Source organism: Zoogloea ramigera, from assembly GCF_006539865.1.
Classification (GTDB): domain Bacteria; phylum Pseudomonadota; class Gammaproteobacteria; order Burkholderiales; family Rhodocyclaceae; genus Zoogloea; species Zoogloea ramigera.
Genome location: NZ_BJNV01000044.1, coordinates 1 through 43,873, shown reverse-complemented (window position 1 = coordinate 43,873; position 43,873 = coordinate 1). Strand labels below are relative to the sequence as shown.

The 43,873-nt window shown below is 65.5% G+C and carries 35 protein-coding genes and 1 tRNA gene; 27 read left to right on the top strand and 9 right to left on the bottom strand.

Features of this window, described 5'->3' with window-relative positions:
* Positions 1-31 precede the first annotated feature (31 nt).
* The 8 genes from murG to ZRA01_RS12790 all read left to right on the top strand — a co-directional run bounded on the left by murG (position 32) and on the right by ZRA01_RS12790 (position 8,100).
* Complete coding sequence (gene murG / locus ZRA01_RS12825; protein ID WP_141352788.1) at positions 32-1,090, top strand: undecaprenyldiphospho-muramoylpentapeptide beta-N-acetylglucosaminyltransferase; 1,059 nt, start codon at positions 32-34, stop codon at positions 1,088-1,090.
* A gap of 20 nt (positions 1,091-1,110) precedes the next feature.
* Positions 1,111-2,505, top strand: a complete 1,395-nt coding sequence (gene murC / locus ZRA01_RS12820) for a UDP-N-acetylmuramate--L-alanine ligase (RefSeq protein ID WP_141352786.1) — start codon at positions 1,111-1,113, stop codon at positions 2,503-2,505.
* Between the two features lie 22 nt (positions 2,506-2,527).
* Positions 2,528-3,442 (top strand): D-alanine--D-alanine ligase, encoded by a 915-nt coding sequence (locus ZRA01_RS12815; protein ID WP_141352797.1) that lies wholly within the window; start codon positions 2,528-2,530, stop codon positions 3,440-3,442.
* Entirely contained in the window at positions 3,435-4,310 is an 876-nt protein-coding gene (locus ZRA01_RS12810; RefSeq protein ID WP_246093664.1) for a cell division protein FtsQ/DivIB, read from the top strand. The genes ZRA01_RS12815 and ZRA01_RS12810 overlap by 8 nt, the downstream gene beginning before the upstream one ends.
* Positions 4,307-5,536: a cell division protein FtsA gene (gene ftsA / locus ZRA01_RS12805; protein ID WP_141352784.1), complete on the top strand. Its 1,230-nt coding sequence runs from the start codon at positions 4,307-4,309 to the stop codon at positions 5,534-5,536. Before ZRA01_RS12810 ends, ftsA begins: the two co-directional genes overlap by 4 nt.
* Before the next feature lie 152 nt (positions 5,537-5,688).
* Positions 5,689-6,825 carry a cell division protein FtsZ gene (gene ftsZ / locus ZRA01_RS12800; RefSeq protein WP_141352782.1) on the top strand — a complete coding sequence of 379 codons (1,137 nt, stop codon included), beginning with the start codon at positions 5,689-5,691 and terminating at the stop codon, positions 6,823-6,825.
* 161 nt (positions 6,826-6,986) lie between these two features.
* Positions 6,987-7,904 carry a UDP-3-O-acyl-N-acetylglucosamine deacetylase gene (gene lpxC / locus ZRA01_RS12795; protein WP_141352780.1) on the top strand — a complete coding sequence of 306 codons (918 nt, stop codon included), beginning with the start codon at positions 6,987-6,989 and terminating at the stop codon, positions 7,902-7,904.
* A 7-nt stretch (positions 7,905-7,911) separates the two neighbouring features.
* Positions 7,912-8,100, top strand: coding sequence for a hypothetical protein (locus tag ZRA01_RS12790; protein WP_141352778.1), 189 nt, complete (start codon positions 7,912-7,914; stop codon positions 8,098-8,100).
* A 12-nt stretch (positions 8,101-8,112) separates the two neighbouring features.
* On the opposite strand, the gene ZRA01_RS12785 is transcribed toward ZRA01_RS12790, so the two are convergent.
* Positions 8,113-8,547, bottom strand: a complete 435-nt coding sequence (locus ZRA01_RS12785; RefSeq protein ID WP_141352776.1) for a DciA family protein — start codon at positions 8,545-8,547, stop codon at positions 8,113-8,115.
* Between the two features lie 146 nt (positions 8,548-8,693).
* Between ZRA01_RS12785 and secA the strand changes: the two genes are divergently transcribed.
* The 5 genes from secA to ZRA01_RS12760 all read left to right on the top strand — a co-directional run bounded on the left by secA (position 8,694) and on the right by ZRA01_RS12760 (position 16,513).
* A complete protein-coding gene (secA, locus tag ZRA01_RS12780) occupies positions 8,694-11,420 on the top strand; it encodes a preprotein translocase subunit SecA (protein ID WP_141352774.1) in 2,727 nt (908 codons plus the stop codon).
* A 221-nt stretch (positions 11,421-11,641) separates the two neighbouring features.
* On the top strand, positions 11,642-13,102 hold the full coding sequence (locus ZRA01_RS12775) for an HDOD domain-containing protein (protein ID WP_170182975.1): 1,461 nt from the start codon (positions 11,642-11,644) through the stop codon (positions 13,100-13,102).
* Between the two features lie 163 nt (positions 13,103-13,265).
* Positions 13,266-14,504: a bifunctional glutamate N-acetyltransferase/amino-acid acetyltransferase ArgJ gene (gene argJ / locus ZRA01_RS12770; protein ID WP_141352770.1), complete on the top strand. Its 1,239-nt coding sequence runs from the start codon at positions 13,266-13,268 to the stop codon at positions 14,502-14,504.
* A 56-nt stretch (positions 14,505-14,560) separates the two neighbouring features.
* Complete coding sequence (locus ZRA01_RS12765) at positions 14,561-15,214, top strand: acyltransferase (RefSeq protein WP_141352768.1); 654 nt, start codon at positions 14,561-14,563, stop codon at positions 15,212-15,214.
* A 57-nt stretch (positions 15,215-15,271) separates the two neighbouring features.
* Entirely contained in the window at positions 15,272-16,513 is a 1,242-nt protein-coding gene (locus ZRA01_RS12760; protein ID WP_141352766.1) for an ABC transporter permease, read from the top strand.
* Positions 16,514-17,028: 515 nt separating this feature from the next.
* Here ZRA01_RS12760 and ZRA01_RS21070 read toward each other — a convergent pair.
* From ZRA01_RS21070 to mshL, 8 genes are all read right to left on the bottom strand, one after another.
* Positions 17,029-17,985, bottom strand: coding sequence for a PEP-CTERM sorting domain-containing protein (locus ZRA01_RS21070; RefSeq protein ID WP_246093663.1), 957 nt, complete (start codon positions 17,983-17,985; stop codon positions 17,029-17,031).
* Positions 17,986-18,205: 220 nt separating this feature from the next.
* Positions 18,206-19,408, bottom strand: coding sequence for a glycosyltransferase (locus ZRA01_RS12750; RefSeq protein WP_170182974.1), 1,203 nt, complete (start codon positions 19,406-19,408; stop codon positions 18,206-18,208).
* A 69-nt stretch (positions 19,409-19,477) separates the two neighbouring features.
* On the bottom strand, positions 19,478-20,089 hold the full coding sequence (locus ZRA01_RS12745) for a hypothetical protein (protein ID WP_141352762.1): 612 nt from the start codon (positions 20,087-20,089) through the stop codon (positions 19,478-19,480).
* Entirely contained in the window at positions 20,086-21,570 is a 1,485-nt protein-coding gene (locus tag ZRA01_RS12740; RefSeq protein WP_141352760.1) for a hypothetical protein, read from the bottom strand. Before ZRA01_RS12740 ends, ZRA01_RS12745 begins: the two co-directional genes overlap by 4 nt.
* 2 nt (positions 21,571-21,572) lie before the next feature.
* Entirely contained in the window at positions 21,573-22,775 is a 1,203-nt protein-coding gene (locus ZRA01_RS12735) for a type II secretion system F family protein (RefSeq protein WP_141352758.1), read from the bottom strand.
* Positions 22,772-24,475 (bottom strand): GspE/PulE family protein, encoded by a 1,704-nt coding sequence (locus ZRA01_RS12730; protein ID WP_141352756.1) that lies wholly within the window; start codon positions 24,473-24,475, stop codon positions 22,772-22,774. Before ZRA01_RS12730 ends, ZRA01_RS12735 begins: the two co-directional genes overlap by 4 nt.
* Positions 24,472-25,371: a tetratricopeptide repeat protein gene (locus ZRA01_RS12725; protein ID WP_141352754.1), complete on the bottom strand. Its 900-nt coding sequence runs from the start codon at positions 25,369-25,371 to the stop codon at positions 24,472-24,474. Before ZRA01_RS12725 ends, ZRA01_RS12730 begins: the two co-directional genes overlap by 4 nt.
* 224 nt (positions 25,372-25,595) lie before the next feature.
* Positions 25,596-27,452, bottom strand: coding sequence for a pilus (MSHA type) biogenesis protein MshL (mshL, locus tag ZRA01_RS12720; protein ID WP_246093662.1), 1,857 nt, complete (start codon positions 27,450-27,452; stop codon positions 25,596-25,598).
* 289 nt (positions 27,453-27,741) lie between these two features.
* Here mshL and acs point away from each other — a divergent pair, with 289 nt between their 5' ends.
* The 14 genes from acs to dnaB all read left to right on the top strand — a co-directional run bounded on the left by acs (position 27,742) and on the right by dnaB (position 43,832).
* Positions 27,742-29,700 carry an acetate--CoA ligase gene (gene acs, locus ZRA01_RS12715; protein ID WP_141352752.1) on the top strand — a complete coding sequence of 653 codons (1,959 nt, stop codon included), beginning with the start codon at positions 27,742-27,744 and terminating at the stop codon, positions 29,698-29,700.
* Between the two features lie 331 nt (positions 29,701-30,031).
* Positions 30,032-30,223, top strand: coding sequence for a hypothetical protein (locus tag ZRA01_RS12710; RefSeq protein ID WP_141352750.1), 192 nt, complete (start codon positions 30,032-30,034; stop codon positions 30,221-30,223).
* A gap of 13 nt (positions 30,224-30,236) precedes the next feature.
* Positions 30,237-32,987 (top strand): ATP-binding protein, encoded by a 2,751-nt coding sequence (locus ZRA01_RS12705; RefSeq protein ID WP_141352748.1) that lies wholly within the window; start codon positions 30,237-30,239, stop codon positions 32,985-32,987.
* Positions 32,988-33,062: 75 nt separating this feature from the next.
* Positions 33,063-33,437 (top strand): response regulator transcription factor, encoded by a 375-nt coding sequence (locus tag ZRA01_RS12700; protein WP_141352746.1) that lies wholly within the window; start codon positions 33,063-33,065, stop codon positions 33,435-33,437.
* A complete protein-coding gene (locus tag ZRA01_RS12695; RefSeq protein WP_141352744.1) occupies positions 33,434-35,599 on the top strand; it encodes a 3'-5' exonuclease in 2,166 nt (721 codons plus the stop codon). Before ZRA01_RS12700 ends, ZRA01_RS12695 begins: the two co-directional genes overlap by 4 nt.
* Positions 35,600-35,606: 7 nt before the next feature.
* Positions 35,607-37,016: a DUF294 nucleotidyltransferase-like domain-containing protein gene (locus ZRA01_RS12690; RefSeq protein ID WP_141352742.1), complete on the top strand. Its 1,410-nt coding sequence runs from the start codon at positions 35,607-35,609 to the stop codon at positions 37,014-37,016.
* 65 nt (positions 37,017-37,081) lie between these two features.
* Positions 37,082-37,345 (top strand): DUF4212 domain-containing protein, encoded by a 264-nt coding sequence (locus ZRA01_RS12685; protein WP_141352740.1) that lies wholly within the window; start codon positions 37,082-37,084, stop codon positions 37,343-37,345.
* Between the two features lie 9 nt (positions 37,346-37,354).
* Positions 37,355-39,385 carry a sodium:solute symporter family protein gene (locus tag ZRA01_RS12680; RefSeq protein WP_141352738.1) on the top strand — a complete coding sequence of 677 codons (2,031 nt, stop codon included), beginning with the start codon at positions 37,355-37,357 and terminating at the stop codon, positions 39,383-39,385.
* Positions 39,386-39,449: 64 nt separating this feature from the next.
* A tRNA-Ser gene (locus ZRA01_RS12675) sits at positions 39,450-39,540 on the top strand.
* A 251-nt stretch (positions 39,541-39,791) separates the two neighbouring features.
* Positions 39,792-40,172 (top strand): 30S ribosomal protein S6, encoded by a 381-nt coding sequence (gene rpsF, locus ZRA01_RS12670; protein ID WP_141352736.1) that lies wholly within the window; start codon positions 39,792-39,794, stop codon positions 40,170-40,172.
* A 1-nt stretch (position 40,173) separates the two neighbouring features.
* Positions 40,174-40,518 (top strand): primosomal replication protein N, encoded by a 345-nt coding sequence (gene priB / locus ZRA01_RS12665; protein ID WP_141352734.1) that lies wholly within the window; start codon positions 40,174-40,176, stop codon positions 40,516-40,518.
* The gene (gene rpsR, locus ZRA01_RS12660) at positions 40,490-40,759 is read left to right on the top strand and encodes a 30S ribosomal protein S18 (protein WP_141352732.1); all 270 of its coding nucleotides are present in this window, start codon (positions 40,490-40,492) and stop codon (positions 40,757-40,759) included. Before priB ends, rpsR begins: the two co-directional genes overlap by 29 nt.
* Positions 40,760-40,774: 15 nt before the next feature.
* Complete coding sequence (gene rplI, locus ZRA01_RS12655; RefSeq protein ID WP_141352730.1) at positions 40,775-41,224, top strand: 50S ribosomal protein L9; 450 nt, start codon at positions 40,775-40,777, stop codon at positions 41,222-41,224.
* Positions 41,225-42,464: 1,240 nt separating this feature from the next.
* Positions 42,465-43,832 carry a replicative DNA helicase gene (dnaB, locus tag ZRA01_RS12650; protein WP_307724352.1) on the top strand — a complete coding sequence of 456 codons (1,368 nt, stop codon included), beginning with the start codon at positions 42,465-42,467 and terminating at the stop codon, positions 43,830-43,832.
* Positions 43,833-43,873: the final 41 nt, after the last annotated feature.

Below are 43,873 nucleotides of genomic sequence, written 5' to 3'. Positions count from 1 at the left end.
AAAAACTGTCCTTGCGTGGGGGCAACGCCTGATGCCCACCCTGATGGTCATGGCCGGCGGTACCGGCGGCCACATCTACCCTGGCCTCGCGGTGGCCGATGCGCTGCGCGAGCGGGGCTGGAAGGTCGTCTGGATGGGCAACCCGGATGGCATGGAGGCGCGCATCGTCCCGGCCAGCGGCTACGAGGTCGCCTGGGTGCGCTTCACCGCGCTGCGGGGCAAGGGGCTGCTGCGCAAGCTGCTGCTGCCCTTCAACCTGCTGAAGGGCTTTGCCCAGGCGCTGGCGCAGATCCGTCGCGTGCGGCCCGATGTGGTGCTCGGCATGGGCGGCTACGTCACCTTTCCGGGCGGCATGATGGCGGCCCTGCTGGGGCGGCCGGTGGTCGTCCACGAACAAAACTCTGTCGCCGGCCTCGCCAACCGGGTGCTGGCGGGCGTGGCCGACAAGGTCGTCACGGGCTTTCCCGGTGTGCTCAAGAAGGGCGAATGGCTGGGCAACCCGGTGCGTGCCGACATCACCGCGGTGGCGCCGCCGGCCGTGCGCTTCGCCGGCCGCTCCGGGCCGCTGAAGGTGCTGGTGGTCGGCGGCAGCCTGGGCGCCGCGGCGCTCAACGAGGCGATGCCGAAGGCGCTGGCGCTGCTCGCGCCGGAAGATCGTCCGCTGGTCACCCACCAGGCGGGCACCAGGCAGATCGAGGCGCTGCGGGCCGGCTACCAGGCCGCCGGCGTCGGCGGCGAGCTGCTGCCCTTCATCGACGACATGGCCGCGCGTTATGCCGGCGCCGACCTGGTGATCTGCCGCGCCGGCGCCCTCACGGTGGCCGAGCTTGCCGCAGTGGGCGTCGCCAGCGTGCTGGTGCCTTTCCCCCATGCGGTGGATGACCACCAGACCGGCAACGCCCGCTTTCTGGCCGATGCCGGCGCAGCCCTCCTGCTGCCCCAGACCGAACTGACGCCGCAGCGCCTGGCCGCGCTGCTGCAGGACATGACCCGCGAGCGCCTGCTGACGATGGCTGAGAAGGCCCGCAGCTGCGCCAAGCCGGACGCCACGGCCCGCGTTGCCGACGTGTGCGCCGGCCTCGCCCGCTGATTGAAGAAACGGAAATCGACGTGAAACACAAAGTCAAAAGCATTCATTTCGTCGGTATCGGCGGCGCTGGCATGAGCGGCATCGCCGAGGTGCTGCTCAACCTCGGTTACGAGGTCAGCGGCTCCGACCTGGGCGACAACGCCGCCACCCGTCGCCTGAAAGCCCTCGGGGCCCGGGTGATCCAGGGCCACGCCGCCGACAACGTGCTCGATGCCGATGCGGTGGTCACCTCCACCGCCGTCAAGGGTGACAACCCGGAAGTCATCGCCGCCCGCGCCCGCAACATTCCGGTGGTGCCCCGCGCGCAGATGCTCGCCGAGCTGATGCGCCTCAAGCAGGGCATCGCCATCGCCGGCACCCACGGCAAGACCACCACCACCTCGCTGGTGGCGAGCATCCTCGCCGAGGGCGGGCTCGACCCGACCTTCGTGATCGGCGGCAAGCTCAACGCCGCGGGTGCCAACGCGCGCCTGGGCAAGGGCGATTTCCTGGTGGCCGAGGCCGACGAGTCCGACGCGTCCTTCCTGTTGTTGACGCCGGTGCTGTCGGTGGTCACCAACATCGACGCCGACCACATGGAAACCTACGGCCACGACTTCGCCCGGCTCAAGCAGTCCTTCGTGGATTTCCTGCAGCACCTGCCCTTCTATGGCGTCGCGGTGCTGTGCGACGACGACAAGCACGTGCGCTCGATCATGCCGCTGGTGTCCAAGCAGATCGTCCGCTATGGCTTCTCCGAATCCGCCAATGTGCGCGCCGAGAACATCCACGCCGAGGAAGGCCGCATGGTCTTCGACGTGGTGCGCGTCAATGGCACCACCAGCCGCCTGTCCGTAACCCTCAACCTGCCGGGCCGCCATAACGTGCTCAATGCGCTGGCGGCCATCGCGGTGGCCACCGAAGTGGGCGTCTCCGACGAGGCCATCGTCAAGGCCCTGGCCGAGTTCAAGGGTGTCGGCCGGCGCTTCCAGCGCTATGGCGAGGTGGCCCTGCCGAACGGCGGCACAGCAACCGTGATCGACGACTACGGCCATCACCCGGTCGAGATGGCGGCCACCATCGCCGCCGCCCGCGGGGCCTTCCCGGACAAGCGCCTGATGCTGGCCTTCCAGCCCCATCGCTACACGCGCACCCGGGATTGTTTCGAAGATTTCGTGAAGGTCCTGTCCACCGTCGATGCGCTGCTCCTCGGCGAGGTGTATGCCGCCGGTGAGCCGCCCATCGTGGCCGCCGATGGCCGCTCGCTGGCGCGGGCGCTGCGGGTGGCGGGCAAGATCGAGCCGGTGTTCGTGGAGAACATCGAAGAGATGCCGGGGGCGATTTTGTCCGCGGCGCAGGATGGCGACGTGGTGATCACCATGGGTGCCGGCAGCATCGGCGGCGTGCCGGGCAAATTGGTGAATGGCGAGGTTTGAAGTGACTGAAGCGACGACGGCGGTGGCCGGCAAATTTGGCAAGGTGGCGGTGCTGCTGGGTGGCAACTCGGCAGAGCGCGAGATCTCCCTGATGTCTGGCGGCGCCGTGCTGGCGGCCCTGCAGGCGGCGGGTGTCGACGCCCACGCCTTCGACCCCGCCGAGCGGGATCTGCACATCCTCAAGGAAGAGGGGTTCGATCGCGCCTTCATCGCGCTGCACGGCCGCGGCGGCGAGGACGGCACCGTGCAGGGCGCCCTCGAGCTGATGGGGATCCCCTATACCGGCAGCGGCGTGATGGCCTCGGCCATCGCCATGGACAAGTGGCGCACCAAGCTGGTGTGGCTGGCCGCCGGCCTGCCCACGCCGCGCTTCGCGATCCTCGACGCCAGCACCGACTGGGACGCCGTGGTGGCCGACCTGGGCCTGCCGATCTTCGTCAAGCCGGTGCATGAAGGCTCCAGCATGGGCGCCACCAAGGTCACCGAGGCTGGCCAGCTGAAGGGCGCCTGGGAGCTGGCTGCCAGGTTCGATTCGCTGGTGCTGGCCGAGGAGTTCGTCACCGGTCAGGAACTCACCGCGCCCTTCCTGGGTGAGCGGGCGCTGCCGCTGGTGCGCATCGTCGCGCCGGGGGGCAACTACGACTACCAGAACAAGTACTTCACCGACGACACCCAGTATTTCTGCCCGAGCGGCCTGCCTGAAGCGCAGGAGCGTGAGATCCAGGCTGCCATCGTACGCTGCGCCAAGGTGCTCGGCTGCCGCGGCTGGGGCCGGGCCGACCTGATCCTGCGGGACGACGGCAGCTTCACGCTCCTCGAGATCAACACCGCGCCGGGCATGACCAACCACTCGCTGGTGCCGATGTCGGCGCGGGTGGCGGGCTTGTCCTTCGAAGCCCTGTGCCTCGAGATTCTGTCCGGAGCGCGCCTTGGCTGACGAGCGCAACACCTCCAACGTTCCGCCCGAGCCCGGCGCCAAGCCCGGCTCGGGGAGGCGCGCGCGTGCCGCGCGTCCGGCGCGGGCGGTGGAGGGCAACGGCCTGTGGGACAGGCCGCAGCTGCTCAATCTCATCTCCGACGTGCTGATGGTCGTCGGGGCCGCGGGCCTCGGCTATGCCGCGGTGGCGGCCCTGTCGCGCCTGCCAGCGTTCCCGCTGCGCGAGGTGGTGGTGATGACGCCGCTGGCTCAGGTGACCAACGCCCAGCTCGAATACGTGGCGCGCTCGTCGCTGCGCGGCAATTTCTTCACCGTGGACCTCGATGATGTCCGCGCCTCCTTCGAGAAGCTGCCCTGGGTGCGCCGCGCCGACGTGCGCCGGCGTTGGCCGGGGGGCGTCGAGGTGCGCCTCGAGGAGCACGTGGCCTCGGCCTACTGGCGCGTCGGCGAAACCGGCGACATGCGCCTGGTTAACCGCTACGGCGAAGTCTTCAGCGCCGCCAGCAACGCCAAGATGCCGGTCTTCAGCGGGCCGGAAGGCTCGTCCAGCGTGCTGCTGGCCAAGTTCGACGAGTTCACCGGCAAGCTCGGCCCGCTGGGCAAGCAGCTGGTGGGCGTCTCACTGTCGGCCCGGGAAGCCTGGCAGCTCAAGCTGGACGACGGCCTGACCATCGAGCTGGGCCACGATCAGGTGAAGGCGCCCATCGATGAACGGCTGGCGCGCTTCGTGCGCCATTACCCGAAGGCCCGCACCGAGCTGAACATGAATGTGGCGGTGGTGGATCTCCGCTACCCCAGTGGATTTGCCCTCAGGCCCATCGTCCCCGAGGGGCTGGCGGGCAAGCAAGAAAAAAAAGGTAAGCGATGAGTAAAGAATACAAAGAACTGATCGTCGGCCTCGATATCGGCACTTCCAAGATCACCTGCGTGGTCGCCGAGCTCAAGCCGGACGGGCGCATGGAGGTGGTCGGCCTGGGCTCGCAGCCCTCGTCGGGCCTCAAGAAGGGGGTCGTCGTCAACATCGAGGCCACCGTGGATGCGATCAGCCGGGTCATCCAGGAAGTCGAGCTGATGGCCGAGTGCAAGATCCGCGATGTGTACACCGGCATCGCCGGCAGCCACATCCGCAGCTTCAACTCGAACGGCATGGTGGCGATCAAGGATAAAGAGGTCTCGCCCCTCGACGTGGAGCGGGTCATCGAGACCGCCCGGGCGATGCCGCTGCCGGCCGACCAGCAGATCCTGCACATCCTGACCCAGGAGTTCGTCATCGACGGTCAGGACGGCGTGCGTGAGCCGATCGGCATGAGCGGTGTGCGCCTCGAGGTGAAGGTGCACATCGTCACCGGCGCCGTGTCGGCGGCCCAGAACATCGTCAAGTGCGTGCGCCGCTGCGGCCTCGAGGTGCTCGATCTGGTACTCCAGCCGCTCGCCTCGAGCTACGCGACCCTCTCCGAGGACGAGAAGGAGCTGGGCGTGTGTCTGGTGGACGTGGGCGGCGGCACCACCGACCTCGCGGTGTTCACCCAGGGCGCGATCCGCCACACCGCGGTGATCCCCATCGCCGGCGACCAGGTCACCAACGACATCGCCGTCGCGCTGCGCACGCCTACCGCCGACGCCGAGGAGATCAAGATCCGTCACGGCGTGGCGATGCACACGCTGGCCGACGCCTCAGAGATGATCGAGGTGCCCGGCGTGGGCGACCGCCCGCCGCGCAAGCTGTCCCGGCAGGCCCTGGCTGACGTCATCGAGCCGCGGGTGTGCGAGCTCTACGAGCTGGTCCAGGCCGAGCTGCGCCGCAGCGGCTACGAAGAGCTGCTGTCGTCGGGCATCGTGCTGTCCGGTGGCGCGGCGGTGATGCAGGGCATGGTCGAGCTTGGCGAAGAGGTCTTCCACATGCCGGTGCGCATCGGCTATCCGCGCTACGACGGCCCCCTCTCAGAGGTGGTTTGCGAGCCGCGCTACGCCAACGCGATGGGCCTGGTGATGGAGGGCGCAGCCCAAAAACGCCGCGGCCTGCAGGCCCGCCAGACGCGCAATGTGGGGCAGGTGTTTTCGAGAATGCGCTCCTGGTTCGAGCGTAATTTCTGAGCTTGGATCCAGCCCACCATTTTGGGCTGGATGTAAAAGAATCACGCTCTGTGCAGGGTTTATTTAGTTGTAAAATGTTGGCCCCGATACTAAATAACCCACCCCTGTGCGGATCGGCAATGTAATTGCAGTTAATTTTGGAGGCGCGTTAAATGTTTGAAATTGTTGAGAAGGCATCGGGTGGCACGAGCATCAAGGTGATCGGTGTCGGCGGCGCCGGCGGCAATGCCGTCGACCACATGATCCGCGAAGGTGTGCAGGGCGTTGATTTCATCACCGCCAACACCGACGCCCAGGCCCTGTCCCGCTGCCTGGCCCCGACCAAGGTCCAGCTCGGCAAGACCGGCCTGGGCGCCGGCTCGAAGCCGGAAGCTGGCCGTGCGGCCGCCCAGGAATCCCGCGACGCCATCGCCGCGGCCCTCGAAGGCGCCCACATGTGCTTCATCACCGCCGGCATGGGCGGTGGCACCGGCACCGGCGCCGCTCCCGTGGTGGCCGAGATCGCCAAGGAGATGGGCATCCTCACCGTCGCGGTGGTGACCAAGCCCTTCGACTTCGAGAACCGCATCCGCGTTGCCGAGAGCGGTGTCGAGGAGCTCTCCAAGCAGGTCGACTCGCTGATCGTCGTGCTCAACGACAAGCTGCTCGAAGTGTATGGCGACGACGCCGGCTTCGAGGATTGCTTCCGCTCCGCCGACAACGTGCTGACCAGCGCCGTGGGCGGCATCGCCGAGATCATCAATGTGCCGGGCCTCGTCAACGTCGACTTCCAGGACGTGCGCACCGCGATGGCCGAGATGGGCCGCGCGATGATGGGCTCTGCCCAGGCCTCCGGCCTCGATCGTGCCCGCATCGCCGCCGAACAGGCCGCCGTGTCGCCGCTCCTTGAGGGCACCGAGTTGTCCGGCGCCCGTTGCGTGCTGATCAACATCACCGCCAGCCGCAACCTCAAGATGTCCGAAGTGCGTGACGCCGTGAAGACCGTGCAGGCCTTCGCTGCCTCCGAAGCCTTCGTGAAGTACGGCACCGTCTTCGACGAGAACATGGAAGACCGCATCCGCGTCACCGTGGTCGCCACCGGCCTCGGCGCCGTGCGCGCTGCGGCCATGCCGCGCAAGATGGAAGTGATCCGTACCGGTACCGACAACGTGAGCATGGAGATCGACTACGGCAACCTCGAGCTGCCGGCCGTGATCCGCCGCACCTCGCGCACCACCGTCGAGGCGATGAGCGCCAACGGCATGTCCACGCTGGACATCCCGGCCTTCCTGCGCAAGCAGGCGGACTGACCCGTCCGGGGCCGCTCCCGCGGCCATCGTGAAACGCGCAGCGTGACGTCGCCTCCGTCCGCTGCGCGTTTTGCTTTTGCGGCTGGGGTGCAAAAGTTGCTTGTTGCGGCGCAGCAAAGGCGCTGTGTTAAAATCAGGTTACCAGATCGTGGGTTTCCATCATGCTCAAGCAACGCACCCTGAAGACCATCGTCAGCGCCACCGGTGTGGGGCTCCACAGCGGTAACAAGGTCACCCTCACCTTGCGCCCGGCGGCGCCGGATACCGGCGTGGTGTTCCATCGGGTCGATCTCGATCCGGTCGTCGACCTGCCCGCCGACCCTTACGCGGTGTGCGACACGCGCATGTGCTCGGGGCTTCTCAAGGGTGACGCCAAGGTCAACACCGTCGAGCACCTGATGTCGGCCCTCGCCGGGCTGGGCGTCGACAATGTGCACATCGACGTGGACGCCGCCGAGATCCCCATCCTCGATGGCAGCGCCGGGCCCTTCGTGTTCCTGATCCAGTCGGCTGGCATCGAGGAGCAGAAGGCGCCGAAGCGCTTCCTGCGCGTGCTCAAACCCGTCGAGTATGTCGAGGGCGACAAGTGGGTGCGCCTCGAGCCCTACGACGGCTTCAAGCTGAGCTTCTCCATCCTGTTCAACCACCCGGCCATCGACAGCACCGGCACCTCGGTGACCATCGATTTTGCCGAAAACTCCTATTCGCGCGAGGTGTCGCGGGCGCGCACCTTCGGCTTCATGCAGGACGTCGAGTTCATGCGCGCCAACGGCCTCGGGCTTGGCGGCAGCCTCGACAACGCCATCGTGATGGACGAATACCGCGTGCTCAACGCCGACGGCCTGCGCTACGCCGACGAGTTCGTGAAGCACAAGGTGCTCGACGCGATCGGCGATCTCTACCTCGCCAACCACCCGCTGCTGGCCGCCTACAGCGCCTACAAGTCGGGGCACGCCCTCAACAACCAGATTCTCCGCGTGCTGCTGGAAGACAAGACCGCCTGGGACATCGTGACCTTCGAGGAAGACGCGGCCACGCCGCCGGCGGTCGCCCGGCTCTTCGAGCTGGCCCCTGCCTGAGCCGGTCATGCTGCTGCTGCGTCTCCTGGCGGTGCTGGTCGGGATCGGGATCTGCGGCTCGGTCTTCGCCTACTTCTTCACTCGCGACGCGCGCTACCTGGCGCTGGCCTGGCGGCTGTTCCGCTGGGCGATCATCGTGGCGCTGGTGTTCTTCGCGCTCTTGATCGTCGAGCGGGTCTTCGTGACGGTGGCCTGAACGCCGGCTCGCTCAGCCAGCATTCTTCACAAAACGCTTGAGCGCCTTGGCCAGCGGCGAATCCGCCGGCAGGGTGGCGGCCAGGGCGCCGAGCCCGCTGCGGGTGGATTCGCTCACGTGGCGCTCCTCCACCGGCGCGGCCGGCGGGCGGTAATCCGGCACCGCCACCTTCACCTTGATGTCCCGCAGGATCACCCCGGCGCGGGCAAAGTCGGCGAGCAGGCTGGGCACCGCCTGGCGCAGCTTGACGGCCAGGCCGGCGCTCTCGACGTGGATGACGAGGTCCTCGCCCTTCAGGTTGGCCACCTTGCACGCGGGGGCCATGTAGTCGGGCAACAGCGCCTCGAGTTGCCGCTGCAGGCGTATCAGGCGGCCGGCGTGGGCCTGCAGGCGGGAGAGGGCGTCGCCGCTGCCGAGGAAGTTGTCGATCGGGCTGGTGGAGGGCATCGGGGCTTGGAATCCGGGAAAGCGCCCCCATCGTAGGTTGATCGTCCCCGGCGGACAAGAGTGCGCGGCGACTTGTCCTGCGTCACGGTCGTGTCTTGACGACATGATAGAATCCGCTTTTTGCCGCGTTTCCCTTTCCAAATCAAATGATCGCAGGCCTTCTCAAGAAAATTTTCGGCAGCCGCAACGACCGGCTGATTCGCCAGTACAGTCAGAAAGTGCGTGCCATCAACGCACTGGAGCCGAAAATCCAGGCCCTCAGCGACGAGGAACTGCGGGGCAAGACTGAAGAGTTCCGTCAGCGCGTGGCCGGTGGCGAGAGCCTCGACGCGCTGCTGCCCGAGGCCTTTGCGGTTGTCCGCGAGGCTGGCAAGCGTGTTCACGGCATGCGCCACTTCGACATGCAGCTGGTCGGTGGCATGGTGCTCCACGACGGCAAGATCGCCGAGATGCGCACCGGCGAGGGCAAGACCCTCACCGCCACGCTGCCGGTGTATCTCAATGCGCTGTCCGGCAAGGGCGTGCATGTCATCACCGTCAACGACTACCTGGCCAGCCGCGACTCCGACTGGATGGGCCGCATCTACAGCTTCCTGGGCCTCAGCGTGGGCTGCAACCTGTCGCAGATGCCCCACGACCAGAAAAAGGCGGCCTACGCTGCCGACATCACCTACGGCACCAACAACGAGTTCGGCTTCGATTATCTGCGCGACAACATGGTGTATGAACTGGGCGAGCGCGTGCAGCGCGGCCTCAACTACGCCATCGTCGACGAAGTCGACTCCATCCTGATCGACGAGGCCCGCACCCCGCTGATCATCTCCGGCCAGGCCGAGGATCACACCGAGCTTTACCTGCGCATGAACCAGGTGCCGCCGATGCTGACCCGCCAGGAAGGCGAGGGCGAGAACATCACCCAGCCCGGCGACTACACCGTCGACCTCAAGGCCCATTCGGTGCTGCTCACCGAGCAGGGCCACGAGCACGCCGAGGAGATCCTCGGCCGCCTGGGCATGCTGGCCGAGGGCGCCAGCCTCTACGATCCGGGCAACATCCTGCTGATCCACCACCTCTACGCCGCCCTGCGTGCCCACGCGCTGTACCACAAGGACCAGCATTACGTGGTGCAGAACGGCGAGGTGGTGATCGTCGACGAATTCACCGGCCGCCTGATGGCCGGCCGGCGCTGGTCCGAAGGCCTGCATCAGGCCGTCGAGGCCAAGGAAGGCGTGAAGATCCAGGCCGAGAACCAGACCCTCGCCTCGATCACCTTCCAGAACTACTTCCGCATGTACGGCAAGCTGGCCGGCATGACCGGCACCGCCGACACCGAGGCCTACGAGTTCCACCAGATCTACGCCCTTGAAACCGTGGTCGTGCCCACCTCCCGCCCGATGATCCGGAAAGACCAGAACGACAAGGTCTACCGCACGATGAAGGAGAAGCACGACGCCATCACCGCCGACATCCAGGACTGCGTGAAGCGTGGCCAGCCGGTGCTGGTGGGCACCACCTCCATCGAGAACTCCGAGCTGTTGTCCGACATGCTCACCCGCGCCAAGCTGCCCCACAACGTGCTCAACGCCAAGCAGCACGCCCGTGAGGCCGAGATCGTCGCCGAGGCCGGGCGGCCGGGCGTGATCACGATCGCCACCAACATGGCCGGCCGCGGCACCGACATCGTGCTGGGCGGCAACGTCGAGAAGCCGGTCTCGCTGATCCGCGAAGACGAATCGCTGTCGGATGCCGAGAAGGACGCGCAGATCAACAAGCTGCGTGAAGAGTGGAAGCTTCGCCACGAGCAGGTGCTGAAGGCCGGCGGTCTCAAGATCATCGGCACCGAGCGCCACGAGTCCCGCCGCATCGACAACCAGCTGCGGGGCCGCTCCGGCCGTCAGGGCGACCCGGGCGAGAGCCGTTTTTATCTGTCGCTCGAAGATCCGTTGATGAAGATCTTCGCCGGCGAGCGCCTCAACGCCATCATGGTCCGCCTCAAGATGCCCGAGGGCGAGGCCATCGAGGCCGGCATGGTGACGCGGTCGCTCGAAACCGCCCAGCGCAAGGTCGAGCAGCGCAACTTCGACATCCGCAAGCAGCTCCTCGAATACGACGACGTCTCCAACGACCAGCGCAAGGTGATCTACCAGCAGCGCAACGAGTTGCTCGAGACCAACGACATCAGCGAGACCATCACCGCGATGCGCGATGGCGTGCTCCACGACCTGTTCCGCATCTACGTGCCGGTCGATTCCGTCGAAGAGCAATGGGACATCCCGGCCCTCGAGCTCGCCCTCGAGTCCGAGTTCCAGCTCAAGCTGCCCGTGGCTGAATGGATCAAGGCCGAGCCGAGCATCGGCGACGACGACATCCTGCAGCGCGTCCTCGAGGCCGGCGCCCGCGCCTACGCCGACAAGGTGGCGATGGTCGATGCGGCGGCCTGGCATGGCTTCGAGCGCAACGTGATGCTGCAGAGCCTCGACACCCACTGGCGCGAGCACCTGTCGGCCCTAGACCACCTGCGCCAGGGCATCCACCTGCGCGGCTACGCCCAGAAGAACCCCAAGCAGGAATACAAGCGCGAGGCCTTCGAACTCTTCGAGAACCTCCTCAACGTCGTGCGCACCGAGGTCACCAAGCTGCTGATGACGGTGCAGATCCGTTCCGAAGCCCAGCTCGAGGAGGCCGAGGCGCCGCCCGAGCTCGAGAACGTCCAGTATCACCACGCCGGCTACGACGAGGCCCTGGCCACGGCCAATCCGGATCGGGGCGCCGCCGAGCCTGAGCACCGCGCGGCACCCAAGGCTGGCCGTAACGACCCGTGTCCCTGCGGTTCGGGCAAGAAGTACAAGCACTGCCACGGCAAACTTTCATAAGAAGGGTCATTAAACTTACTGCGCGCGCCGATCTCGCAACTGCGGTGCTCGCTGTACTCAAGTACAGCTGCGCTCCTCCTTGCGACCTCGACGCGCTCGCTACGGTTTTCTGACCCTTCCCCGTAGCAAGTGTGGACATGAAGCCCGCCCTGCGGGCTTCGTTGCGTCTGGGGGGCCTCAAGCTGCAAGGCCGGGTGCCGTTATGGGCCACAGGAGAGCACATGAGTCATAGCCCGAATTCCCCCGATCTGGCCGGCTGGATAGAACGCATCCGCGGGCGCGAGATGCCCGTTTTTGCGAGCACCGTCGCGGCCCTGCGCCGCATCATCGGCGACGAACGGGCATCGGCCTCGGCGCTGGCCCAGGTGATCCTCAAGGACACGCCGATGACCACCAAGGTGCTGCGCCTGGCCAACAGCGCCTACTTCAACCACTCGCGCCAGGCGGTCAATACCGTCTCCCGGGCCATCGTCGTGCTCGGTTTCAATCCGGTCGCCGAGCTGGCCCTGTCGGTGTCGCTGATCGACTCCCTGCTTGCGGGCGGGCTGCGCGGGCGTATCCATGTCGAGATGGCACGCAGCTTCCATGCCGCGGTGCAGGCGCGCTGGGCGGCCCAGCGGCGCGGTGAGCAGCAGGCCGAGGAGGTGTTCATCGCCGCCCTCCTGTCGCGAGTCGGCGAGATGGCTTTCTGGTGTTTTGGCGGTGAACAGGCCCAGGCCCTCGAGCGCTGCATGAAGAGCGCATGTCTGCGCGAAGAAGAGGCGCAGCAGGTTGTCCTCGGATTCTCGCTGCGCCATCTGTCGGTGGGGCTGGTCCGCGAGTGGCGGCTGGGCTCCCTCGCGGTGGCGGCGCTGGAGGGCGACGCCCGCAGCCGTGGGCCGGAGCGGGCCGTGCTCCTCGGGCAGCGATTGGCGTTGGCGGCAGAGGGCGGTTGGACCTCCCTCGCAGCCCGCCAGGCGCTCCGTGAGATGGCCGATTACCTCGGCCTGCCGATCGAGACCGTGCGCGACGAAGTCCTGGCCAATGCGGCCCAGGCCGCCCGCATTGCCGCATCCTTCGGTGCCGTCGAGGCCGGGCAGATCATCGCGACCAGCGGTGGCTCGAACGCCGGTGTGCCCGAGTTTGAGCCTGAGCCGGCTGGCCCGCCTGTCGAGCCGGACGCCGCGCTGCAACTGCGCATCCTGCAAGACGTGGCGGCGCTCACCTTCGCCCGTGCGCCGCTGGCGGACATCCTTCAGATGGTGGCCGAGGGCGTCTTCTGTGGTGTCGGCTGCGAGCGCGTTCTGGTGGCCGTGCTAACCCGTGACCGGGCCCAGCTGCAGGGCCGGGTGGCCCTGGGCTGCGGCAGCGAGGCCCTGTGCACACGTTTCATCTTTTCGATGGAAGGCGACCCTGACGACCTGCTGGACGCGGCCATCGACAGCGCGCAGGCATGCCGTATCGACGCGGCGCGCCTGGAACACCCCGGCACCGAGCGCCTGCTCCAGGTGACCGGCTGCGACGAGGCGGTGCTGGTGCCTTTCGGCACGCCCACCCGCCAGATCGGCGTGCTCTATGCCGATCGGCAGGGCAAGCCCCTGGATGACGAGGTCTGGCGTGCCGTCCAGCATTTCGCGCTGCAGGCCGGGCTGGCCGTGACCTTGAGCGCGGCAGATCCGGCGGGCGCCCAGGCTGGGTTCTGATCTCCGTCACGCGGGGAGGCGAGCCCCCCGCCGAGCGACCGCTGAGCCACAGAAAAATGCCAGTCTTCAGGCGGCCTGCAGGGCTGCCCGAAAACGGCCAATTGTCGGTTCTGGGATTATCATTCCCCACTCTGCCATCCGACGTCTGTTTCTGGAGTCATTCATGCCCGTTCTGCTTTCCCCTCCCCAGGCGGCTGCCCTGCTGCCCGTCCCCGGTGTCCGTCTCGGTGTTGCCGAGGCCGCCATCCGCAAGCTCAATCGCAAGGACCTCACCCTGATCGAGCTGGCGCCGGGCGCCCGCGTGGCCGGCGTGTTCACCCAGAATCGCTTTTGCGCAGCTCCGGTGCAGGTCTGCAAGGCGAATCTGCCGGCGGGCGGTATCCGGGCGCTGGTGATCAATACCGGCGTCGCCAACGCGGGCACCGGCGAGCCGGGCCTGGCCGCTGCCCGGGCCACCTGTGAGGCGGTGGCGGCCCAGTTTGAAATCGACGCCAGCCAGGTGCTGCCATTCTCGACCGGCGTGATCCTCGAGCCGCTGCCGGTTGAGCGCCTGGTGGCCGGCCTGCCGGCAGCCAAGGCCGCGCTGAAGGCCGACGGCTGGTTCTGCGCCGCCCACGGCATCATGACCACCGACACCGTGCCCAAGGCCGCGTCCCGTCAGGTGCAGCTCGGCGGTAAGACAATCACCCTGACCGGCATCTCAAAGGGCGCCGGCATGATCAAGCCGAACATGGCGACCATGCTCGGCTTCATGGCCACCGATGCCGATGTCGCCCAGCCGCTGCTCGACGCGCTGCTCAAGGAGGTGGCCGACCTCTCGTTCAACAGCATCACCGTCGATGGCGACACCTCCACCAACGACAGCTTCATGCTGATCGCCACCGGCCAGGCCGGCAACCCGACCATCACCGATGCGGCCTCCGCCGACTACGCCGTCTTCCGTGCCGCCGTGCTCGACCTGGCGATCTGGCTGGCCCAGGCCATTGTGCGTGACGGCGAGGGCGCCACCAAGTTCATGACCCTGCAGATCGAGGGGGGCAAGGATCGGGACGAGTGCCGCAAGGTCGGCTACGCCATTGGTCATTCTCCGCTGGTGAAGACTGCCTTCTTTGCGTCCGACCCCAACCTTGGGCGCATCCTGGCTGCCATTGGCTACGCGGGCATCGACGATCTGGATGTGGCCGGGATCAAGGTGTGGCTGGCCAGCAACGGCGAGGAGGTGCTGGTCGCCGAGTTGGGAGGCCGGGCATCAAGCTATCGAGAGGAAGATGGTTCGAGCATAATGCAGGCATCGGAGATTGCGATTCGTGTCGACCTGGGGCGCGGCGAGGGCAAGGCGACCATGTGGACCTGCGATTTTTCATATGACTATGTAAAAATCAACGCGGATTATCGCTCCTGATCTTCCGGGCGGCGAAAGCCGTCCGAAAGGTCGCCTAATGGCAGAAAGAACTCGCTATGAAAACGACCTATCTGGATTTCCTGCTGTGCGGACTGGTGATCGCTCTCATTTCCGCCGGAGCAGTTGGTTTGGTCTGGGGGGGCTATCCTTGGTCGAAGGCCGTCTTCGCCGACTATCATGTCGTGGCAGACTTCTTTCTGGCGCTGTTGGCTTATGGACTGTTGTCGGCGCTGGTTGTGCGCCTGATCCTCAGGCTTCGTCCGATCCTTCCTGGAGAATACAACGGTGATTCGCCGGTTTTCACCGTCTGGAAGCTCGTGACCATTGTTTATCGCCTTGGACAAGGGGCTCTGCTGCCCTTTACCACGGTGTTCACGCGGCCGGTGGTGGAGGCGCTGTTTGGGGCCAGAGTTGGAGCCAATGTGGCCATCGGCGGAACCATCGACGACCCCTATCAGGTCAGCATCGGCGATGGGGCGGTGGTCGGCCACAACTCCCTGATCTCCGGTAACGTGCTTTATGGTGGCCGTCTCACGATAGGCCGTGTCAGCATCGGGGCTGGCGCCACGGTAGGGGTGAATTCGGTGGTCCTTCCAGGCGTCGAGATCGGTGAAAACGCCGTGCTTATGGGGGGCTCCCATGTGATGCCCGGCACCCGGGTGCCCGCAGGAGAAACCTGGCGTGGCAACCCAGCCCGTAAATGGCTCTGATTCCCCGGCAACCCTTTGCTGGGTTGTTCCATCTGCCAATTAGCGTCCTGTGAAGCCATGTCTCCTCAAGCTCTGAGTATCCTCAGCGACCTCACGATGGCGTTCCGGAACGTCGTCCGTCATCGTCGGCGGGCTGGCTTTGCGCTGTTGATCATCGCAGGCGGAGTGCTGGCTTTCCTGCTGTCTGGCGGCTTCATCCACTGGTTGTTGGACAACATGCGTGAGGGGTTCATCCATTCTCAGGTTGGCCATATCCAGGTGGTGCGTCCGAATTATTTCGAGGTGGGGGTCGCGGACCCCTACAGATACCTATTGCCCGAGAACAGCGATGCCGAGAAGGCAGTCCGTTCGACGGAGCACGTGGTGACGATGAGCTCCCGTCTGTCCTTCAGCGGTCTGGCAAGCTTCAAGGATCAGACGATCACTTTCATGGGAGAGGGCGTTGATTCGGAAGCCGAGAAGCAGGTCAGCCGTGACATCACCCTGGTTGCCGGGGAGGCGCTGTCGTCCTCCGACCCGACAGGCGTTCTGCTTGGGCGTGGCCTGGCGGCCAATCTGGGTGTGAAGGTGGGTGACACCTTGGTCCTGATGACCAGCACGGCCAAAGGGGGGATGAATGCCTCTGATGTGCATGTGCGGGGGCTGTTTTCCACGTTCAGCAAGGAGTATGACGACGGCGCGCTGCGGGTGCCGGTCGGATTGTCGCGTGAGCTCATGAGGGTCAAAGGGGCGACGACCTGGGTGGTGCTGCTGGACGACACCGCCAATACGGCTAAGTCGCTACAGGCGCTCCGAGACAAGCTCGATCCAAAGCAGTTTCAGCTCGTGCCCTGGGAGGAGCTTGCGGACATGTACATCAAGACCCGCGACCTCTTCCTGAGGCAGGTGTTCATTGTTGAAATGCTGATCGGCCTGATCATAGTCCTCAGTATCGGCAATACCCTGCACATGGCGGTGGTGGAGCGCACTGGTGAGATCGGCACGGCGATGGCGCTCGGAGTAAGGCGTCGCCATATCCTGCGGCTCTTCATCTTCGAGGGGCTGGTGCTGGGAACGATTGGTGGTTTCGTCGGTGTGAGCCTGGGGTGGAGTTTGTCGATCCTGATTTCCTGGATCGGCATTCCCATGCCGCCACCTCCGGGCATGGAGGACGGATTCGATGCGGAGCTTCTGGTGGATGCAGGGCTCGCGTTCAATGCCTTCGTACTGGCGGTGGTGACGACTGTGTGCGCCAGCATCCTGCCGGCGTTCAATGCGTCACGGATGAATATCGTGGATGCCCTGCGGCACCAGCGCTGATGCGTTTCCCGGGGCAGGGCGGCTTGATGAAGTTCGATGATCTCCGAAACCGACGCTGCCTCGAGATGTCTGATGTGCGCCAGGGAGAGGCAGTCTCCACCCAATGGATGTTCTCGCAGGCGTCTTCGAGCGCGCCAGGAGGCCGCCGGCGAAGATCGGCTTGAGGCCTCCACGACTCGCCAGCGGCGTTGATAGACCGCCCCGAACTGCTCCGCCGCTTAGCGCCGGGCGTCGAGCAGATTGGTCATCAGCACGCGGATGTGGCCGCCGGGGGGACGTCGCAAATCAGGGGCACCGTGGTCGGAGCGGGCTGGATCTCGTAGATCGATGCCTCGGTAGCGCGCTGCGCGGCCAAGGTTGCCGCCATCATTTTCACGACATTGCAGCGGTCGAACATCAGCAGGTAGCGGCTGGTATCGAGTTATAAAAAAACCCCCGGAGGGCCGGGGGTTTTGAGGGCTTGTCGGCAGTTTCAAGCACTCGGTGGAGTACTTGTCGCCGGACGGGAAGCCGTATTACTTGGCAGCGCGGCGGCGGGACATGCCCAGACCAGCAAGGGCCAGACCAACGAGGGCAGCGGAAGCGGGTTCCGGAACCTTGTTGAAGGTGCTGGCGCCGTCGCTCTGCAGCAGGATGCCGATGCCGGGGCCGGTCGTGCCGCCGTTGATTTCGCCGATGACGGTGGTGTCGGCAGCCAGTTGGCCAGCGACGTACTTGGACGGATCGACGAGGTCGAACGGGGTGCCGACGCCGGCGGTCATGCTGAGGGAGATCAGCTGGCCCGCGCTCATGTCGGTGAAGAACTCGCTGTCAAAGCTGGTGACGGTCGCCATGATGTCGGCGCGGCCTTGCAGCTTGACGCTTTCCATGCCGCCGTAGTTGTCAGGGCCAGCCTTGTCCAGCAGGGTGGTTTCCAGCTGGTTGGCGTTGGTGGAGGCGATATCGGTCAGGCCGGTCTTGGCGGCGTTGTCGTAGGCGTTGACGTAGCCTTCGAGGATCAGCTTGCCGTCGGTGTAGCCGGTGCCCGCCAGCGGATCGGCAACGCTGGTGCTGTCAGCGTAGATGCGGAAGTAGTTGAGGCCGCCGTCGATCGAACGGAGCTGGATGCTGCCGACACCGGGATCGTTCAGGCTGCCGCCCACGGAGCTGATCACTTCACGGAAGCTGGCAACGAAGGTGAACTCGTAGGGAGCGTTGAAGGAACCCCAGACTTGCTGGTTGCTGCTGTTGCGGGCGGAGCCGAGGATGCCCTGGGCGTAGGTCTGAACTTCGTCACCGACGGCCGGGAGGTTAACATTGTTGTTTTTGCTGCCCGGGAGAACCAGGATGGAGTCCGGCATCCAGTCGAGGGAGGCAGCGCTCTTGGCGGCGCCTGCACCGGCACCGTCGAAGTCGATGGTGACCGCAACACCGGCCTGGGCGCCAGCCGCGGCGAGAGCCAGGGATGCAGCGAGAAGGGTTTTCTTGAACATATTTTGATCTCCAGGTTTAGTGAATGTTCGGGGAGTCGAGTTCAACTCACGTATCTTCTTAGCAATACGTGTGCCAGAAAAAAAATTGTTTTAATTACAGTGTCTTGTGAAGCGTGATTGAGGGTCGGGACGGTTTTTCATCAGGAAGTGTAAAAAAAATCGACATGAATCCCGCTTGGGTTTTCGGCCATGTGTGAAACATGTCCGGCCGTTTCTTGTTTCAGCTCAGAAAGCGGGCGATCCCGGTGGCCGTGCGCTCTGCCGTGTTGTAAGTCGCAATGACTTGGCGCAGGCGTTTTGCGGCTTCGCGCCAAGGATCCCCTGCCAGCATGGCGCCAATCGTGTCCTGAACCGAGTGCCCGGATAGCTGGTGAGCTCGCAGCGTTCTTGCAACGCCGTAGCGCTCGAGATAGTGCATGTTGAGGAACTGGTCCAGATTGCCGGGGATTCCGAGCACGGGGACACCTTCTGACAGTGCCTGGAAGGTCGTTGGGCTGCCTCCGTTGCATACGACCAGATCGGCCCGCGCGGCGGCTTGATTCCCTGGTAGATAGGCGCTGCAGAACACTGAGTCGTGGTTGGCGAGCGGCTCTGCGCCGGCGGTGGAAACCAGCACCTGGGCTTCCAGCTCGCATAGCTTGGCGGTCAGCCTGGGGAGGAGTGCCGGGTCGCCCGAGCTGCCAAGGGTGACGTAGATGGTTGGACGCTCCGGATCCAGACGACTCCACCAGTCAGGCAGCGGGATGTTGGGGGACCAGCTCAGTGGCCCCAGAAAAAGCCCGTTGGGAATGCTGTCTTCCTGGATTCCGTATGTTTCGGGGATGTCGCTGAATAGCGCCAGGTCTGCATCCGTGTAAATGCGGCGAAGGTCATGGCCGATGGAGGGCAGGCCGTAGTGGCGACGCAGCGCATTCATCGGTCTGGCGTGGTATGCGAAAGCCATGGGCCGTGCCAGGTCGAATAGCCGCTGCGCGATGCGGACCCCGAAGCAGCGCACGATGGGTAGGTCCGGGACGACAAAGCGCGGCTCTAGCGCAGGATGCCAGTACGCATTGGTGATGGTCGCGTACGGAATGCCGGCTCGCCGCGCGGAAATCGAGAGGGTGATACGGAAGTCGCCGATGACGAGATCGGGGCGCAGGGCCGTCAGAAGGGCTTCGTCTTCTTCCGCAAAACCTTTGAGGCTTTCGAAATCGAATACGGGCCGGCCCTTGGCCAGGTTGTCGATGAAGCGGGCCTTGCCGGTGGGGGCTAGCGTGTGCACCCGACCGGGAAAGTCTTTCAGGAAGCGGGCTGACTCGGCGGAGGCAGCGAGGGTGACATCGTGGCCGTCGGCGATCAGGAATTCGGCGAGGCGGAGCGGGCGGCCCAGGTGCGCCAAGGTGACGTCGTGGGCCATCAGCAGGATTTTCTTGGGCGTCATGACCACTCCGGTGAGGCGCAAGCCTTGATTTTGCAGAGCACGGCGTCGCCTGTCCATGCCGCCGGGGCATCAGGGGGTAGCGGGTAGCCGCAGAAAGATCCAGTCGATCTCGCAGTCTGCTGTAAGTACGGGGCTGTCGACGGCATCGGGCTCCGGCTGGTTGCGGGCGATCCGGCAACGGCGGGGCAGGAAAAGCCCGCCGCCTTGGCTGCCCGGGCGCTCAAGGAGCGGGAGAAGGCGGCCTTCGTGGGCGACTTCGCCTTTCAGGTGCAAGGTGGTGAGATGCAAGGCTGAAGGCTGCTCGGCGGGGGCGCCATTGCTTTGGGCTGCGGCGGGTTTGAATGGAGCGATTTCCCACTCCAGCTTCTCCAGCCCGAGTTTGCCTTGCAGCCCTAGGATGTGCCGCTGCCAGGCCTGGCGGTCGGGGGCTTCCAGCAGGCCGGCGCCGCGCAGGGTCTCGAGCAGGCGGAGACCGTCGCGGGCGGCCGCGTCGGCTTCGCGGGCAGCCTGGTGCAGCGCCCGGGCCTGGGTGAGACGGTTGGTGTGCAGCCGGAGCGTGGCTTCGGCGTCGTGGCGCTCGGCCTGGCTCCACAGCAGTAGCGCACTGCCGGCAAGCAGGGCGAGCGCGCCCGTGATCAGCGGGCGCCGCAGGCGGGCGAGGGGTGAGGCGAGGGCGATCATGGGGGGCTGACGGGCAGTTCTAGGCGGATGACCTGCCGACCGTCGGCGTCGGCCTGGCCGCCGGGTGAGTGGATGGGGCTTTGGTCGTCCAGGGGGCTGGCCGCCTGGCCGTGGGCCGAGCTCCCGGTGTGGTGGTGCAGCGTGGTGAGCAGGTGCCGGATGAGGTCGGGGCGGGCGCTCCGGGTTGCGGCGAGCCGAAGCTCGATGATTGCGGTGGCGCCGGGCTGGGGTGTGTCGGGGGTGAGGGCCCATTCGAGCGCCGTCAGCTCAACGCCGGGCAGCGTGTCCAGGGCGTCGGCGAGACGGTGCAGGAAGGCCATCAGGCCGGTGCTGAAGGGCTGCAGCGCGGTGAGCCGCGCGAGGTCGGCCTTGAGCGCATCGCCGGGGAGCGGCAGCCGCGGTGCGGTGCCCTGCAGGCTGCGGGCCCGGGCTTCTTCGGCAAGGCTTTCGGCGAGGGCCGAGTCGGCCTGCTGGCGCAGCTGGTTTGCTTCGAGCAGGTTGTGGGCGGTGACCACCAGGCTGCCTGCCAGCAATGCGGCGGCAAGTGCGCCGAGGGCGGTCGTGGGGGCGAGCAGATGCTGCGGCCGGCACAGCGCAGAGGGGGCGAGTTGCGGCAGGCGCCGGCTGCGACTGGCCAGATGGAGAAGGAGCGGCAGGCTGTCGGAGTCTTCGATGGGGCTGTGGAGGCCACAGCGCCTGGCGAGGGCTGGCAGGTCGATGGCCTGGAATTGGAGCTCGCCGGTGTCTCGGCAGGCGCTGGCCAGCGCTGCGTGGTCCCGCGGGTGGGCGAGCACGTAAACCGGCGTGGGCTGGTTTCGATCGATGGCGCGCTGGCCGACGAGATATTGGTGGGTGCGCCGGGTTTCGTCGTGGCATGTCTGCCAGGGTTCGGCGCCGGCCGCGGCGCTTGCCGGGGTGAGGCGGCTGAAGCGCAGCTGGCCGGCGTTGAGGCAGGACACCCGCAGGCCGGTTGGGCTTGCCCAGACCAGCAGGGCCAGGGGCGGCAAGCCGGGGAGCTGGGGCGCCAGGTGGGTGGCGACGTGAGATGCCAGATGCACGCCGTCGAGGGCCCGCTGGCTCTGCTGGAACGCCGCCAGCCAGGTTTGCAGGGCGGCCGGGCGGTTGATCGCGGCGAATAGGAGCTTTTCGTGCGGCGCCCCGCCGGCCTGGGCTTCGGCGCTGCGGCCGAGGGATTGGTGGGTGATGTAGGGCGTATCGAGCCGGAGCTGGGCCTGGCGGCGGGCGATGAGCTGGCGCCGGTCGCGTCGGCCCACGGGGGGCAGGGCTTCGAGGTGATAGCTCTCGTCGGGCAGGTCGGTGAGCAGGATGCAGCGGACCTTGGGGTTTCCGCGCAGCCAGGTGGCCAGCGCCGGCGGGCCGTCGGCGGGGTCGAGGTGCTTTTCGAGGCTGACCTGGCCCCGACTGACGCGGGCGATCTGGAGACCGGTGCTGTCGAGGTAAAGTATGTGGCGCTCGGCCATGGTCAAAGCTTCATGCGGCTGACGATGTCGTAGATGGGCAGCATCACCGCGCTCATCACGGCCAGCAGGAGCAGGCCGAGGATGACGGTGAGGGCCGGTTCGATGCTGGCCTGGAGGCGCTCGATGGCTTCGCGGACGTCCCGTTCGTAAAAGTAGCTGACGTTGGAGAGGGCCTGGTCGAGGGCGCCGGTGCTTTCGCCGACGCGCAGCATGCGGGTGACCAGCGGCGGGAAGAGCTCGACGCCGGCGAAGGCCTCGGAGAGCCCGGCGCCTTGCTCGATGCGCCGGCCGGCCTGCTGCAGGCCAGCCTTGAGGGCGGTGTTGCCGACCACGTCTTCGGCGGCCCGGAGGGCGTCGATGATGGTGATGCCGGAGGCGTACATCATGGCGAAGAGGCCGGTGAAGCGGGCGAGGATGAGCTTGCGGCGGACTTCGCCGAGGAGCGGCAGGCGCAGCTTGAGGGCGTCGACGTCATGCCGGAGGCTGGGCCGGGTGGCGAGGGCGTGGCGGAAGGCGAGCGTGCCGGCGACCACCGCCAGGACGAGCAGCCAGCCGTAGCCGCGCACAAAGCCGGAGAGCGCGATGAGGATGCGCGTTTGCAGCGGCAGCGCCTGGCCAACGGTCTGGAACAGGCGGGCGAGCTCCGGCACCACGTAGATCAGGGCGACGCCGATGGCGGCGAGGATCACCGCGCAGACGATGAGCGGATAGATGGCGATGCGCCGGGTGAAGGCGGCGAGTTCGTCGTCGCGCTTGAGGGCGGCGGCGAGGGCGCGCAGCACGCGGGGCAGCTCGCCCGCTTGTTCGCCAGCCCGGACGAGGCTGCAGAAGACGCCGTCGAACACCTGGGGGTGCTGCAAGAGGGCTTCGGAGAGGCTCTGGCCGCCTTCGATGGCGGTGATGAGGTTGGCGACGACGGGGCGGAAGCGCGGGTGGTCGAGCGAGTCGCGCAGGTCGGCGAGGCTGTCGAGGATGGGCACGCCGGCTTGCAGGAACTGCTCGAGGTGGAAGCAGAAGTTGATCAGCTCGCGCCGGGGGATGGCCGGGCGGCCGGGCAGCTGCAGCGCGATGGCCGGCTTGCCGCGGAGGAGCTCGAGGCCGAGCCGGGCGAGGCGGCGTTCGAGGTCGGGCAGGTCGCGGGCGTCGAGCCGGCCGCGGACGATCTGCCCGCCGGGGCCGACGGCCCGGTAGGCATAGGGTGTCATGGGGACATGCGGTCGGTGAGGTTGACCACCCGGCACAGCTCGTCGAGGGTGGTGGCGCCCTCGAGCACGCGCCGGGCGCCGTCGTCGGCGAGGGGGCGGAAGCCCTTGCGGCTGGCGGCTTCGCGGATCTCGCGGGCGGTGGCCCGGCGGGCGACGAGCTCGTCGAGCTCCGGGTCCATGCGCAGGAGCTCCATGATCGCCATGCGGCCACGGTAGCCCTGGAAGTCGCACTGGGGACAGCCGCGGGCTTCGTGGAGGAGCGGGCGTTCGGATGCCGCAGTGAGGCCGAGCAGGCGCATTTCGTAATCGTGGGCCGGGCGGGCTTCGCGGCAGGCCGGGCACAGGCAGCGCACGAGGCGCTGGGCGACGATGCCGATTACGTTGCCGGCGAGGATGTCGGGCAGGATGCCGATGTCGAGCAGGCGCGGGATGGCGCCGATGGCCGAGCTGGTGTGCAGGGTGGAGTAGACCTGATGGCCGGTCATGGCGGCCTGGAAGGCCATGCGGGCGGTGTCCTCGTCGCGGATCTCGCCGACCAGGATGACGTCCGGGTCCTGGCGCAGCATGGCCCGCACGCCGTTGGCGAAGTCGAGGCGGGCGGCGTCGGCGACGGCGGTCTGGCGGATCATCGGCATCGGGTATTCGACCGGATCCTCGAGGGTCATGATGTTGATGCCCTCGGCGTTGATGTGGCCGAGGATGGAGTAGAGGGTGGTGGTCTTGCCGCTGCCGGTGGGGCCGGTGACGAGGATCAGGCCCTCGGGGCGGGCGATCATCAGCTTGAGAAGGTCGAGCTGCGGGTCGGTGAGGCCGAGGGCGTCGAGGTCGACGATGCCCTTCTGGCGGTCGAGGATGCGCAGGACGATGTTTTCGCCGTGGATCGTGGGCTGGGTGGAGACGCGGAAATCCACCGGCCGGCCGCTGACCTGCAGGGAGATCCGGCCGTCCTGGGGGTTGCGGGTTTCGGCGATGTTGAGGCCGGCCATCACCTTGAGTCGCACCGCCATCGCGGGCCAGCAGGATTTGTGCAGCGCGCGGATCTGGCGCAGCAGGCCGTCGATGCGGTAGCGGATGCGCAGGAAGGCGGCCTCGGGCTCGAAGTGCAGGTCGGAGGCGCCGCGCTTGACGGCGTCGGTCAGGAGGGCGTCGATGAGGCGGACCACCGGCTGGGCGTATTCGCTGCCGCGAGCCGGCTGGCCGAAGGGGTCGGATTCGCCGCTCTCGATCTCGTTGAGGATGCCGTCGATGGACAGCTCGTGGCCATACAGCTGGTCGCTGGCCTGGGCGATCTCGGCCTCGCCGGCCAGCAGGATGTCCACCTCGGTGCCGGGCGGCAGGCTGTTGCGGAGCTGGTCGAGGGCGACGATGTTGTCGACGTCGCTGGAGGCGATGACGAGATGGCGCTGGCTGGCGTCGTAGCTGAGGGGGATGAGGTGCAGGCGCTTGGCGAGCTGCCTGGGGACGAGAGCGAGGGCTTCGGCGTCGGGCAGGAGCTTGGAGAGGTCGGCGCAGGGGCGGCCGAGGCTGCGGGCGAGGGCGTCGCGCAGGGTGGTTTCGGACAGGAAGCCGAGGCGCACGAGCTGGCGGCCGAGGATCTCGCCGCTGCGGCCCTGCTCGCGCAGGGCGATGTGGAGCTGGTCCTTGCTGATCAGACCCAGGTGGATGAGGGTCTGGCCGATGGGCGTGGCGTTGGGGGTCATGGGCTGGGCTCCTGGGCCTGCAGCGCGTGCAGGCGGGTTTCACAGTGATGGCGGGAGAAGCGTGCGGGGTGCTGGTCGGCCAGCTGGAGAGCCTTGCGATAAAAGCCCGCCGCGGGCCGGCGCTGGCCCAGGTGGTCGAGGGCGACGGCCAGGTTGTAGGCGATGTCGGGGTGCCCGGGGGCGAGGGCGTGGGCCTGGAAGTAGGCCTGTTGCGCTTCGGCCCAGCGTTGCTGGGCGGCCAGGGCGTCACCGAGGGCGAGGTGCGTGCCGATTGCGTCGGGCTGGCTGGTGAGGCTGTCCTTCAGGCGGCTTTCGGCCTGCATCGGGTCGTGGCGCTCGGTGCGGGCGAGGCCGGCCAGGGCCGCCGGGTCGAGGGGGTGGGCGACGAGGGCGCGGCGGAAGAGCTGCCGGGCGAGTTCGTGCTGCCCATCTTGCAACGCGATGGCGCCGAGGCCATCGAGGGCGTCCGGGTTGTCCGGGGCGCTCGCCAGGACTTCCCGGTAGAGCGCCCGGGCAAGGGCAAGATCGCCTGCGCCGTAGGCCTCGTGGGCGGCGGTGAGGGCGGCGGAAAACGGAGCCGCCTCGGCCGGGGCCCGGTCGACATGGATCGGTGGCTTCAGCGGTGTCGCCTTGCCCCGAGGTGCTGTGGCGCCTAGTGGGCGGCTGGCGACGGCCGGGCGTGGCCTTGCCGGTGGGGCTTCAGGCGGCTGGATGATGGGGGATGGGGCCTGGGGCGGCTCAACTGGGGCCGGTGTCGGTGTCGGTGCCGGTGCTGGCGTCGGTGCAGGGTGGGCGGGGGCCGAGGCGGCAGGGGCCGAGGCCAGCCACAACCAGGCGACCGTGGCCAGGGCGGATACGCAACCTGACAGGCCGACATAGCGCCAGCGGGCATCCACAGGCGTCGCCGGGCTTGCCCCGGGAGGGGCGGCAGGCGGGAGTGTCTGCGCTGTGGCCCCGTGGGCCGCTGCCGACCGTGGCGGGATGGGCTGGGCCAGAGCGGGCTGCGGCTCGGCGAGGGGCTCGAGCTCGAAGCTCAGGGGCTGTGTGGGTGGCGGCGGGCAGATCGAGGCAGGCCTGGCTTGGCCCGCCTCAGCCCTGCGCAGGACATCGATCAGCAGGCTCATGGAAGAAAGCTTCCGGGAACTGCGGCGGGCAGGCCGGGAGGCGGGAAGTTGCGGCTGCCCGGAACGGGTTTGTCGGTGAAGAAGTCGGCCTTCGGCAGGTGCTCGCGCAGGTGTGGCGTGTTGGCGACGAGATTGGGTTCGTGCACGACGACCGGGCGCAGGAAGATCACGAGCTCGGTTTTTTGCACCGCGTTGTCGCGGTTGGTGAAGGCTTCGCCGAGGATGGGCAGGGCGCCGATGAGGGGTACGCGGCCAGTCTTGTAGTCGATCCGGTCTTCCATCAGGCCGCCGAGGATGGCGGTTTCGCCGTTGCCTACGCGGAGGATGGACTCGATCTCGCGGGTGCGTATCTGCGGTACCAGGTTGGGGATGCCGGCGGGGATGTTGGGGTTCGGGTCGCGGCGGAAGTCGGCGATGCTGGAGATGGTGGGGCGGACGTTGAGGATGATCTCGTCGTGGGGGCTGACCTGGGGTGTGACGGTCATGACGAGCCCGACCGAGACGGCCTGAGGGGTGGTGGTGACGGTGGTCAGGGCGCCGGCGTTGGTGGTCTGGGTGGTGTCGGCCTTGACGCTGAAGTAGACGTATTCCTCGACCACCTTTATGACCGCGGTCTGGTTGTTGAGGACCGACAGCTTGGGGCTGGACAGCACCTTGACGGTGCCGAAGCCTTCGAGCAGGCGGATCGTTGAGTCGATGCCGCCGGCGCTGCTGTAGGCGAGGCTGAACGGCGTGACGGTGTTGCCGGCGCCGGTGCCCAGGCTGGGGCCGGTGATGCCGAAGCGGGTGCCGCTGGGCAGGAGCCGGCTCCATTCGATGCCCTGCCGGTAGGTGTCGGACAGGCCGACTTCGAGGATGGTGGCTTCGATGAGCACCTGGCGGCGGGCTGAGGCCATTACCTGGTCGATGAATTCACGCACTTTTTCGTGCTGGCGGCCGGTGGCGCGGACGGTGACGACGCCCGTCTCGCGGTTGGCGATCACCGAGGCGGCTTCGCGGAAGGTGGCCTTGTGAACAGTGGTGGTCGTGCTGTTCTGGCTGGACGTAGGGTTGGGGTTGACCGTGGTGTTGCCGGTGAGGCTGCCCGGTTGAGCCTGACCACCGCGGTTCCGGTTGCGGGGTGTCGCGGTGGGCATGACGCCGGTGCTGCTGGCGTTCTCGACGCTCTCGATGACGGTGTCGCTGGAGCCTTCGGGCAGGAGCTTGTCGGTTTCGCGGAGCAGGTCGCGGATGTTTTTTTCGACGGACTCCCAAAACTGGTTGCGGGAGGCGTTCTCGATGCGCGTTGCCGAGACGTTGCCGCCGTTGGCAAGGGTGTTGAGATTGCCGGTGCTGGGCTGGCCGGCCCCGGTCGTGGCGATCTGGGTGTTGGTGGACACCGTGCCGGTAACCTGACGGCTGAGGTTTACGTAGTCGATCCGATAGGTGCGCAGGAAGGGGGCGTCGGGCATCACCGCGAGATTGGGGCCGTCGAGCTCGAAGCGCATGTCGACCTGGCGGGCGAGGCGCCCGAGGATCTGCGGCAGCGTCTGGTTGATGGCGTTGATGGTGATCGTGCCGGTGAGGCCCGGGTGGATGTCGAGGTTGATCCTGGCGTCCCGGGCGAGGGCGAACAGGAGATCCTGGATGCGCACGTTGGTGACGACGACCGAGTAGGTTTCGGCCCGCGGTGCCGGGTTGGGACGGGGCAGGGGCAGCAGGTCGGGCACCAGGGGCGGGATGCTGCCCGAATCTCCCGGCGCTTCGGTGGCCCGGATGTGGCTGGCTGCCGGGGGCGTCCGGGGCTGGGAAGCACAGGCCGCGACGAGCATCGCCAGCAGGAGCGGCAGAAGTAGGTTTCTGACCGTCGGCATATTCCGAAGTGATTTTTTGAAGGATTTGCGATTCTATGCCAAAAGGGTCGGCGTGTGGGTGCGCTTCGTTGAAGTGAGTCGCTTCCCCGAAAAATGCGGATGAAGGCCCCACGGAGGTGTAAGTCATGTGTAAGATTGATCGACTCTAATCTCGCCCGGATACAGGGCTAGCGCACCACGATAAAAACAATCCGGTGCTGCTGCATGGCCGAGCGGCCCTAGTCCCCCCGCGAGTCAGGTTTCAAGATTCAAACGTTGCACACTCATAAAACACGAGGAGAGGTGAAAAATGACGAACGAAACCACCCAGAAGTTCTACTATCCGTCTGAAGAGGTGGTGAAGAACGCTGCCGTGTCGGGCATGGAAGCGTACAAGGCCCTCTGCGCCGAAGCAGATCAGGATTACGAAGGTTTCTGGGGCAAGCGGGCGAAGGAGCTGATCGACTGGCAGACGCCCTTCACCCAGGTTCTCGACGAGAGCAATGCACCGTTCTTCAAGTGGTTCGCCGACGGCAAGCTGAACGTTTCGTACAACTGTCTCGATCGTCAGGTCAACAAGGGCCTCGGCGACAAGGTCGCGCTGATTTTCGAAGGTGACAAGGGCGACGTTTCCAAGGTCACCTACAAAGAGCTCCTTGATCGCGTCTGCAAGTTTGCCAACGCGCTGAAGAGCCAGGGCGTCAAGAAGGGTGACCGCGTCGTCATCTACCTGCCGATGTCCGTCGAGGGCGTCGTCGCGATGCAGGCCTGTGCCCGTATCGGTGCCACCCACTCCATCGTGTTTGGCGGTTTTTCCGCCCAGTCGCTGGCTGACCGCATCAACGATGCCGGTGCGGTCCTGCTGATCACCTCCGATGGCCAGAACCGTGGCGGCAAGGCGCTGCCCCTCAAGTCCATCGCCGACGAGGCTCTGGCCAGCGGCTGCCCGACCATCAAGAGCGTCCTCGTCGTGAAGCGTACCGGCCAGGAAACCGCCATGGTCGCCGGCCGTGACATCTGGGTGGACGAACTCACCGCCACCCAGGCCGACACCTGCGAACCGGAATGGGTCGAAGCCGAGCACCCGCTGTTCCTGCTCTATACCTCCGGCTCCACCGGCAAGCCGAAGGGCGTCCAGCACTCCACCGGCGGCTACCTGCTGCACGCCATCCTCACCATGCAGTACACCTTCGACATCAAGCCGAACGATGTCTTCTGGTGTACCGCCGACATTGGCTGGGTCACCGGCCACACCTACATCACCTACGGCCCCCTGGCCTGCGGTGCGACCGAGATCGTCTTCGAAGGCGTTCCGACCTACCCGGATGCCGGCCGTTTCTGGAAGATGATCCAGGACCACAAGGTCAACATCTTCTACACCGCGCCGACCGCCATCCGTTCGCTGATCAAGGCCGCCGACAACACCCCGGCCGTGCATCCCAAGAACTACGATCTCTCCAGCCTGCGCCTGCTGGGTTCGGTCGGCGAGCCGATCAACCCGGCTGCCTGGGAGTGGTACCACGAGAACATCGGCGGCGGCCGCTGCCCGATCGTCGATACCTTCTGGCAGACCGAAACCGGTGGCCACATGATCACTCCGCTGCCCGGCGCCACCCCGCTGATCCCCGGCTCCTGCACGCTGCCCTTCCCGGGCATCCAGGCCGCCGTGGTCGACGAGACCGGCACCGACGTGCCCTGGGGCCAGGGCGGCATCCTGGTGGTCAAGCGTCCGTGGCCGTCGATGATCCGTACCATCTGGGGCGACCCCGACCGTTTCGTCAAGTCCTACTACCCGGCTGACTTCCAGGGCAAGCTGTACCTGGCAGGCGACGGCGCGATCCGCGACAAGGACACCGGCTACTTCACCATTACCGGCCGCATCGACGACGTGCTGAACGTCTCCGGTCACCGCATGGGCACGATGGAAATCGAATCCGCCCTGGTGGCCCACGAGAAGGTTGCCGAGGCTGCCGTGGTCGGCCGTCCGGACGACCTGACCGGCGAGGCGATCGTGGCCTTCGTGGTCCTGAAGGGCGCCCGCCCGACCGGCGACGAAGCTGCCGCGGTGATCAAGGAGCTGCAGAACTGGGTCGGCCAGGAAATCGGCCCGATCGCCAAGCCCAAGGACATCCGCTTCGGTGAAAACCTGCCGAAGACTCGTTCGGGCAAGATCATGCGCCGCCTGCTCCGCCAGCTGGCGAAGGGCGAGGAGATCACCCAGGACACCTCGACGCTGGAAAACCCGGCGATCCTGGAACAGCTCAAGTAACAGACGTATCGAGACTTCCCCGGCCCAAGGCCGGGCAGCCCGCAACCGGCATCCCAGCCCGGCGGAGGAGACAGCGGAGCTGCAAGAAAAACTAAAAGGGGAGGACCCCGGTGCAGTCTGGCCGGGGCGTTGTGAGGGGGAGGAAAAGGCGCGTTCATCGCGCCTTTTTCTCTTGTGCGGGGCTTTGGCCTCGCGGGCTGAGCGGTGGCGAGCGAGCGTGTGCATGCTCGCCAGGCACGGCCTTTCGGTTTATCTTTCGAGTGGATGAGCGCGGGCCACGGGCCCTTTTGCGGCGCTGCCGTGAGTCGTTCCCATTTCCACGGGAGAAGCCATGATCAAAGCGACGCTTACCGGGCAGCGCCTCGTGGCCCTGTTCCTGTTTGGTTGGGTGCTGGTCAGTAGCCCGGTGTTGTCCCTGTTCGATGTGGAACGGAGCTGGGGCGGCATCCCGGTGCTGTATCTCTATGTGTTCGGAGTGTGGGCTGCGTTCATCGGCTTGATGGCGTGGATCATCGAACGGTAAGGGGAGGCGCGTCGTGTTGACCGGTCCGGTGATCGTCGCGGCATCCTTCCTTTATCTGCTGCTGCTGTTCGCAGTGGCGTATTTTGGCGACAAACGCGCCGATGCCGGCCGCTCGGTGATCGCCAATCCGACCATCTATGCGCTGTCGCTGGCGGTGTATTGCACCACCTGGACTTATTACGGCAGTGTCGGGCGGGCGGCCTCGTCGGGCCTCGGGTTCGTGCCGATCTTCCTTGGGCCGACCCTGGCGGTCGCCCTGTGGTGGTTCGTGATGCTGAAAATGGTCCGCATCGGCAAGACCAACCGCATCACCTCCATCGCCGACTTCATCGCCTCCCGCTACGGCAAAAGTCACCTGCTCGGCGGGCTCGTCACCGTGATCGCGGTGCTTGGGGTGATTCCCTACATCGCACTGCAGCTGAAGGCGCTCTCGGTAAGTTTTGCGATCCTTGTGCCGCCTGACGATGTTGTGTCGGCCGGGCGCGGTGCGCTGCCCTGGCTGGCCGACACCACCTTCTACGTGGCGCTGTCGATGGCGGCCTTCACGATCCTCTTCGGCACCCGCCACCTCGACGCCACCGAGCGCCACGAGGGGCTGGTGGCGGCGATCGCCTTCGAGTCGCTGGTCAAGCTGGTGGCTTTCGTGGCGGTGGGGGTTTTTGTCACCTTCGGTCTCTTCGACGGGTTTGGCGATCTCTTCTCCCGGGCCGCCCGCGAGCCCCAGTTGCAGGCCCTGATGCGCATGGGGGCGGGCGGTAACGGTTACGCCAACTGGTTTGCGCTGACCCTGCTGTCGATGCTGGCGGTGATGTTCCTGCCCCGCCAGTTTCAGGTGACGGTAGTCGAGAACGTCAACGAGAACCATCTGCGGCGGGCGATCTGGCTGTTTCCTCTGTATCTGTTGCTGATCAACGTGTTCGTGCTGCCGATCGCGCTGGGCGGCTTGATGTCGTTTGCGGGGCAGCAGGTGGATGCCGACACCTTCGTGCTTCGTCTGCCGATGGTGTTCGGGCACGACTGGCTGGCGCTGGTGGTGTTCATCGGTGGTCTGTCGGCAGCAACCGGGATGATCGTGGTCGAGACGATCGCGCTGTCCACGATGGTCTGCAACGATCTGGTGATGCCGCTCCTGCTGCGTTACCGCTGGCTGGCGCTGCAGGGCCAGGAGGATGTGTCCGGCGTGCTGCTGGGCATCCGGCGCGGGGCGATCGTGCTGATCCTGCTGCTGGCCTACCTGTACTTCAGGCTGGCGGGGGAGGCCCATGCGCTGGTGAGCATTGGCCTGATCAGCTTTGCCGCGGTGGCTCAGTTTGCACCGGCGATGCTCGGCGGCATGTACTGGCGCGGCGGGACACGGGCCGGGGCGGTGGCGGGTTTGTCGTCTGGCTTTGCGGTGTGGCTGTACACCTTGCTGCTGCCGTCCTTCGCCAAGTCTGGCTGGTTGCCGGGTGACTTCCTGCAGAACGGCTTGTTCGGGCTGGATCTGCTTCGGCCGCAGGAGCTGTTCGGCATGCAGGGCCTCGATCCGCTGGCCCATAGTCTGTTCTGGAGCATGCTGGCGAACCTGGGGGCCTACGTGTGGGTGTCGCTGATGCGTCAGCCGACTGCCATCGAGGCGGGGCAGGCGACCCTGTTCGTCGACGTGTTCAAACAGGGGCGGCCGTCGGACGGGGCTTTCTGGCGGGGCAGCGCCCGGGTGGGCGATCTGCTGCCGCTGCTCGGCCGCTTCCTGGGCCGGGAGCGCGCGGCCAATGCCTTCGACGACTACGCCCGTTCGCGGGGCGTGAGCCGGGAGGCCTTGCAGGCCGACGCCGGGCTGGTTCATTTTGCCGAGACCACCCTCGCCGGGGCGATCGGCAGCGCGTCGGCGCGGGTGATTGTGGCCTCGGTGGTGCAGGAGGAGCCGCTTGGGCTCGACGAGGTGATGAACATCCTCGATGAGGCTTCCCAGGTGCGGGCGTATTCCAGGCGTCTGGAGCAGAAATCCCGCGAACTGGAGGAGGCGACCCGCGAGTTGCGCAGTGCCAACGAGCGCCTCAAGGAGCTCGATCGGCTGAAGGACGACTTCATGTCGTCCGTGACCCATGAATTGCGCACACCGCTGACCTCGATCAGAGCGTTTTCCGAGATGTTGCTCGAAGATCCAGGCATCGATGTGGAAGACCGGCAGCGCTTTCTGGCCATCATCGTCAGCGAAACCGAGCGCCTGACGCGGCTGGTCAACCAGGTGCTCGACATGGCCAAGATCGAGTCGGGGCACGCCGACTGGGTGGATGACGAGGTGAGTCTGCTCGAGGTTGTCGAGCAGGGGGCCGCGGCTACCAGCCAGTTGTTCCGGGACAAGGGGGTGACGCTGGAGATGTCCTTGCCGCCCGCAGTGCCGGTTCTTTTTGCCGATCGGGACAGGCTGGTGCAGGTGGTGTTGAACCTCCTGTCGAACGCAGTGAAGTTCGTCGTGCGGGGGAGTGGCCAGGTGCGGCTGAGCCTTTGTGAGACCGATGAGGGGCTGCAGGTGGATGTCCGCGACAATGGCCCGGGCCTGACGCCGGAGGAGCAGCGGGTTGTTTTCGAGAAATTCCGCCAGGGGGGTAACACGATGACCGACAAGCCCCAGGGTACCGGCCTCGGCTTGCCCATCAGCCGCCAGATCGTCGAGCACTACGGTGGCCGCTTGTGGGTTGAGAGCGTGCCGGGCGAAGGGGCGACATTCTCATTTCTTATGCCTTGCGGGAAATCAGCTGTAAGGAAGGAAGACGCAGGATAAACTTATGCTTTCTTGTGCCGGGAATGGGCTGCTTCGTCGTAGTCTTGGTCCGGGCACGCAGGGGGAGGAGACAAAATGGCCAAAAAAATACTTATCGCCGATGATGAACAAAATATCGTCATATCCCTGGAGTTCCTGATGAAGCGCGAGGGCTTCACCGTTTGTGTCGCCACGGACGGCCAGGAAGCCATCGATAAGGTCCGCAGCGAGGCGCCCGATCTGGTCCTGCTCGACATCATGATGCCGCGCAAGAATGGCTACGAGGTGTGCCAGGAGATCCGCACCGATCCCGGGCTGCAGGGCACGCGCATCCTGATGCTGACCGCCAAGGGGCGTGAGATGGAGATTACCAAGGGCCTGGCGATGGGCGCCGATGCTTACATGACCAAGCCGTTCTCGACCCGGGAGCTGGTGACGAAGGTTAAATCCCTGCTGGACTTGCCGGCATGAGCCCGAAGGCCAGGCAGGGGCTGGTCATTCTCGGGGCTTCGGCGCTCGTCCTGGGGGTGCTTGGCGGTGCCGGGGTAGCCCTCTGGCGGGATTTCGGGGCCGACGAGCGGGCGGTGCTCGAGCCCATCCTCAACCCGCGCCTGGGTTTGCTGATCATGATCGGGATGGTCGGTGCGGGGGCGGCGGCGGTCCTGATGAAATCCTTCGCCCACGACAGCATTGCGGCGCCAGCGCTGCTGGCCGACGAGATTGGCCTGTTGGTGGGTACCGATCCGTCGCGCCGGCTCAAGCCGTCCGGTTCGCCGGAGCTGCAGCGCATCGCCGAGGCCGTGAATAGCCTGGCTGATCAGCGGCAGAGCCTGCAGGATGACGTGGAGTCGCGTATCCGCGAGGCGCGCCTGTCGGTCGAGGAGGAGCGCAACCGGCTGGCGGCGCTGATGTCCGAGCTCAATCAGAGCGTCGTCGTGTGCAACCTCGATGGCCGCATCCTGCTCTACAACAACCGGGCGCGGCTGCAGTTCAAGGCGCTCTCGGATGCGCCGACCGCGGCCGGTGGCGGTGAGATCATCGGGCTGGGTCGGTCGATCTATCTGGTTTTCGAGCGCAACCTGATCGTCCATGCCCTCGAGAGCATCCAGGAGCGCATCCGCCGTCAGAGCTCCCAGCCGATGGCCAATTTTGTCACCACGACCCGCGCCGGCCAGTTGCTGCGGGTGCAGATGGCGCCGGTGATGAGCACCACAGAGGGCGACGCCGATGGCACGGTGTCGGGCTTCGTGCTGATGCTGGACAACATCACCCGCAACTTCGAGAGTGAAACCCGCCGCGACCAGCTGCTCAATTCGGTCACCGAGGGCAGCCGCTCGTCGCTGGCCAACCTGCGCGCCGCGGCCGAGATGCTCGAGTATCCCGACCTCGATGTGGACCTGAAGGACCGTTTCCTGAAGGTGATCCGCGACGAGGTGCAGGCCATGAGCGGCCGGCTCGAGGAGACCGCCAACGCCTTTGCCGATTCCCTCAAGACGCGCTGGCCCCTCGACGACATGCACGGCGCCGACCTGATCGCCGCGGCTCAGCGCCGCATCGAGAAGAAGCTCGGCCTGCCCACCAAGCTGGAGGACGTGGACCCGGCGGTCTGGGTGAAGGTCGATAGTTTCTCGCTGCTGCAGGCCATCAGCTATCTGGCGAGCCGGCTGTCGGACGAGTTCGAAGTCCGCGAGGTGCGTTTCCGCCTCAGCAGCGCCGGGCGCCTGGCGCACCTCGACCTCATCTGGTCGGGGCAGGCGATGAGCACCGAAACCGTGATGTCGTGGGAGCTCGAGCCGATGAGCTTCGCCGGCGAGAGTTCGCCCCTCACCGTGCGGGACGTGATTGCCCGTCACGACGGCGAGATCTGGCTGCAGCGCGAGAAAACCCAGCACCGCGCCTTCTTCCGCCTGCTGCTGCCCTCGGCGCTGCCCCAGGAAGAGGTGGTGGCCGCCGCCTATCTCAAGGGCGACAGCCGTCCCGAGTACTACGATTTCGACCTCTTCAAGCAGACCGAGGTGAGCCACGAGCTGGACGACCGCCTACTCTCGGAGCTCGCCTTCACCGTCTTCGATACCGAAACCACCGGCCTCAATCCGTCCGAGGGCGACGAGATCATCCAGATCGGGGCGACCCGCATCGTCAATGGCAAGCTGCTCCGCTCGGAATCCTTCGATCAGCTGGTCGACCCGCTGCGGGAGCTCCCCGAGGCGTCCACCAAGATCCACGGCATCACGCCCGAGATGCTCGTCGGCCAGCCGCCGATGGCCAGGGTGCTGCCGGCCTTCCACGCCTTTGCGGCGGACACCGTGCTGGTGGCCCACAATGCGGCCTTCGACATGCGCTTCCTGCAGATGAAGGAGCAGAGCACCGGGATCCGCTTCGAGCAGCCGGTGCTCGACACGTTGCTGCTGTCGGCGGTTATTCACCCGTCCCAGGAGTCCCACCGGCTCGAGGCGATCAGCGAACGCATGGGGGTGAACATCATGGGCCGGCACACGGCCATCGGCGACGCGATCGTGACCGGCGAGGTCTTCCTGCGCATGATCCCGCTGCTCGCCGAGATGGGCATCCGGACGCTCGGCGAAGCCCGCCGGGCATCCGAGAAGACCTACTACGCCCGCGTGAAGTACTGAGCGTCCCATGGAGGCTCACGTGGTGGGCTCGCTTGAGATGCTGCTCCGATGCGCGCCGCTGTCGGTGTCGCCGGAGGCCGCTGTTCGTGAGGTGCTTCGCCGCATGTGCGTCGAGGATGCGGCCGAGGCTGTGGTGGTTGCGCCCGTCACCGGGCGGCCGCTGGGCATCCTCACGCAGCGCGACGTCGTCGAACGGGTCGCGTTGCCCGCCGAAAGTCTCGATGGGCCGGTGGCCGGCGTGATGACCGGAGGGGTTGTTGCGCTGCCGCGAACGGCCGGGGTGCACGAGGCGCGTCTGCAGCTTGCCCGTCATCGACTGCGTCGCCTGGTGGTGGTGGATGAGGCCGGGCGTCTGGTGGGGGTTGTGTCGCGGGAGGATCTTTACGCGGTGCGCCGCCCGCGGGCGGACGATCTGATCGAGCGCATCCAGGCCGTCCGCGATGAAGCTGCGCTCACCAGCGTCGCGCGGCAGGTGAGCGCCGGGGCGGGGGCGCTGGTGGATGGGGGCGAACAGGCCGGGCGCGTGGGGGAGTGGATCGCCCTGCTCAACGATCTGCTCGCGCAGGCTGCCATCGACATCGCCGAGGCCGAGTTCGAGCTGCCCATGGTTCCGTGGTGCTGGCTGGCTTTTGGCTCCGAGGGGCGGCTGGAGCAGACCCTGCACACCGATCAGGACAACGGCCTGATATTTCTGGCCGCCGACGAGGCCGAGGCGGAAAGCCTGCGGGCGCGCTTTCTTCCCTTCGCGCAGCGGGTCAATATCCTGCTTGATGCCTGCGGATTTTCCTTGTGCAAGGGCGGGATCATGGCGGGAAACCCATGCTGGTGCCTGTCGCTGGCTGAGTGGCGTGGTCGCTTTTCCGACTGGATGCGCTCGGCGAGCGCCGAAGACCTGCTCAACGCGACGATCTTTTTCGACTTCCGGGCCCTGGTCGGCGATGTTGCGCTGGCCGATTCGCTCCGTGGGTGGCTGCTCGCTGCTGCGGCCGACAATGCCTTGTTCCTCCGCTTCATGGCGGAGAACGCACTGCGCAGCGGCCCGCCGCTGGGGCGCATCCGCGACTTCGTGGTCGACCGGGAGAGCGGGCGGCTGGATCTCAAGCGCGACGGGACGCGCCCTTTTGTCGACGCGGCGCGCATCTACGCCTTGGAACTGGGCCTGCCCGAGACCGCCACGGTGGAGCGTCTGCGGGCGGCGGGGGCTGTCTTGCGCTGGGGGGCGCGGGAAGTCGGGGCCCTGTCAGAGGCTTTCGAGTTCATCCTGCAGCTGCGTCTGCGGCGCCAGCGGGTGCCTGGCACCCCTCCCAATCAGGTTGCACCGGATGAGCTGAACGAGCTGGAGAGGGCTTTTCTGAAGGAGTCCCTACGCCAGGCTCGCCGTCTGCAGGACAGGCTGCGCGGCCGTTATCAGTTGTGAGGCGGCGCCCGGAGCTATACTGCGCCGGATATCAACTGCCGGCAGCGCCGGATCGAGGAGTGTGCGTGGACGACACCGAGGCGAGACAGCGGGCTTACTGGCGGTCGACCTTACGCCTGACCGGTGTGCTCCTGAGCGTCTGGGCCGCGGTGAGCTTCTTGCCTGGTTGGTTCGCCGACGAGATGAACCAGATTGTGTTCTTCGGCTGGCCGTTTGGCTTTTACATGGCCGGGCAGGGCGCCTTGATCGTTTTTCTGTTGATCGTCTGGATCTACGACCGCTGGATGGTCCGGCTTGAGCGGCGTCATGGCCTCGGTGGCGAGGGCTGAGAGCGGCCGATGACGCGTTCCGCATCCGTTCTTTTTCGGCGCCTCGGGCGCTACTACCTTCTTTACGCGGCGGGTTTTGTCGGCCTGGTGGTGTTTCTGGCGGTGGCCGAGCGGTTTGGGCTGGCGCCGCGCTGGATAGGGCAGATCTTCCTGTTCTCGACCATCGCGATCTACGCCCTCATCGGTGTGATGAGCCGAACCTCCGACGTGTCGGAATACTACGTCGCGGGGCGGCGGGTGCCGGCGCTCTACAACGGCATGGCCACCGCCGCCGACTGGATGAGTGCGGCATCCTTCATCGGGCTCGCGGGGACGCTCTACTACGCGGGTTTTGAGGGCCTGGCTTTCGTGACCGGGTGGACCGGTGGTTATGTGCTGGTGGCCCTGTTGCTGGCGCCCTTCTTGCGCAAGTTCGGCGAATTCACCATTCCGGATTTTCTCGGTGCCCGTTACGAGGGGCATTTTGCGCGGATGGTCGGCGTCTTTGCCGGCGTGCTGGCGAGCTTCGTGTACGTGGTGGCGCAGATCTACGGGGTCGGGCTCATCACCAGCCGCTTCATCGGGATCGAGTTCGAGATCGGGGTGTTCGTCGGGCTGGCGGGTATTCTGGTTTGCTCCTTCCTGGGCGGGATGCGCGCGGTGACGTGGACCCAGGTCGCCCAATACCTGATTCTCATCATCGCCTACCTGGTGCCGGTGGTGATTCTTTCATACAAGGTAACCGGCGTGCCCATCCCGCAGGCGGTGTATGGCACGGTGCTGCATGATCTTGGGGTGAAGGAGGTCGAGTTGTTCACCGAGCCCCGGGAAAATGACGTGCGGGCCCTTTATCGACAGCGTGCCGATGACCTGGCGCGCAAGATTTCCGAGTTGCCCGAGTCGCTCGCGGTGGAGCGTCAGGCGCAGATGCAGCGCGTTAACGAACTGCGAACCCAGGGGGCGCCGGCGCGGGAGGTTGCCACGGCGGAGCGCACGCTGCGGGATCTTCCACGCACGCCGGACGAGGCCCGGGTCAAGTGGGAGCGGGCACGTCAGGAAAGCCTGCAGCGCTCGGTTCCGCCGCCACCCCATGCCGAGGCACATCCCGGCCCCGATCAGGCATCCCGCGACAGTGCGCGTCTCAACTTCATCGCGCTGAGCTTCGTGCTTATGGTGGGCACCGCAGGCTTGCCGCACATCCTGATGCGCTACTACACCACGCCCAGTGTGCGTGACGCGCGACGTTCAGTGTTCTGGACGCTGTTCTTCATCTTTCTGCTGTATGTCACGGCACCGGCCTACGCCGTTTTTGCGAAGTGGGAGGTGTACAGCACCCTGATCGGCTCGCATATTGCCTCGCTCCCCCCGTGGGTGGCGTCGTGGGGCAAGGTCGGGCTCGTCAAGATTGAGGACATCAACGCTGATGGAATTCTTCAGCTTGCCGAGTTGAGCCTCAACAGTGATGCGATCCTGCTGCTGACCCCTGAAATCGCTGGCCTGCCCTATGTGGTGTCGGGGCTTGTTGCGGCGGGGGGGTTGGCGGCGGCGCTGTCGACGGCTGACGGTCTTCTGCTGACCATCTCCCACGCCTTGTCCCACGATGTTTACTATCGCGTGATCAATCCGGAGGCGTCCTCCCAGCGACGCCTGGTGATCACCAAGTCCCAGCTGCTGGTGGTGGCTGTGATTGCGGCCTGGGTTGCGTCACTTCGCCCCGACAGCATCCTGTTCATGGTTGGCCTGGCCTTCTCGATTGCCGCCTCGGCGTTCTTTCCGGCGTTGGTGCTGGGGATCTTCTGGAAGCGGGCGAACAAGTGGGGGGCGATCAGCGGCATGATCGCCGGCCTTGGCATAACCCTCTTGTACATCGTACGTACTCATCCGTTCTTCGGTGGTGGGCTGGGAAATGCCTGGTTTGGCATTCACCCGATCTCCTGTGGTGTATTCGGCGTGCCGACTGGTTTTCTGGTTATCGTTGTCGTCAGCCTGCTTACGCCACCTCCGAGCGCTGCGGTGCTGGCGTTGGTGGACAAGGTTCGCCTCCCGGATGCTGGTAGGTGAGGGCTCGAACCTGAAAATAGGCTTTGACTTTTAGAAATCCCGGTGTATAGTGCTGCCTCCACTTGGAGAGGTGGATGAGCGGTTTAAGTCGCACGCCTGGAAAGCGTGTTCAGGGTAATACCCTGACGCGGGTTCGAATCCCGCCCTCTCCGCCAAATTCTTGAAAAGCGCTCCGCAAGGGGCGCTTTTCATTTGCTGTTCGTCTTTCGGAGTGCTTGTGCACCGCCCCGGTGTTCGAGTTGTGACGTGCGGTGCGCCTTGCTTGCGCCCGTAAATCCTTGATTTAATTCCGAGCTTGTGTGATTATCGCGGGCTGGCTTGATTGAGTGCTCAGTCGGCCGTCCGTATTTGTTACCTTGCCCTACCGTTTCGCATGACGGGGGGTTTTCATCCAGAAGGAGATCTCATGCGGCATTACGAAGTTGTATTCATCGTCCATCCCGATCAAAGCGAGCAGGTGCCCGCCATGATCGAGCGCTATCGTTCCCTCGTGACCTCCCAGGGCGGCCAGATTCATCGTCTGGAAGACTGGGGTCGTCGTCAGCTGGCCTACCCGATCCAGAAGATCCACAAGGCCCACTACGTGCTGATGAACATCGAGTGCGATCAGCCGACCATTGCCGAGCTGGAGCATGGCTTCAAGTTCAACGATGCCGTCCTGCGTCACCTGTCCATCCGCATGAAGAAGGCTGTGACCACCCCGTCCCCGATGATGAAGGAAGAGAAGGCTCGCTCCCTGACTTCCGCGGACGAGGCCAAGCCGGCCGAGCAGCAGCCTGCCGCCTGAGTTGCAGGAGCAGGTTCGCAACAGTTTTGAGATTGATGGTGTCCTGACCGAGGTCGGGGCTCTGCGTTACTCCCCCGGCGGTGTGCCGGTGTTGGCAGGGCGCATCGAGCACCGCTCGAAGCAGATGGAAGCTGGGCTCTCCCGAGAGGTGAGCGTCGAGTTGCAGGTGGTGGCGCTGGGTGACAAGGCTAATCTGCTTGCCGTTGCCAAGCTCGGAGCAGTGGCTCGCATCACCGGCTTCATCGCAGCACGAAGTCTGCGCAGCAGGGCACCTGTGTTGCACATCGATACGATCGAATTTTTGGAAGGAACGAATCATGGCATTCAAGCCAGCAACCAAGCGTAAGGACGACCGTGGCGGTCGCAGCCTCTTCAAGCGTCGCAAGTTCTGCCGCTTCAGCGCAGAAAAAATCGAAGAGATCGACTACAAGGATGTGGACATCCTGAAGGATTTCATCACCGAAAACGCCAAGATCATGCCGGCGCGCATCACCGGCACGAAGTCGGGCTATCAGCGCCAGCTGTCCACCGCGATCAAGCGCGCCCGCTTCCTTGCGCTGATGCCTTACACCGATCTGCACCAGTAATCCCGGAGCCTTAGCATGCAAATCATTCTTTTGGACAAGGTTGTAAACCTGGGTGGTCTGGGCGATGTGGTCAAGGTCAAGGACGGTTACGCTCGTAACTACCTGATCCCGCAGGGCAAGGCCAAGCGCGCCAACGCCGCCAACCTCGCCGAGTTCGAAGCCCGTCGTGCCGAACTTGAGCGTCTGGCTGCCGAGCAGCTGGCTGCCGCCCAGGCTGAAGGTGCGAAGCTCGAAGGTCAGAGCGTCTCCATCAGCCGCAAGGCTGGCGTCGATGGTCGTCTGTTCGGCTCCGTGAGCAATGCCGACATCGCCGAGGCGCTGAAGGCCAAGGGCTTTGTGGTCGAGAAGTCCGCTGTCCGTATGCCGGACGGCCCGCTGAAGGCTGTTGGTGAGTCCCAGATCGTCGTGGCTCTGCACACTGACGTGACGGCGACCATCTCCGTCGTGGTGGTCGGCGAAAACTGATCGCCGGGTCGAGCCTTCGGCTCGCCAGCAAGAAAGGGCTGCCTGGTGCAGCCCTTTTTCGTATTTGTGCGGCTAGTATCGGCGCGCTCCTGCGGTTGCAGGTCTCTTTGTGCGTTGATCGCAGCGAACGAAGTGAGGCGCAGCTGCATGATGGCGACCTGGCGTGGAGCATGGCATCGAGCCGGAGTGCAAGAATCGGATCGAAGGTGCTGCCGAGTGGCGTGAGCGGGCGGGTAACTACGAAGCTCTCGTGACCGAGGGGTAGATCGGGCGGCTGTGCAGCGTAGGGAGGTTTTGGTGGCCGTGGCTGCTGGCAAGTGCCGGTGGGCTGCGCTCATAGTCCAAAGCCCGGCGGGAATGTGTGATGGCTGGGTGCCGATGGTGGCAGGCCGGCGGATCCGGCGGGCCCCGCTGCAAGCCTTGCGGCCCAGTATCGAACCCGCGTTTCCCGAACTTGGCCCAGAGCTTTCGCCCGGGACGTCGGGTGTGCGATGCGGTGCTCGCTGTAAAGCGCAACGTGCCCGAAGGTTGCCGGGTGTCGCTCGCTGGTGGATCTGGAGGAGTGTCGGCCGGTTCTGTCTAGACGTCCTGATGGCCCGCCCTGGCGAGGCGGATCGCTGACTGGAGCCGTGTGGCTGTCGGTTCGTGCTCCGCGCGGACGGGGACGGCTGCAATATGCGCGGTCACCGTGCGCGTGAACGAGGGCTCGAAGAGGGGCGACTCTGTACCCAACTTCAACCGAAGATTGGTGAAACCAAGACAGCGGTCGCGCCAGCATCTGGCGGCAGTAAGTTCTGGGTCATGCCTTCTGGTGCGGCTCAGGTGGTCAAAGGCAAGTTGGCCGACAAAGTCGAAGAGGCCTTCAGGCGGTGCATCCGACAGATGACGAGACGCTCAGGTGGGCGTAGCCTGCCGGAAGTCGCCGAACAGCTCCGGTCCGCTTGCCTGCCTGCCGTATCTCCAGCCTGCGCAGACGCCCGCTGTGTTCCGCGAAAAGTCGAGGCTGATGGCACGGCAGCCGCGTGGCGCTGAGTCTGATGATGCCCGTTTTCTGCTGCGACTGGCTCTGCGTGCCTCGGCCCTCATAACCTCAATAATTCGAATCCTTCGGTGCGGACCCGCATGTCGGGTGGTGTAAGGGGGGGGGCTCAGCCAGACTGGCCGCCCTTGTTCCGATTTGGTCTCATTCTCCGGTTGATGTCCCATGCGTAAATCTCAGAGTCAAGCAGAAGATCCCGTGATGTCCGCCTTGCGTTTGCCCCCTCATTCCATCGAGGCGGAGCAGTCGTTGTTGGGCGGTTTGCTGATCGACAACACCGTATGGGAGCGTGTCGGCGACATCGTCAATGAGGCTGATTTTTATCGAGACGATCACCGCCGCATCTTCCGTCAGATTGCACGCCTCATCGAACTCGGCAAGCCGGCCGACGTGGTTACCGTTTATGAGGCGCTGGAGAAGAACGGGGAGGCGGAGCATGTGGGGGGGCTCGCTTATCTGGGTGAGATCGCCAACAGCACGCCTTCGGCGGCGAACGTGCGCCGTTATGGCGAGATCATTCGCGAGCGTGCCATCCTCCGTAAGCTGGTCTCGGTGGGAGATCAGATTGCCGCCAGTGCGCTGACGCCCTCGGGGAAGGATGCCAAGACGCTCCTGGACGAAGCTGAGGCTAAAGTCTTCGAAATCGCGGAGGCGGGCGCGAGGACGGTTAGTGGCTTCGTTCCCATTCAGCCCATTCTGGGGCAGGTGGTGGACCGGATCCAGGAGCTGTATGACCGCGACTCGCCTGCTGGCATTACCGGTGTGCCCACAGGGCTTGCTGATCTTGATGAGAAGACATCCGGTCTCCAGCCTTCGGACATGATCGTCCTGGCCGCTCGTCCCGGTATGGGCAAGACTTCGCTGGCTCTCAATATTGCCGAGACAGTCGCCGTCGAGGCGGGGCTTCCGGTGGCTGTGTTCTCCATGGAGATGCCTGGCACCCAGCTTGCCACCCGATTCTTGTCATCGGTTGGTCGGATCGATCAGCACAAGATTCGTACGGGCAAGCTCAACGACGAAGAGTGGCAGCGCCTCACTTATGCATTGGGTAAGTTGCACGAAGCGCCGATTTATATTGACGAGACGCCGGGCCTCAATCCGACAGACCTCCGGGCCCGCTGCAGACGCCTGCATCGTCAGTGCGGTCGTCTGGGTTTGATCGTCATCGATTACTTGCAGTTGATGACCTCTCTTAAGGAGAGTGATAACCGCTCTGCTGAGTTGTCGGAGATCTCCCGGTCGGTGAAGTCGCTTGCCAAAGAGCTGCATGTGCCGATTGTTGCCTTGTCGCAGCTCAATCGCAGTCTCGAGCAGCGCCCCAACAAGCGGCCGGTCGCCTCGGATCTTCGTGAGTCGGGCGCCATCGAGCAGGATGCGGATATCATCATGTTCATCTATCGAGATGAAATCTACAACCCTGATTCGCCGGACAAGGGCATGGCGGAGCTCATCATCTCAAAGCACCGGAACGGCTCGACCGGTACGATTCGAATGACGTTTCTCGGGGAGTTCACCCGTTTTGAAAATTTTGCGGGCACTTATACCGGCTCAGCTCCGCCGGAATACTAGCCGAAGCTGTTTGAGATTTATTTTCTCTAATGTGTTGACGC

Excerpts from the sequence above, each read along its gene's own strand:
- murG (WP_141352788.1), top strand. The coding sequence starts at position 32 with ATGCCCACCCTGATGGTCATGGCCGGCGGTACCGGCGGCCACATCTAC.
- ftsA (WP_141352784.1), top strand. The coding sequence starts at position 4,307 with ATGAGTAAAGAATACAAAGAACTGATCGTCGGCCTCGATATCGGCACT.
- ftsZ (WP_141352782.1), top strand. The coding sequence starts at position 5,689 with ATGTTTGAAATTGTTGAGAAGGCATCGGGTGGCACGAGCATCAAGGTG.
- lpxC (WP_141352780.1), top strand. The coding sequence starts at position 6,987 with ATGCTCAAGCAACGCACCCTGAAGACCATCGTCAGCGCCACCGGTGTG.
- ZRA01_RS12790 (WP_141352778.1), top strand. The coding sequence starts at position 7,912 with ATGCTGCTGCTGCGTCTCCTGGCGGTGCTGGTCGGGATCGGGATCTGC.
- ZRA01_RS12785 (WP_141352776.1), bottom strand. The coding sequence starts at position 8,547 with ATGCCCTCCACCAGCCCGATCGACAACTTCCTCGGCAGCGGCGACGCC.
- secA (WP_141352774.1), top strand. The coding sequence starts at position 8,694 with ATGATCGCAGGCCTTCTCAAGAAAATTTTCGGCAGCCGCAACGACCGG.
- ZRA01_RS12775 (WP_170182975.1), top strand. The coding sequence starts at position 11,642 with ATGAGTCATAGCCCGAATTCCCCCGATCTGGCCGGCTGGATAGAACGC.
- argJ (WP_141352770.1), top strand. The coding sequence starts at position 13,266 with ATGCCCGTTCTGCTTTCCCCTCCCCAGGCGGCTGCCCTGCTGCCCGTC.
- ZRA01_RS12765 (WP_141352768.1), top strand. The coding sequence starts at position 14,561 with ATGAAAACGACCTATCTGGATTTCCTGCTGTGCGGACTGGTGATCGCT.
- ZRA01_RS12760 (WP_141352766.1), top strand. The coding sequence starts at position 15,272 with ATGTCTCCTCAAGCTCTGAGTATCCTCAGCGACCTCACGATGGCGTTC.
- ZRA01_RS21070 (WP_246093663.1), bottom strand. The coding sequence starts at position 17,985 with ATGTTCAAGAAAACCCTTCTCGCTGCATCCCTGGCTCTCGCCGCGGCT.
- ZRA01_RS12750 (WP_170182974.1), bottom strand. The coding sequence starts at position 19,408 with ATGACGCCCAAGAAAATCCTGCTGATGGCCCACGACGTCACCTTGGCG.
- ZRA01_RS12745 (WP_141352762.1), bottom strand. The coding sequence starts at position 20,089 with ATGATCGCCCTCGCCTCACCCCTCGCCCGCCTGCGGCGCCCGCTGATC.
- ZRA01_RS12740 (WP_141352760.1), bottom strand. The coding sequence starts at position 21,570 with ATGGCCGAGCGCCACATACTTTACCTCGACAGCACCGGTCTCCAGATC.
- ZRA01_RS12735 (WP_141352758.1), bottom strand. The coding sequence starts at position 22,775 with ATGACACCCTATGCCTACCGGGCCGTCGGCCCCGGCGGGCAGATCGTC.
- ZRA01_RS12730 (WP_141352756.1), bottom strand. The coding sequence starts at position 24,475 with ATGACCCCCAACGCCACGCCCATCGGCCAGACCCTCATCCACCTGGGT.
- mshL (WP_246093662.1), bottom strand. The coding sequence starts at position 27,452 with ATGCCGACGGTCAGAAACCTACTTCTGCCGCTCCTGCTGGCGATGCTC.
- acs (WP_141352752.1), top strand. The coding sequence starts at position 27,742 with ATGACGAACGAAACCACCCAGAAGTTCTACTATCCGTCTGAAGAGGTG.
- ZRA01_RS12710 (WP_141352750.1), top strand. The coding sequence starts at position 30,032 with ATGATCAAAGCGACGCTTACCGGGCAGCGCCTCGTGGCCCTGTTCCTG.
- ZRA01_RS12700 (WP_141352746.1), top strand. The coding sequence starts at position 33,063 with ATGGCCAAAAAAATACTTATCGCCGATGATGAACAAAATATCGTCATA.
- ZRA01_RS12695 (WP_141352744.1), top strand. The coding sequence starts at position 33,434 with ATGAGCCCGAAGGCCAGGCAGGGGCTGGTCATTCTCGGGGCTTCGGCG.
- ZRA01_RS12690 (WP_141352742.1), top strand. The coding sequence starts at position 35,607 with ATGGAGGCTCACGTGGTGGGCTCGCTTGAGATGCTGCTCCGATGCGCG.
- ZRA01_RS12680 (WP_141352738.1), top strand. The coding sequence starts at position 37,355 with ATGACGCGTTCCGCATCCGTTCTTTTTCGGCGCCTCGGGCGCTACTAC.
- rpsF (WP_141352736.1), top strand. The coding sequence starts at position 39,792 with ATGCGGCATTACGAAGTTGTATTCATCGTCCATCCCGATCAAAGCGAG.
- rpsR (WP_141352732.1), top strand. The coding sequence starts at position 40,490 with ATGGCATTCAAGCCAGCAACCAAGCGTAAGGACGACCGTGGCGGTCGC.
- rplI (WP_141352730.1), top strand. The coding sequence starts at position 40,775 with ATGCAAATCATTCTTTTGGACAAGGTTGTAAACCTGGGTGGTCTGGGC.
- dnaB (WP_307724352.1), top strand. The coding sequence starts at position 42,465 with ATGTCCGCCTTGCGTTTGCCCCCTCATTCCATCGAGGCGGAGCAGTCG.